This window comes from Mycobacteriales bacterium, assembly GCA_036497565.1.
Taxonomy (GTDB): Bacteria; Actinomycetota; Actinomycetes; order Mycobacteriales; family QHCD01; genus DASXJE01.
The window spans coordinates 1-42556 of the sequence record DASXJE010000146.1 but is presented as its reverse complement, the minus strand read 5'-3'; the positions used below and the strand labels follow the sequence as shown (position 1 = coordinate 42556).

The 42556-nt window shown below is 71.1% G+C and carries 46 protein-coding genes and 1 riboswitch; of the genes, 20 read left to right on the top strand and 26 right to left on the bottom strand.

What is annotated here, in order from left to right:
* On the bottom strand, nucleotides 1-1236 hold a 1236-nt coding region (mshA, locus tag VGH85_12470), incomplete at its 3' end, for a D-inositol-3-phosphate glycosyltransferase (GenBank protein HEY2174613.1).
* A 107-nt stretch (nucleotides 1237-1343) separates the two neighbouring features.
* Between mshA and VGH85_12465 the strand changes: the two genes are divergently transcribed.
* Nucleotides 1344-2099, top strand: coding sequence for an SDR family NAD(P)-dependent oxidoreductase (locus VGH85_12465; protein HEY2174612.1), 756 nt, complete (start codon nucleotides 1344-1346; stop codon nucleotides 2097-2099).
* Between the two features lie 131 nt (nucleotides 2100-2230).
* Here the strand turns inward: VGH85_12465 and VGH85_12460 are convergent, their stop codons facing one another.
* The gene (locus VGH85_12460) at nucleotides 2231-3283 is read right to left on the bottom strand and encodes a UDP-N-acetylmuramate dehydrogenase (GenBank protein ID HEY2174611.1); all 1053 of its coding nucleotides are present in this window, start codon (nucleotides 3281-3283) and stop codon (nucleotides 2231-2233) included.
* A gap of 55 nt (nucleotides 3284-3338) precedes the next feature.
* On the opposite strand from VGH85_12460, the gene VGH85_12455 reads away from it, so the two are divergent.
* Entirely contained in the window at nucleotides 3339-3776 is a 438-nt protein-coding gene (locus VGH85_12455; protein HEY2174610.1) for a hypothetical protein, read from the top strand.
* Nucleotides 3777-3782: 6 nt separating this feature from the next.
* Here VGH85_12455 and VGH85_12450 read toward each other — a convergent pair whose 3' ends face one another.
* Nucleotides 3783-4295, bottom strand: a complete 513-nt coding sequence (locus VGH85_12450; protein HEY2174609.1) for an O-acetyl-ADP-ribose deacetylase — start codon at nucleotides 4293-4295, stop codon at nucleotides 3783-3785.
* A gap of 94 nt (nucleotides 4296-4389) precedes the next feature.
* On the opposite strand from VGH85_12450, the gene VGH85_12445 reads away from it, so the two are divergent.
* Nucleotides 4390-5664, top strand: coding sequence for a hypothetical protein (locus VGH85_12445; protein ID HEY2174608.1), 1275 nt, complete (start codon nucleotides 4390-4392; stop codon nucleotides 5662-5664).
* Here VGH85_12445 and VGH85_12440 read toward each other — a convergent pair.
* Nucleotides 5654-6391 carry an alanyl-tRNA editing protein gene (locus VGH85_12440; GenBank protein ID HEY2174607.1) on the bottom strand — a complete coding sequence of 246 codons (738 nt, stop codon included), beginning with the start codon at nucleotides 6389-6391 and terminating at the stop codon, nucleotides 5654-5656. The two genes, VGH85_12445 and VGH85_12440, sit on opposite strands and share 11 nt — an antisense overlap.
* A 20-nt stretch (nucleotides 6392-6411) precedes the next feature.
* Nucleotides 6412-6705 (bottom strand): DUF2516 family protein, encoded by a 294-nt coding sequence (locus tag VGH85_12435; GenBank protein ID HEY2174606.1) that lies wholly within the window; start codon nucleotides 6703-6705, stop codon nucleotides 6412-6414.
* 142 nt (nucleotides 6706-6847) lie between these two features.
* On the opposite strand from VGH85_12435, the gene VGH85_12430 reads away from it, so the two are divergent.
* Nucleotides 6848-7462: a hypothetical protein gene (locus VGH85_12430; protein HEY2174605.1), complete on the top strand. Its 615-nt coding sequence runs from the start codon at nucleotides 6848-6850 to the stop codon at nucleotides 7460-7462.
* A 60-nt stretch (nucleotides 7463-7522) separates the two neighbouring features.
* On the opposite strand, the gene VGH85_12425 is transcribed toward VGH85_12430, so the two are convergent.
* Together VGH85_12425 and VGH85_12420 are read right to left on the bottom strand one after the other, a co-directional pair.
* Nucleotides 7523-8077 carry a hypothetical protein gene (locus VGH85_12425; GenBank protein ID HEY2174604.1) on the bottom strand — a complete coding sequence of 185 codons (555 nt, stop codon included), beginning with the start codon at nucleotides 8075-8077 and terminating at the stop codon, nucleotides 7523-7525.
* A complete protein-coding gene (locus VGH85_12420) occupies nucleotides 8061-8510 on the bottom strand; it encodes a helix-turn-helix transcriptional regulator (protein HEY2174603.1) in 450 nt (149 codons plus the stop codon). The genes VGH85_12425 and VGH85_12420 overlap by 17 nt, the downstream gene beginning before the upstream one ends.
* A gap of 327 nt (nucleotides 8511-8837) precedes the next feature.
* On the opposite strand from VGH85_12420, the gene VGH85_12415 reads away from it, so the two are divergent.
* Entirely contained in the window at nucleotides 8838-9194 is a 357-nt protein-coding gene (locus VGH85_12415) for a multidrug efflux SMR transporter (protein ID HEY2174602.1), read from the top strand.
* Between the two features lie 9 nt (nucleotides 9195-9203).
* Here the strand turns inward: VGH85_12415 and VGH85_12410 are convergent, their stop codons facing one another.
* Nucleotides 9204-10208, bottom strand: a complete 1005-nt coding sequence (locus tag VGH85_12410) for a zinc-dependent alcohol dehydrogenase family protein (protein HEY2174601.1) — start codon at nucleotides 10206-10208, stop codon at nucleotides 9204-9206.
* Between the two features lie 91 nt (nucleotides 10209-10299).
* Here VGH85_12410 and VGH85_12405 point away from each other — a divergent pair, with 91 nt between their 5' ends.
* The gene (locus VGH85_12405) at nucleotides 10300-11475 is read left to right on the top strand and encodes a serpin family protein (protein HEY2174600.1); all 1176 of its coding nucleotides are present in this window, start codon (nucleotides 10300-10302) and stop codon (nucleotides 11473-11475) included.
* A 2-nt stretch (nucleotides 11476-11477) separates the two neighbouring features.
* Here VGH85_12405 and VGH85_12400 read toward each other — a convergent pair whose 3' ends face one another.
* Nucleotides 11478-12476: an NAD(P)-dependent oxidoreductase gene (locus VGH85_12400; GenBank protein HEY2174599.1), complete on the bottom strand. Its 999-nt coding sequence runs from the start codon at nucleotides 12474-12476 to the stop codon at nucleotides 11478-11480.
* Nucleotides 12439-12503, top strand: a riboswitch (Fluoride riboswitch). (Overlaps the previous gene by 38 nt.)
* Before the next feature lie 17 nt (nucleotides 12504-12520).
* Here VGH85_12400 and crcB (VGH85_12395) point away from each other — a divergent pair.
* A complete protein-coding gene (crcB, locus tag VGH85_12395) occupies nucleotides 12521-12955 on the top strand; it encodes a fluoride efflux transporter CrcB (protein HEY2174598.1) in 435 nt (144 codons plus the stop codon).
* Entirely contained in the window at nucleotides 12952-13320 is a 369-nt protein-coding gene (gene crcB, locus VGH85_12390) for a fluoride efflux transporter CrcB (protein HEY2174597.1), read from the top strand. The genes crcB (VGH85_12395) and crcB (VGH85_12390) overlap by 4 nt, the downstream gene beginning before the upstream one ends.
* 115 nt (nucleotides 13321-13435) lie before the next feature.
* Here the strand turns inward: crcB (VGH85_12390) and VGH85_12385 are convergent, their stop codons facing one another.
* From VGH85_12385 to VGH85_12375, 3 genes are all read right to left on the bottom strand, one after another.
* Entirely contained in the window at nucleotides 13436-13990 is a 555-nt protein-coding gene (locus VGH85_12385; protein ID HEY2174596.1) for a YceI family protein, read from the bottom strand.
* 64 nt (nucleotides 13991-14054) lie between these two features.
* The gene (locus VGH85_12380) at nucleotides 14055-15041 is read right to left on the bottom strand and encodes an asparaginase (protein ID HEY2174595.1); all 987 of its coding nucleotides are present in this window, start codon (nucleotides 15039-15041) and stop codon (nucleotides 14055-14057) included.
* A 29-nt stretch (nucleotides 15042-15070) separates the two neighbouring features.
* On the bottom strand, nucleotides 15071-16090 hold the full coding sequence (locus VGH85_12375) for a folate-binding protein (protein ID HEY2174594.1): 1020 nt from the start codon (nucleotides 16088-16090) through the stop codon (nucleotides 15071-15073).
* A 79-nt stretch (nucleotides 16091-16169) separates the two neighbouring features.
* Here VGH85_12375 and VGH85_12370 point away from each other — a divergent pair, with 79 nt between their 5' ends.
* Entirely contained in the window at nucleotides 16170-17015 is an 846-nt protein-coding gene (locus VGH85_12370) for an aminodeoxychorismate lyase (GenBank protein ID HEY2174593.1), read from the top strand.
* A 322-nt stretch (nucleotides 17016-17337) separates the two neighbouring features.
* Here VGH85_12370 and VGH85_12365 read toward each other — a convergent pair whose 3' ends face one another.
* From VGH85_12365 to VGH85_12330, 8 genes are all read right to left on the bottom strand, one after another.
* The gene (locus tag VGH85_12365; protein ID HEY2174592.1) at nucleotides 17338-17871 is read right to left on the bottom strand and encodes an FABP family protein; all 534 of its coding nucleotides are present in this window, start codon (nucleotides 17869-17871) and stop codon (nucleotides 17338-17340) included.
* Nucleotides 17872-18010: 139 nt separating this feature from the next.
* Nucleotides 18011-18301, bottom strand: a complete 291-nt coding sequence (locus VGH85_12360; GenBank protein ID HEY2174591.1) for a DUF1416 domain-containing protein — start codon at nucleotides 18299-18301, stop codon at nucleotides 18011-18013.
* A 2-nt stretch (nucleotides 18302-18303) separates the two neighbouring features.
* On the bottom strand, nucleotides 18304-19137 hold the full coding sequence (locus VGH85_12355; GenBank protein ID HEY2174590.1) for a sulfurtransferase: 834 nt from the start codon (nucleotides 19135-19137) through the stop codon (nucleotides 18304-18306).
* Nucleotides 19134-19559 carry a DUF4395 domain-containing protein gene (locus tag VGH85_12350; GenBank protein ID HEY2174589.1) on the bottom strand — a complete coding sequence of 142 codons (426 nt, stop codon included), beginning with the start codon at nucleotides 19557-19559 and terminating at the stop codon, nucleotides 19134-19136. Before VGH85_12350 ends, VGH85_12355 begins: the two co-directional genes overlap by 4 nt.
* 187 nt (nucleotides 19560-19746) lie before the next feature.
* A complete protein-coding gene (locus tag VGH85_12345) occupies nucleotides 19747-20178 on the bottom strand; it encodes a thioredoxin family protein (protein ID HEY2174588.1) in 432 nt (143 codons plus the stop codon).
* Between the two features lie 33 nt (nucleotides 20179-20211).
* The gene (locus tag VGH85_12340; protein ID HEY2174587.1) at nucleotides 20212-20925 is read right to left on the bottom strand and encodes a DUF2993 domain-containing protein; all 714 of its coding nucleotides are present in this window, start codon (nucleotides 20923-20925) and stop codon (nucleotides 20212-20214) included.
* A 2-nt stretch (nucleotides 20926-20927) separates the two neighbouring features.
* Nucleotides 20928-21767 (bottom strand): hypothetical protein, encoded by an 840-nt coding sequence (locus VGH85_12335; GenBank protein ID HEY2174586.1) that lies wholly within the window; start codon nucleotides 21765-21767, stop codon nucleotides 20928-20930.
* A complete protein-coding gene (locus tag VGH85_12330) occupies nucleotides 21764-22576 on the bottom strand; it encodes an alpha/beta fold hydrolase (protein ID HEY2174585.1) in 813 nt (270 codons plus the stop codon). The genes VGH85_12335 and VGH85_12330 overlap by 4 nt, the downstream gene beginning before the upstream one ends.
* A 96-nt stretch (nucleotides 22577-22672) precedes the next feature.
* Here VGH85_12330 and VGH85_12325 point away from each other — a divergent pair, with 96 nt between their 5' ends.
* The 6 genes from VGH85_12325 to pstB all read left to right on the top strand — a co-directional run bounded on the left by VGH85_12325 (nucleotide 22673) and on the right by pstB (nucleotide 28480).
* The gene (locus VGH85_12325) at nucleotides 22673-23383 is read left to right on the top strand and encodes a response regulator transcription factor (GenBank protein ID HEY2174584.1); all 711 of its coding nucleotides are present in this window, start codon (nucleotides 22673-22675) and stop codon (nucleotides 23381-23383) included.
* Entirely contained in the window at nucleotides 23380-24315 is a 936-nt protein-coding gene (mshD, locus tag VGH85_12320; protein ID HEY2174583.1) for a mycothiol synthase, read from the top strand. Before VGH85_12325 ends, mshD begins: the two co-directional genes overlap by 4 nt.
* Before the next feature lie 180 nt (nucleotides 24316-24495).
* A complete protein-coding gene (gene pstS / locus VGH85_12315; GenBank protein ID HEY2174582.1) occupies nucleotides 24496-25605 on the top strand; it encodes a phosphate ABC transporter substrate-binding protein PstS in 1110 nt (369 codons plus the stop codon).
* 19 nt (nucleotides 25606-25624) lie between these two features.
* On the top strand, nucleotides 25625-26632 hold the full coding sequence (gene pstC, locus VGH85_12310; GenBank protein ID HEY2174581.1) for a phosphate ABC transporter permease subunit PstC: 1008 nt from the start codon (nucleotides 25625-25627) through the stop codon (nucleotides 26630-26632).
* Nucleotides 26629-27684, top strand: a complete 1056-nt coding sequence (pstA, locus tag VGH85_12305) for a phosphate ABC transporter permease PstA (protein HEY2174580.1) — start codon at nucleotides 26629-26631, stop codon at nucleotides 27682-27684. The genes pstC and pstA overlap by 4 nt, the downstream gene beginning before the upstream one ends.
* A 19-nt stretch (nucleotides 27685-27703) precedes the next feature.
* Complete coding sequence (gene pstB, locus VGH85_12300; GenBank protein ID HEY2174579.1) at nucleotides 27704-28480, top strand: phosphate ABC transporter ATP-binding protein PstB; 777 nt, start codon at nucleotides 27704-27706, stop codon at nucleotides 28478-28480.
* A 24-nt stretch (nucleotides 28481-28504) separates the two neighbouring features.
* On the opposite strand, the gene VGH85_12295 is transcribed toward pstB, so the two are convergent.
* From VGH85_12295 to VGH85_12280, 4 genes are all read right to left on the bottom strand, one after another.
* Nucleotides 28505-29602, bottom strand: a complete 1098-nt coding sequence (locus VGH85_12295) for an LCP family protein (GenBank protein ID HEY2174578.1) — start codon at nucleotides 29600-29602, stop codon at nucleotides 28505-28507.
* Between the two features lie 292 nt (nucleotides 29603-29894).
* Nucleotides 29895-30923, bottom strand: coding sequence for a YncE family protein (locus VGH85_12290; GenBank protein ID HEY2174577.1), 1029 nt, complete (start codon nucleotides 30921-30923; stop codon nucleotides 29895-29897).
* Between the two features lie 212 nt (nucleotides 30924-31135).
* Complete coding sequence (locus VGH85_12285) at nucleotides 31136-31720, bottom strand: polysaccharide deacetylase family protein (protein ID HEY2174576.1); 585 nt, start codon at nucleotides 31718-31720, stop codon at nucleotides 31136-31138.
* Between the two features lie 438 nt (nucleotides 31721-32158).
* Nucleotides 32159-32740: a hypothetical protein gene (locus VGH85_12280; GenBank protein ID HEY2174575.1), complete on the bottom strand. Its 582-nt coding sequence runs from the start codon at nucleotides 32738-32740 to the stop codon at nucleotides 32159-32161.
* Nucleotides 32741-33022: 282 nt separating this feature from the next.
* On the opposite strand from VGH85_12280, the gene VGH85_12275 reads away from it, so the two are divergent.
* From VGH85_12275 to VGH85_12265, 3 genes are all read left to right on the top strand, one after another.
* On the top strand, nucleotides 33023-34840 hold the full coding sequence (locus tag VGH85_12275) for a substrate-binding domain-containing protein (protein ID HEY2174574.1): 1818 nt from the start codon (nucleotides 33023-33025) through the stop codon (nucleotides 34838-34840).
* A 100-nt stretch (nucleotides 34841-34940) separates the two neighbouring features.
* Nucleotides 34941-39227: an NEW3 domain-containing protein gene (locus VGH85_12270; GenBank protein ID HEY2174573.1), complete on the top strand. Its 4287-nt coding sequence runs from the start codon at nucleotides 34941-34943 to the stop codon at nucleotides 39225-39227.
* On the top strand, nucleotides 39224-40039 hold the full coding sequence (locus VGH85_12265; GenBank protein ID HEY2174572.1) for a peptidylprolyl isomerase: 816 nt from the start codon (nucleotides 39224-39226) through the stop codon (nucleotides 40037-40039). The genes VGH85_12270 and VGH85_12265 overlap by 4 nt, the downstream gene beginning before the upstream one ends.
* Here the strand turns inward: VGH85_12265 and VGH85_12260 are convergent.
* Nucleotides 40033-40785: a class I SAM-dependent methyltransferase gene (locus tag VGH85_12260; protein HEY2174571.1), complete on the bottom strand. Its 753-nt coding sequence runs from the start codon at nucleotides 40783-40785 to the stop codon at nucleotides 40033-40035. The two genes, VGH85_12265 and VGH85_12260, sit on opposite strands and share 7 nt — an antisense overlap.
* A 95-nt stretch (nucleotides 40786-40880) precedes the next feature.
* On the opposite strand from VGH85_12260, the gene VGH85_12255 reads away from it, so the two are divergent.
* Nucleotides 40881-41723, top strand: coding sequence for an alpha/beta hydrolase (locus tag VGH85_12255; GenBank protein HEY2174570.1), 843 nt, complete (start codon nucleotides 40881-40883; stop codon nucleotides 41721-41723).
* 37 nt (nucleotides 41724-41760) lie between these two features.
* On the opposite strand, the gene VGH85_12250 is transcribed toward VGH85_12255, so the two are convergent.
* Entirely contained in the window at nucleotides 41761-42192 is a 432-nt protein-coding gene (locus VGH85_12250) for a hypothetical protein (protein HEY2174569.1), read from the bottom strand.
* Between the two features lie 107 nt (nucleotides 42193-42299).
* Here VGH85_12250 and VGH85_12245 point away from each other — a divergent pair.
* Nucleotides 42300-42556 (top strand): hypothetical protein (locus VGH85_12245; protein ID HEY2174568.1); only part of this gene is annotated, 257 nt, incomplete at its 3' end.

Here is a 42556-nt window from a genome sequence, read left to right as displayed (position 1 = left end):
GCGGTCCCAGGTGTAGTCGGCGGCATGGGCCGGCCCGCCGCGGGCGAGTCGCGCCGCGAGATCCGGCTCGGTGACGATCCGGTGCACCGCGACGGCGACCTGCTGCGGCGTACCGCCGGACGTCAGCAGGCCCGACCGCTCGTGCGCGACGGCGACCGGCAGGCCGCCGACCGGGGTCGCGACCACCGGGGTGCCGCATGCCTGCGCTTCGAGTGCTGCCAGCCCGAAGGACTCGCTCCGGCTGGGCATCACGAGGACGTCGGCGGCGCGGTAGACGTCCGGCAGGGCGTCGCGGGCCACCGGCGGAAGGAACCGGACCGCTCCGCCCAGACCCAGCTCGCCGGCGAGGGCCGGCAACTCGCGCTCGCCGTAACCGCGACCGCTGACGCCGCCGACGACGGCCACCACGAGCCGGTCGCCCAGCGACGGATCGCGGCGGCGCAGCTCGGCGGCCGCCCGGATCAGGACATCGGGCCCCTTGTGCTGCTGCACGCGCCCGACGTAGGCGAGGACGACCGCGTCGGCCGGCAGCCCCAGCCCGGACCGCGCGGCGGCGCGGTCACCGGGACGGAACCGGTCGAGGTCGACCCCGGGCGGGACGACCGACACCGTCGCGGGGTCGGCGTCGTAGAGCTCGATCAGCTCGCGCCGCTCGACCGCGGTCGCCGCGACGAGCCGGTCGGCCTCGGCCACGATCTGGTCCTCGCCGAGGATGCGTACGGCGGGTTCCGGCGATTCGTCCGCCGAGCGGCGGGCATTCTTGACCTTGCCCAGGGTGTGGAAGGAGTGCACCAGCGGCACGCCCCACCGGTCGGTGGCCAGCCGGCCGACATGGCCGGAGAGCCAGTAGTGGGAGTGGGCGAGGTCGTACCACCCGGCATCGTGGCCGGCCTCGGCCCGCAGCAGCCCGGCCGCGAACGCGCACAGCTGCGAGGGCAGCTGGTGGCTCGGCACTCCACCGAACGGGCCGGCCGAGATGTGGCGCACCAGGACGCCGGGCTCGAGCTCGACGGTGGGCGGCAGGTCGCTGCTGGCCGCGCGGGTGAAGATCTCGACCTCGACGCCGCGGGCGGCGAGCCGGCGGCTGGTCTCGACGACGTAGACGTTGAGCCCGCCGGCGTCGCCGCCACCGGGCTGCTCCAGCGGTGAGGTGTGCACGGACAGCACCGCGACGCGGCGCGGCAGACCGGCCCGGGAGAGCTCCCGGGGCGGCTGCAAGCATCCGGTCGACTGCACTCGCACCTCCGGGTCAACGTGGGTCATTGTCTTTGTCAACGTCGTACCCGCTCAGATCCTGCCCCATGCCATGTCGGGGCGCAGCGGCGACTTGGCAGGATAAGGCTATGAGCTCTCCCTCAACCACTCCTCCGGTCGCCGTCGTCACGGGCGCGAGCAGCGGCATCGGCGCGGCGAGCGCCCGCCGCCTCGCCGCCGACGGATTCCACGTCGTCCTCGCGGCCCGCCGGCGCGACCGGCTCGACACGCTGGCGAAGGAGATCGGCGGTACGGCGCTGACCCTCGACGTCACCGACCAGGCCTCGGTGGACGAGTTTGCCGACGCCGTGCCGGAGTGCCGCGTGCTGATCAACAACGCCGGTGGCGCCAAGGGCCTCGACCCCATCGAGAACGCCAATCCCGACGACTGGGCCTGGATGTACGACGTCAACGTGCTGGGCACGCTGCGGGTGACCAAGGCCATGCTGCCCGCGCTGGTCCGCAGCGGGGCCGGCCACGTCGTCGTGATGAGCTCCACGGCCGGTCGGATCGTCTATGAAGGTGGCGCCGGCTACACCGCGGCCAAGCACGGGGCGACGGCCCTCGCCGAGACGCTGCGGCTCGAGCTGTCCGGCAAGCCGGTGCGGGTCAGCGAGATCGCGCCGGGCATGGTGCGCACCGACGAGTTCGGGCTGGTCCGCTTCGGCGGGGACGCCGAGAAGGCGGCCTCGGTCTACGCCGGCGTACGAGAGCCGCTGACCGCCGAGGACATCGCCGACTGCGTCGGCTGGGTCGTCACCCGTCCCCCGCACGTCGACATCGACCTGCTCGTGGTCAAGCCGCTCGCGCAGGCCGCCCAGCACAAGGTCCACCGCGAGCCCTGACCCAAGCCCGCCCGCATGCCGAACGGGGGCGGCCGATTCCGCTTGAACGTAACGTTCAAGCGCTCTATCCGCGTGAACGTGACGTTCAAGCGGATTGGATGGGAGCGCGCGAGGAGCGGTAGGCGGCGGGGTCAGTCGAGGGTGACGCCGACGAGGCGGGGTTCCGGGCGCAGGGTGACGCCGAAGCGGTCGCGGACGCCGTCGCGGATCTCCCGGGCCAGCGTGACCAGTTCCGCGGTGGTACCGCCGCCGCGGTTGGTGAGAGCCAGGGTGTGCTTGCCCGATACGGCGACCCGGCCGACCTGCCGGCCCTTGCCGAAGCCGGACCGTTCGATGAGCCAAGCCGCCGATAGCTTGACGGTGCCGTCCGGACCCGGCCAGTGCGGGTACGACGTCCCCGGTGCGAGCCCGGCCTGCACCGCGTCGGCCGCCGCGGCGGTGACGACCGGGTTGGTGAAGAACGACCCGGCGCTCCAGGTGTCGTGATCACCGGGATCGAGCACCATGCCCTTGCCGCGGCGCAGCTCGAGGACGGCCGCGCGCACCGACGCGAGGGGCGCGGGACAGCCCTCGTCTACGCCGAGTCGGCGGGCCAGCTCGGCGTATCGCACCGGTGCGGAGTGCGGCTGACGCCGCAGCGAAAACCGCACCGACAGCACGACGTAGCGCTCGGAGTGCTTGAACCGGCTGTCCCGGTAGCCGAACCGGCACTCAACGGGGGCGAGCTCCCGAATCGTGGCGTCCGTCCGGTCCCACACCCGCACGGAGCTGATGGTCTCGGCGATCTCCTGGCCGTAGGCGCCGACGTTCTGCACCGGGGTCGCGCCGACCAACCCGGGTATGCCGGACAGGCACTCCCAGCCGGCCCAGCCCTCATCCACCGTGCGGGCGACCAGCGCATCCCACGGCTCACCGGCTGCGACGTCCAGCTCGATCCGGTCGCCGTCGACGGTGACGTCGACGCCGCGGTGCCGCAGCAGGACCGCGGTGCCGGGCCAGCCCGCGTCGGCGAGGACCAGGTTGCTGCCGCCGCCGATCAGCAGCACACCGGTCCCGGCGGCGTCGGCGTCGCGGACCGCCGACACCAGCTCGTCCACCGTGGTGGGCTCGGCAAGGGTCGCGGCCGGGCCGCCGAGCCGGAGCGTGGTCAGCGGCGAAAGCGGTATGTCGGCACGCTCGAGCACTCAGCTACCGTAACCGCCCGGGCCCGCGAGGAAGCCGTCGAGGAAGATTGGCGCCATGAACCCACAGGACCACGTGCACCTGGTCAACAACGGCAAGCGCGACATGACCATCGACGAGATGGCGCGCATGCAGCCCGGCATGGACCGCCTGATGGCCGAGGTCGGGCCGCGGGTCCACCGCCTCTATTACGCCGGCAACGCCGGAAACTGGCCGCTGGCCACCTACTTCTACAAGTCGGTCGTCAAGCAACTCCGCCTCTGCACCCAGAGCCGGCCGAAGTACGAGCCGCAGATGACGACCTTCATCGAGCAGGACTGCGAGCCGGTGCGGGCCGCGATCGCCGCGTGCGACGGAGCGGCGTTCGAGGCCGCCTACGACAAGATGGTGCAGCGCTGCAACGACTACCACATCGAGTTCGGCAAGCCCTACATCTCGTGGCACACGCCGGCCCAGCCGCCGGACGATCTCGACCTGACCGCCGGGATGGGCTGAGCCGCGCTATCCGTCCTCGAGCGCCCGGGCGAAGGCGTCGTACGCCGTCCCGTCGAAGAGCACGAACCTGGCATGCGTGACCTTGGTCGACGCCTCCCGGACCGCCGCCACCGCGACCTCGGCACCATGTTCCAGCGGCCAGCCGTAGATCCCGGTGGAGACCGCCGGAAAGGCCACCGAGACCGCGCCGATCTCGTCGGCCACCCGCAGCGACTCGACGTAGCAGGAGCGCAGCAGCGGCGTACGGTCCTCCCCCTTCGCCCACACCGGTCCGACCGTGTGGATCACCCAGCGCGCGGGGAGCCGTCCGGCGGTCGTCGCCACCGCCTGGCCGGTCGGCAGACCGTCGCGGTAGCGGTCGGCCCGCAGGCTCCGGCACTCGGCCAGGATCTCCGGCCCGCCGCGGCGGTGGATCGCGCCGTCCACGCCGCCGCCGCCCTGCAGCGACCTGTTCGCCGCGTTGACGACGGCGTCCACGTCCTGCTCGGTGATGTCTCCGCGCACCAGGGTGATCTCCATGGCCTCCACTGTGCCAAGCGCCGGCGGGCCGGGTCCGGCGTGGTCCGCTAGCGTGACCGCCCGACGTCCCCCGCGAAGACCCTCCGAGGTGCCGGTGCCCAGGTTCGGTGTGCCCAACCTCTGCGGCGCCGACCTGGTGCTGATCGCCGGCGCCGCGATCGCGGGATCGGTCACCACCCAGGCCACCTACACGCAGGCCGGCGCCGCCGTGCTGATCGCGCTGGTTCTCATCGTGTCGGTGGGGCTGGTGCGCGGCGGCACGGCACTGCGCCCGCACCGATGGGCGATCGCGGTCGCCTACCTCGTCTGCATCGTCGTCCAGGCCGTCAAACCGCCGCTGGACAACGTGCACGGCAACACCGTCCTGCGGGTCGCGGTGGGGTTCGGTATCGCGGCCACCGTGGTCGCCGCGGCCACTCTGCTCCGGGCGCGGGCGGCCGTCGTGGTCGCCGCGGTCGCGCTGATCGGGGTCTCCTACGCGTTGGTCGTCGCCGGCGGTTCGCCGATCATCGACGTCTGGGTGATCCTGCAGCAGTCGTCCCTCGCCGTGGTGCACGGGATGAACCCCTACGTGCTGCACTTCTCCGGCGTGCCGCCCGGGCAGACCTCCGGCTGCTTCAACTACCTACCGGCGACCTTCCTGCTGCCCATCCCGGGCCGGCTGATCGGCGACGTGCGGTGGGTCGAGGCGGCGTCGATGCTCGCCGCGGTGATCGTCCTCGCCGTACGGGTGCGCGGCACCGCCCGCCGCGACCCGCGTTGGATCGCGCTCGCGCTGCTGCTCGGGGTGCTGCCCGGCGCGCTGTACGACGTCCAGCAGGCCTGGAACGAGACCCTGCTGCTCGGGGCGCTCGTCATCGCCGCCGTCCTGATCGACGCTGGCCGGGGATGGTGGGCGGTGCTCCCCCTCGCCGTCGGCCTGGCGACCAAGCAGCACCTGGTGCTGCTGCTGCCGTTGTTCTGGATGTGGCCGGGGGTCGGCCCGCGCCGCACGATCGCCGCGGTCGGCGGGGCCGCGGCGATCACCGCCCCGTGGCTGCTCCTGAACTACGGCCGGTTCCAGACCTGCACCGTCGACTTCTTCCTCCACATCGCCCCGCGCGGGACCTCGCTGTCGGTGTGGCACTGGATCCCGTCCGCCGTACACGTTCCGGTGCTGCTGGTGGCACTGCTGGTCGGCTACGTGATCGTGTTCGCCCGGGCGCCCCGCACCGCGGGCGGTCTGCTCATCGCCGGCGCCGTCGTCTTCGCCTTCTTCGACCTGGTGAACAAGCAGACGTTCCTCAACCAGTGGCTCTTCGTCGCGCAGCTGATCGTCGCGGGACTTGCCCTGCACGGGGCCCGCGGCCGCGACCCGGTCAGTCGATGATGCGGACCCGCAACCGGCGGAAGCCCTTGCCCTTGTTCTCGACCTTCGCCACCTCGATGCCGCCGATGAACTTCGTCGAGGCGACGTGGGTGCCACCGTCGGCCTGGGTGTCGAGCCCGACGATGTCGACGATCCGCACCTCGGCGAGGTCGGGCGGCAGCAGGTTGGTCGCGGTGCGGATGATGTCGGGGATCGTGAAGGCCTGCTCGCGCGGCAGGGTCGCGACGTCGATCCGCCGGTCGGCGGCGACCTCCGCCGCGCAGGCCGCCGCGATCCGGTCCTTGAACTCCGCGGGGACGTCGGGGAGGTTGAAGTCCATCCGGGCGGTCAGCGGTTCCATGTTCCCGCCGGTCACCAATGCGCCGAAGTCGCGGAAGACGACGCCGGAGAGCAGGTGCAGCGCGGAATGGGTGCGCATCAGAGCGGTACGCCGGTCATCCTCGACGGCGCCCCGCACCGTGGTGCCCGCCGGCGGGACCGGGTCACCCTCCTGCGGAAGGAGGTAGAGGTCGTCGCCCTTGCGCATGCCGACGATGCGGGTCTGCACCCCGCCCCAGATCAGGACACCGTGGTCAGGGGGTTGCCCGCCGCCGCCGGGATAGAACGCCGAGCGGTCGAGCACGATGCCGACGTCGGGATCGGCGGCCTGGACCGTCGCGTCCCACTCCCGCAGGGTCTGATCGGCGAGCTCGAGCCGGTGGGTGCGTCCGTGCAGATCGCTGGCCATTCGGCCACCTTAGGACGGAGCTACCAGCGGCCGGGGCCGCCGCCGCTCTGGATCTCCCGGACCGCGGGCCGCACGTCGACCAGATAGACGATCGAGCCGATCAGCCCGGCGATGCCGAAGAAGCTCAGGAAGCCGAAGAAGAACACGATCAGAGCGGCCACGGCGGTGATCCCCAGCCAGGCCGGCTTGCTCAGCTTGTTGGCGGCGACGAAGGCCGGGGTCTTCCGGGTGGCGCAGTCGATCAGCGCCCACAGCTGCAGCGCCATGCACGCCAACTGGACCACGGTCATCAGAGAACCGGAGAGATTGCCCACCGGATCAGGGTACGGCGTCCCCGCGCACCGCGCCGCTCCCGAGCGGCACCGTCCGGGCCGGGCGGTGAACCCGACGCCCGCGCAGACCGTGACATGGAGTGAAGCGGCCTGAACCGACGGGCCGGCAATCGGGGGATCCACCATGAATTCGCGTCACGAAGATGAGCACATAGCAACGACCGGGCAGCCCATTGATCCGGGCCCGCGCCGGGGACGGCGGGCACTGCGGTGGATCATTCCGATCTCCGCCGTGGTCGCCGGTGCCGGCCTCCTCGCGGCCTGCGGGACGAGCACGTCGAGCAGCGGGCAGTCCAACGCCGGTGCGGCCACGCCCAAGACCCACTCGATCGTCGCGGTACGGACGGTCCCCGGAGCCGGCAAGGTGCTGGTGACCTCGGCCGGGCGCACGCTCTACACCGCCAAGCAGGACTCGGCCGCGATGATCCACTGCACCGGCTCGTGCGTCGCCGTATGGATTCCGCTGACGACCTCGAGCAGCACGATCACCCTGCCCAACGGCGTGACCGGGCACCTCACGACCGTGAAGCGGCCGGACAGCGGGAAGATGCAACTGGCGTACGGCGGAAAGCCGCTCTACACGTTCAAGCTCGACACCTCGGCCGGTCAGGCCAAGGGCAACGGCGCCCACGACAACTTCAACGGCACCGCGTTCAGCTGGCAGGCCGCAGTGGTCGGCGGCGGGGCCGCAGCGCCCGCGCCGAGTCCGTCCTCGACCGGAGGCAACGGCACCTACTGACCCTGATCGACCGACGATCCCCCCGGAACCTCTCGCTCCGGGGGGATCGACGCCGTCTGCTCAGCTGTCGCTGGGCTTGCTGGTCGTCGACTTGGTCGTCGTCGACTTGGACGTCGTCGACTTGGTGGTCGAGCCGCTTCGCCGCGGAGCGCTCTTGCGGGCCGTGGCCGCCCGACCCGTACGCCGCGCCGACGCGCTGGCCTTGTGGGTCTTGTCCTTCGCGGTCTCGGCGGTCGCGTCGACGTCGTCCATGACCTGCTCGAAGCGGGCCTCGGTGCGGCGGGCATCGGGGCTGCGGCGTACCTGCGCCACGACCTGCGCGCCGCGCCGGGCGAAGTAGTCGTAGGCGTCCTTGGCCTGCTCGCCGTAGGCCTCGGCGACGGCCCGCACGCCGGCCGGGGTGATCTGCTGCGCCTTGTCCGGCAGGTCGCCGGCCGCCTCCTGCAGTCGCTTCGCCCGCACCTGCGCCTCGGTCTGGATGGCGGCGATGCGCTTGAAGGCCAGGTCGGAGGCACCGACCCAGGCGTAGAACGGCTTGCGGGCGTCACCGATGGCTGCCCTGCCCTGGGCGACCATGGCCTCGCCGGCCTTGCGGGCATCAGTGGTGAGCGACATCGTCGATCTCCTTCTCATCTGGCGGTGATCCCGCCATCGTTGTCTGGACGGTCGCGAGGTTTTCGCGGCAGAACGATTCGTAGATCTCCACCAGGACCTGCCGCTGCCGCTCGGAGATCCGGGTGTCCCGCAGGATCGCGGCGATCACCTCGAGATCTCCGTCGCGCTCCTCGAGGATCCCGGCTTGCAGGTAGAGCGTCTCGGCAGAGATCCGCAGGCCCTTGGCGATCTGCTGCAGGATCTCCGCACTCGGGCGGCGCAGCCCCCGCTCGATCTGGCTGAGATAGGGGTTACTCACCCCGGCGAGCTTGGCGAGCTGACGCAGTGACACCTGCGCCGTACGGCGTTGTTCGCGGATGTAGTCGCCCACGTCGCCCACTGACAATCCGGGCACGTCGCACCCCCTCCGCGTGTGGTCCGTAGCTGCACTCACCGCCACGGTAGCCCGTGGTGCTAGCTCCTGCAAGCAACCAGCTAGCACGTGTGGCTCCGCTCACGCGGTCGCGCACAGTGCACTCCCGGTGATCCGACGTGACTTCCGCGACCCGGGAATGATCCCCGGGGGGTGCCGGTTGTGCTCGCTGGCCGGCCCGTTTCATGCCCCCGGGCCTCACCATATTGCCGCTACGAGCGGCCACTCGCCGAGAGGCGGCTGACGGACCGGTCGAACGATCGCGGCCCCGCCCTGAAGAGATTTCGGGCGGGGCCGCGGTCGCTTTTCGGGGGAAGAACCCCTCGACCGCCCGCTACCGTGATCGACATGGTCCGTGAGGCTCGACGGAGGGGCACCGCGATGGACTGGACACTGCTCGGCCTCGCCGGACTGTTCGAAACCGGATTCGCGGTCTTCCTCAAGCAGAGCCACGGGATGTCGCGGCTGTGGCCGACCGTCGGGTTCGCCGCCTGTGCCCTGATCAGCTTCGGGCTGCTCACCATCGCGTTGAAAGGCCTCGAGGTCGGCCCTGCCTACGCCGCATGGACCGGGATCGGCGCCGCCGGCACGGCGATCATCGGAATGGCGGTTCTCGGCGAGACCGTCTCCACGGTCAAGGTGATCTCGATCGTGCTCGTCGTCGCGGGTGTGATCGGCCTCAACCTGGCCGGTGCCGGCGCCTGACGACCGGCCCTACTTGTCCGGCTGCACCTGCACCTTCAGCCCGCCGCGTGCCCGCACCCGGTCGAGCGCCTGTTCGAAGTCCTCCAGCCCGAACCGGTCGGTGATCATCGCGCCCCCGTCGACCGCGCGCGCAGCCAGCAGCCGCATCGCGGGCTCGAACGTCGACAGGACCGCCATCGAGCCGATGATGGTGATCTCGTCGTTGTAGACGCTGTACGGCGAGACCGCGATCCGCGCGTCCGCCGGCGCCACCCCGAAGACCATGAAGGTGCCGCCGCGGCTCACCGCGCCGAGCCCCGCCTGGGCGGCCGCCGGGACGCCCGTCGCGTCGATGACGTAGTCGAAGCCGGCCGGCTCGTCCTCGAGCGCATCAGCGACCGAGCCCGCCGTCGCGTCGGCGCCGAGCCGGCCCGCCACCGTCAGCCGGCCCGGGTCCGTGTCGACGACGGTCACCGAGGCGGCGCCGGTCCGCCGGGCCAGTTGGGCGAGCAGCAGCCCCATCGTGCCGGCGCCGATGATGAGCAGGGTCGAGCCCGGCGGCATCGCCAGCCGCCGCAGTCCGTGTACCGCACACGAAATGGGCTCCACCAGCGCGGCCTCGCCGAAGGACAGGTGATCGGGGATCTGGTAGGCGTTGGCCGCCGGAACGGCGACGTACTCGGCGAACGCCCCGTCGACCGTGTCGCCGATCGCACCCCAGTTTTCGCACAGGTTGCCGCGCTGCCGGCGGCACTGCCGGCATTTGCCGCAGAACAGCGATGGGTCGACCGCCACCCGGTCGCCCTCCTCCAGGCCGGACACGCCGGATCCGAGCGCGGCAACCTCGCCGGCGAACTCGTGCCCGGGGATGATCGGGTACGGCGTGGGCGGGAACTCGCCGGCGGCGATGTGCAGGTCGGTGCCGCACACCCCGCAGGCGCGGACCGCGACCACGATCTGGCCGGGGCCGGGCGTCGGGTCGGGGACCTGCGCGATCCTGATCTTGCCGGGCTCGTCGAGTACCACGCCGCGCATCGGTCCTCCAGATCGTTTGTCCGGTCTGATGTCGAGGACACCATAGGGTCACCCCTCGCCCGCTGCCTACCGGACGTACGAGGATGAGTGGATGAGCACCGACGTCCAGGCTGTGAACGCGCTCACCGCGCGGTGGGCTCAGGCCTGCGACGGAGCGTCCACGACTCTGTCCGGCCTCGGCGTCTGGCCGCTGCTGGCGCTGCTGACACCGGGAGCCGACGACGTCGTCCGCGCGGAGTTGGAGCGGGCGACGGGGGTCGCTGCGGCGGAGTCGGGTGCGGCGGCCCGCAACCTGATGGACCTGCTGTCACACGCCGACGCCGTCCGGGCCGCACTCGGCCTGTGGACCCGGGCGGAGCTGCCGCTGGAGCCGGCGTGGGTCGACCAGCTTCCGCAGGGCACGCGCGGCACGCTGACCGGTGACCCGGCCGCCGACCGGTCGATGCTGGACACCTGGGCGGCCCGCCAGACCGACGGGCTGATCGACCGGATGCCCATCATGGTCGACGCCGCGATCCAGCTCGTCCTGGCGAGCGCCCTGCTGGTCCGGACCGAGTGGGAGCACGCCTTCGCCGACAACCGCTGGCGGATCGACCGCGGGCCCTGGGCGGCCGGAGACCTTTCCGGACTCACCCGCACCACGACCGACCTCGACGACGTCGCCGTCGCGGACACCGCCGCCGGCCCCCTCACCGTCGTCCGGGTCGCCGGGGGGAACGACGTCGACGTACACCTGATCCTCGGCGGGGAGGAGCGGGCCGCCGGCGACGTGCTCGCGGCCGGGATCGGGGCGGTGTGCGGCGACGCGTCACGCACCGTCGGCTCCGCGCTGCCCGACGGCAACCCGGGACCCGGTGTCTCGATACGCATGGTGTCGGCATCGTCGATGCGGCCGACCGTGCAGCTGCGGACGGTCCGATTCACGGTCGAGGGCGACCACGACCTGCTGGCCCACGCAGACCTGTTCGGCCTGGCGACGGCGGCCACGGGTGGCCGTCATTTCCCGGGCGTGAGCGAAGAGCCGCTCGCGCTCGCCCAGGCCCGGCAGAGCGCCGTTGCGACCTTCAGCGCCCGCGGCTTCGAGGCCGCTGCCGTGACCGTCATGGCGATGAAGGCCTCCTTCGCGGCGGCGCAGCACTCGGTACGCCGGGTCGAGGTCCGCGTCGACCGTCCGTTCGGGTTCGTCGCGACCCACCGGCCGACCGGCCTGGCGCTGGTCGCCGGCTGGGTCGCCGACCCCGAGCCGTGGAGCGAACCGGAGCTCTGAGCTCAGCCCGCCTCGATGGCCCGAAGCACGGCCGCCATGTCCTCGTCGGCGTGCCCCTGTGCACCAGCCCGGCCGAACGCCTCGGCCAGCGCGTCAACGAACGCGGTGTTCACACCGGCCGACGCCGCGGCGGCGGCGATGAGCCGGGCATCCTTCGCCGCACCTTCCACCGTGAAGCTGGGGGCGAAGTCTCCCCCCATCATCAGCTTCCCCTTGAGGTGCGCGTAGGGACTGTCGGTCGGGCTGCCCTCGATCGCCTCGAGGAAGAGGGCAGGATCGACGCCCAGCGCCCGCGCCAGCGCGATCGACTGCGCCGTACCCACGGTGAGCATCTGGATCCAGGCGTTGACGGCCAGCTTCAGCCGGCTGCCGGTGCCGGCCGGACCGACCCACATGATGCGGCGGCCGATCGCGTCGAAGACCGGCGCAGCGTCCTCCCGGACGTCGTCGGGCCCGGACGCGAGAACGACCAGGTTTCCTTGCTCCGCAGGCTGTTTCGTTCCCAGGACCGGCGAGTCGACATAGCGCCATCCGCGCTTGTCGGCGATTGCGCCGAGCCGCTCGGCGCCCTCCACACCGACCGTGCTGGTCTGCAGCCACAACGTCCCGGCCGGGGCGTCGACGTCGGCGAGCGCGGCCTCGATGCTGTCCGCATCGAAGAGCATCGTCAGCAGCACGTCGCCTCCGGCCACCGCCTCGTGCGCCGTACCCGCGACCGTGATGCCGTCGGCGGCCAGCGGTTCGGCCTTCGACCGGGTGCGGTTCCAGGCGCGTACCGACAGGCCCGCCCGCGCCATGCTGCGCGCCATCCCCGAACCCATGATCCCGGTCCCGAGCACCGCAACCGTCGTACCCGCCATCTCGCTGCCCTCCTCGTCGCGTGTCCCGCTCTCCCCAGTCTCGTCGTCCCCGATCGGCCCGACGAGGCGGGCACCGACCCGGCGGCCGGCCGGGCCGCCGTAGGATGTCCGAGGCGATGGAGCTCGCCACCAACCGCCCACCGTCGGGCCGATGGCTCCTAGCGAGAGTTGAGGAGAGCCCGACGATGACCCGTCGACGACTCGACATCCTGCTGGCCATCGCGCTCGGCGGCGCCATCGGCGGGGTCGCCCGCTACAGCGTGTCGCTCGCGCTGCCCACCCGCCCGGGCCACTTCCCCTGGGACACGTTTCTCATCAACGTGTCGGGCAGTTTCGTGCTTGGCCTGCTCGTGATCCTGCTCGCGGAGCGGTTCCCGCCCAGCCGCTACGCCCGGCCCTTCATCGGCACCGGGATCATCGGTGCCTACACCACCTTCTCGACGTTCGGCATCGAGACCGATCTCCTGATCCGGGCCGGACGCGTCGGCATCGCCGCCGCCTATGCGCTGGGCACCCTGGCCGGCGGGCTGGTCGCCGCGTGGATCGGCCTCGTCGTCGGCCGATGGCTGTCCGGCCTCGGCGGCCAGGCCCTCAGGCCGGACCCGCCGGTCCCGTCATGACGTTCCTCGTGGTGGCGCTCGCCGCCGCGGTCGGCGCACCGGCGCGCTACCTCGTCGACTCGTGGGCGCAGAAGCGGCTCGACCGGGTCTTCCCGTGGGGGACGCTCACCGTCAACGTCAGCGGCTCGTTCCTGCTCGGCCTCGTCACCGGACTGGCGCTCTACCACGGCTTCGCGGCGACGCCGAAGTTGCTGCTCGGCACCGGCTTCTGCGGGGCCTATACGACGTTCTCCACCTTCGCCGTCGAGACGGTGCGGCTCGGTGAGGACGGATCCACCGACGAGGCGTTCGGCAACGTCCTGACGAGCACCGTCGGCGCCCTGCTCGCCGCGGCCGCCGGACTCGCCCTCGCCGCCGCGCTCTGACGCCCTGTCCCCTCCCCCTTTCATGATCGTGATCGGACTTCGCCGCGAAACGCCGACGGAATCCGATCACGATCATGGAAGTAGGGGTGAAGCGACGGGGCAGGAGCTGCGGGCGTCAGAGGCCGATACGGCGCAGGGCGAGGTCGGCGATGACCTCGATACGCCGACCGACGCGCCACCGGCTCGCGGTGAGGGCGAAGTCGCGCCGGTCGATCCGGGCACCGAGGCGCAGCCGGCAGGTGTCGCCGGCCCGGCCCGAGGGCGTGATCGGCGCGACCAGCCGGACCCCGTCCGTGAGCCCGCGCATCGTCAGCAGCCCCGAACCGCTCCACCGGCCGTGCTCATCGGGGTGGCCGTCGCAGATGCGCAGCATGATCTCGGGACAACGGCCCACGTCGAGGAAGTCCGCGGACATCAAGCGCAGCAGCGCACGCCGGTGCGCGCAGTCCAGGGCGCCGAGACCCACCCACAGCGCACCGTCGGTCGGGGCTCCCGACGTCGATGCGACCTGTACGTGTCCCGAGACCTCCCGGCTGATGACGTCGATGCCCGGGCCAATGACGTGCCGGAAGCGCAGGCTCGCGGTACTGCCCTCGTCGGCCATCCATACGCCGGGCGGAACCAGCCCAGGACCGGATAGATCGGGGGCACCGAAACCGTCATCTCGCACCGCACTCACCCCGCTGCCGAGAAGTCACCCAAACTGTAGCCTTCCACGGCCCGCTCGGGGAGTTTCAGCCGCGCTCGATCGCGCCGGGGAGCAGGCGCACCTCGCCGACCGCACGTCCGCCGCCGCGGACCGGCGACCGCGCCAGGTCGGAGAGGGCCTCCGGGTCTACGCCGAGGCGGACCAGGGCGCCGGTCAGTACCGGCATCCGGGCCCGTACGGCGCCGTCGTCGATCTTGATCGCGGCGGCGGCTCCAGACGCCAGCGCCGCGGCATGCACGCCCTCGGCTCCGCCCTTCATCAGCAGGCCGGGTACGGCGTCCATCGCGACGGTGTCCTCGCGGCCGGTGCCGGCGACCAGCCGGGGGTGGGCCCGCATGGCGTCGGCGACCCGGCGCTGCGGCGTACCCGACGCGGCCGAGACCAGCCGGGAGAAGGCGCCGGCGAGCCCGGCCAGGGACAGTGCCATGACCGGGGCGCCGCACCCGTCGACACCCACGGCCGCGACAGGCTCGCCGCTGAGGTCCTCGATCGTCGACCGGATCAACTGCTGCAGCGGGTGTTCGGGGTCGACGTAACCGTCGGTCGGCCAGCCGGCGGCGATACAGGCGAGCAGCATGCCGGTGTGCTTCCCGGAGCAGTTCATGAAGATCCGGCTCGGCGTCACACCGGCCCGGATCGCCGCGGTGCGGGCGTCCCGGTCCGCGGGAAGGTCGGCCGGGCAGGCGAGTGAATCCTCGGTGAGGCCGGCATCGGCCAGCAACCGGCGTACCCGCTCGACGTGCACGTCCTCGCCGGTGTGCGACCCGGCGACGAGCGCCAGGTCGGCGTCATCGACCTTCAGCCCGGCGTGCAGCATCGCGAGGGCCTGCAGCGGTTTGTTGGAGGACCGCGGGAAGACCGGCACCCGGGTCGCCCCGACGTCGACGGCCGGTGTGCCGTCCGGGTATAGCGCGATCACCGAGCCGCGGTGGATCGACTCGACGAAGCCCGACCGCACCACCTCGACCAGCGGCCGGCCGGCGGGCACGGCCGCGGCGGGCGCGGAGTGCATCTCCTGGGTCTGTTCGGCCACGCGGCGGCTCAGTCGATCGCGGCCGGTACGTCGCCGGCCTGCAGAATCGCGTCGTCGGGCACCGACCGCTTCACCAGGGCCAGCGCCACCGGGCCGAGGTCATGGTGGCGCACCGCAGTACCCACGAAACCGACCTGGCGGCCGTCGAGGGTCACCGGGGCACCGTGGGCCGGCAGCGTCTCCTGCGACCCGTCGAGGTGCAGCAGCACCATCCGGCGCGGTGGCCGGCCGAGATTCTGCACCCGCGCGACGGTCTCCTGACCGCGGTAGCAGCCCTTGTCGAGGTGGACGGCGACCCCGATCCAGCCGACCTCGTGCGGGATCGTGCGGTGATCGATCTCGGCGCCCTCACGCGGCCGGCGGGACTCCACCCGCATCGCCTCGAACGCCCACGTCCCCGCCGGTCGGGCGCCGGCGGCGGTGAGCCGCTCGGCCGTCGCGGCAAGCTGCGCGCGCGGCACCAGCAGGTCGGCCGCGTCCGGTGCCGGCCAAGGCATCCGACGGGCCCAGCCGCCGTCCGGGAGGGGAGCGACGTCGTACGGCGCCGTCGCCTTGACCTGCAGCGCGGCGAGCAGGTCGGGCGTGCGCGGACCGACCACGCTGAGCAGCGCCCAGTCGTCGGTGGCGTCGGTCGGGTCGACCCGCAGGAAGAAGCGCATCGAATCGAGGTAGGTCAGCAGTGGCGCGGCGGCGCCCGGCTCGACGTCGATCCAGGTCCGGCCGTCGAGGTCGGCGACCTGCATGTGGTGCTCGACGTGGCCGTGCGGGGTGAGGACGAGCGACTCGGTGCCCCGGCCGTCGGGCAGTTCGGTGAGGTGCTGGCTGGTCAGGCTGTGCAGCCAGGACAACCGGTCGTCGCCGGACACCGCCAGAACACCGCGGTGGCTGCGGTCGACCCAGCCGGCGTCCTCGGCGAGCGCCCGCTGCTCCCGGGACGGGTCGCCGTAGTGCCAGGCAACGCCCTCGTCGGGCGGCTCGGCGGCCACGGCGCCGGGCCGGTCGAGCAGGGGCGAACGGTAGGAAGTCACACCTTCAGTATCGCCGGTCGCCGGCCGGCCATTCCCGCGGCGGGGCACCGGGCCGGCGCAGCCACTACGCTGCGCAGGCGTGAGTGACCATGTGCTCGGTGTCCTGGGCGGCGGGCTGATCGACCCGACCACCCCCCTCCTGCGGGCCGACGACCTCGGCGTCCTGCGCGGAGACGCCGTCTTCGAGACGATCCGGCTGCACGAGGGGCGCCTGGACGCCCTCGACGCCCATCTGGGCCGGCTGGTGCGGTCCGCGGCGGCCCTCGGCCTGCCCGACCCCGACCTCACCGCCTGGCGGGCTCTCGTCGACGAGGTGGTCGCCGGCTGGGGTGAACGGGGCGAGGCCATGCTGCGGCTGGTCCTGACGCGGGGGGTCGAGGGCGGCCCGCCGACGGCCTTCGCCCTGATCGCGCCCGTCCCCGGTTCGACGCTGGCGGCCCGACGGGACGGCGTACGGGTGGTCACCCTCTCCCGCGGCGTCTCCTCGACCGCCCACGACGACTCCCCCTGGCTGCTCGGCGGCGCAAAGACCACGTCGTACGCCGTGAACATGGCCGCCCAGCGATACGCCCAGGCGCTCGGCTCCGACGACGTCATCTTCGTCAGCACCGACGGCCTGGTCCTCGAAGCGCCCACCGCGACGGTCGTCTGGGCCATCGGAGAAACCCTGCACACCCCGCCGACGACCGTCGGGATCCTCGACGGGACGACGGTGCACACCCTCTTCGACCACGCCGGCGCGCACGGATTCGCCACCGCTGTCACGACGACCACGGTGGCGGGCCTGCACGCCGCCGACGCGGTCTGGCTGGTGTCCAGCGTCCGGGGGGCGGTGGCGGTCACCGCGATCGACGGCACGGAGCGCGGCGACGGCGGCCTCACCGCCCGGGTGCAGTCCGCCGCAGGCCTAAAGGCCGTTAAGTAGGGGTCTGGTCGGCGGAGTAGTCGAGGGTCACGACATTTCTGCATTGCGGCCGAGCCTCCGCGCACGTAGCGTCTCAGGTACACGAGAGAGGAGGTGGTCCTAGGTTGAATAGCTACTGGACTCGTGAGGTGGCTGTCCGCTAGCCGCCGTCTTTTCTGACCCGGTTTTGCCGAGGTCGCCGATGTGCGGCGCGGTGAGTACCAGGCAGCCACCCGACCCCCGGGCCGCCGGTTTGTCCAGCCGGCCTGTGTCGTCACCGTACGACGCAGCCCCGCCCGGGGGTCGTTTTATGTTCCAGGCTTATGTTCCAGGCCCGGCGGCGTCAGCCGCTGATGCGCTCGAGCCGCGCCGACAGATGCGGCTGCAGGGGCTGGCCCATCGCCGCCATGTCCATGGCGTAGAGCAGCGCTCCCTCGACGATCCCGTACAACCGGTGGTTGCCCGAGACCTCTTTCGCGGTCTCGGTGCGCGCGACGACGTCGGTGGCCATCTCCCACTGGGTCGCGGTCTTCGCCGTCCCGACGTAGATCTCGGTGATGCCGGTGGCGTGCGCGAGCATGACCTCGAACTGATCGCCCTCGCCGGGACGCCACCAGCCGACCTCCCGGTGCGACGGCCGGATCACCCCGCCGTCGGCGTCGAGCAACCACGACTGCGACTCGTAGGACAGGAACGGCCGCCCGTCGTGGGCGAACCGCACCTGCTGCCCGTAGTCGAAGTCCTCGATCGTCGGGTAACCGCCCTTGCCGACCCCCCGCCAGGTGCCGACGAGCGGCAGCAGCGGAAGCAGCGCCGGGTGCAGGTCCGGACCGGACCGCAGGTCGTCGGTGTCCGCCGGAATCGGGATTCCGTCCACTGTGGACACCTACCGCTGGGACAGCCGGTAGGCGGCGTACGCCGACGAACCTGCGAGCACGAAGCAGCCGGCGACCAACACGACGAGACTCACGGTGGCGAGCACGGGTCGAGGGTAACGCGGCGGCACTGCTGCCGGGTCAGGCCAGTTCGAGTGTCACGTCGGTGACACCGCGGTCTGCGGCCACCGCCTGCTCGGCCTGGGCACCGGGGGCCAGTGCCCGCAGCGTCCAGGTACCGGGCGCGGCGAAGAACCGGAACCCGCCCGAGGCCCCGGTCGGCACCTCGGCGGTGAACTCTCCCGAGCCGTCCAGCAGCCGGACGTACGCCGACGCCGCCGGGGCGCCGTCACGCACGACCCGCCCCTGGATCACGGTTTCGGTGTCGGCGACGCCGGCGAGCGTCGCGTCCTGGTCAGGTGCTCCACACATGGTCAGGCTCCCTTCTGGACCGGAACGCCCACCAGCGAGCCGTATTCGGTCCAGGATCCGTCGTAGTTCTTCACCTTCGAGTGACCGAGCAGCTCGCGCAGCACGAACCAGGTGTGCGACGAGCGCTCACCGATCCGGCAGTAGGCGATCGTCTCGCGGCCGTCGTCGAGACCCGCGTCGCCGTAGAGCTTGCGCAGCTCGTCGTCGGACTTGAAGGTGCCGTCGTCGTTGGCCGCCTTGCTCCACGGCACGTTGATCGCCGACGGGATGTGGCCGCCGACCTGGCTCTGCTCCTGCGGAAGATGCGCCGGCGCGAGCAGCTTGCCGGAGAACTCGTCGGGCGACCGTACGTCGACCAGGTTCTTGGCGTTGATCGCCTTGACCACCTCGTCGCGGAACGCCCGGATCGAGCTGTCCTGCGCCTTGGCCTTGTAGGTCGTCGCGGGACGCTTGGTCGGGTCGCTGGTCAGGGTGCGCGACTCGAGCTCCCACTTCTTGCGACCGCCGTCGAGCAGCTTGACGTCCTGGTGGCCGTAGACCTTGAAGTACCAGTAGGCGTAGGCCGCGAACCAGTTGTTGTTGCCGCCGTAGAGCACGACGGTGTCGTCGTTGCCGATGCCGCGCGCCGACAGCAGCTTCTCGAACTGCTCCTGGTCGACGAAGTCGCGGCGGACGCCGTCCTGCAGGTCCTTCTTCCAGTCCAGCTTGACGGCGCCGGGGATGTGCCCGCCGTCGTAGGCGGATACGTCTTCGTCGACCTCGACGAAGACGACGCCGGGGGTGTCGAGATTCTTCTCCGCCCAGTCGGCGGAGACGAGCACGTCGGATCTGCTCATGCGGTAGCTCCCTTGTGATTGGTGGTACGGACGATGATCAGATACGTCTGACATCCGAGGCACAGGCCGAAGGCGGCGTTGAGGAACGCCGCCGCGAGTGCGATGCCGGCGGCGGCCAGGCCGAGCGCCGGGATCCCGACGAGGAAGCCGGCGGTCCCAACGGCGGCGAACACGAAGCCAACACCCTGCGCGAACCTCGGCGGCGGCTCCGGCTCGCGTTGTGCCGGTGAGTGGAGGTGCGGGGCCACGGCCCGCCGGTAGAGGACGCCGTACGGCGCATACCGCAGCCCGGCGAACGCCCCCACCGCGAAGACCAGCGTCTGGGCCAGTAGCAGCCAGCCGCTGCCGGTCACCAGGACGACCGCCAGCACCACGGTCGTGATCCAGGCGGAAAACCGCAGACCACGTGAATCGACGTGCACGGAGGGCTCCTGACGGTCGCGTACGGGCGGGCATCAGGCGGCCGGATCGATCAGTCTCCTACGACGAACGGCCGCCGAGTCAGGAGAGTCGACACAGGCAGCTGCCCACGCGGCACAGATCCACCGCGCGGCGAGAGGTGAGCAGCATGCTCATGCCGGCCACCCTAACAGCCGGCGCCGCCGCGCATCAGTCCGCGGCCCGATCCCGGGCGACCGCCGCGCGGACGTCGGCCAGGCGGGGCTGGCCAACCGCCCGGGTGACCACCCGACCGCTCCGGTCGACGATCAGGACGGTCGGCGTACGCCGGATGTCGAGGGCCCGCACCTCGTCCAGATGGGATTCCGCGTCGACCTCGACGTGGGCCACGCCGGGGGTGTCGGCGGCCACGCGGGCGAGAATCGCGCGGGTGGCCCGGCACGGCGCGCAGAACGCCGAGGAGAACTGCACCAGGGTCGTGTCGGCCGCCGCGGGATCCACGCCCAGCCCGGCGAGGGTGGCGTCGGCGAGCAACTCGGTGGCTTCCGGCGCGGGACGCACCCGGCCGTCGCGGCTCCGCCAGAGCAGGCCCATGGCGGTCGCCCCGACGAGGACGACGGCGAGAACGACGACACCGGTCACCGCTCCAGGGTGCCACGAGCGCGCGGCGGAGCGTTATGGCGCCGTGAGCAGAGCGTCGCGCCGCAACACGACGTGGTCGACCCGGCCGGCAGCGACGATCCCGCCCGCGGCCGGATGCACGTCGGTGACCTGCACCCCGAACGGCAACCGCCCGAGCGGCACCTCGAAGCTCAACGCGCCGAGCACCTGCGACAGGGCCGCCCCGGCCAGGCTGCCCTGCCCGGTCTTCGGGGCCTGCGCGCCGATCCGCAGCGCGTCGCCGGACACCGCGACCGTGGCGGTCGCGGTGATGGATAGGCGCTGGCCGAACACGGTCAGTGGTGCGGTGATGGCCACGCCGTCACCGGACTTGTGCAGCTGCAGGCCGGGCACCTTGCTGGCCGAGGCGATGTCGGCGTAGGGCACGGTGACCTGTCCCTGCACCCGGTCGACCGGGACGTTGCTCACCCGGCGATGGATGACATCGCCGGCCGGGATGTGCGCGCCGATCAGGTGTACGTCGACCGACAGCCCGGCGAGCTGGGAGACGTCGACATCGTGCGCACTGACCTCGATGTCGTCGTACCGGCCGTCGGCGAGCTGGGTGAGGAACGGCCAGCCGTGCACCGTGACGTCCGGCTTCTGGGTGAGATTCAACTGGTTGCGGAGGTCGCCTGCGGCGATCGATTCCGCGGCGAAGGCCGCCGCCCGGTCGGCGAGAACGAGGAGGAGGACGAGCACCACCAGCGCGATGAGCAGCTTACGCACGGTCAGCCCACCACGATCCGGCCGACCACGTAGGCCACCGGGGCGGTGGCCGCCAACGGCAGCGCGATCTTCAGGTAGGGCAGGGCGAGCCACCACAGCGGGGCGGGGCGGGGCGTCGCGGACTTCTCGATGTAGCTGACGCCGACGGCGACCAGACCCGCGACCAGGCCGAGCACGATCCCGACGAACACCGCACCGGCCCGGGTCACCTGGCCGACGCCGTCGAGCCGCCAGGCGGCGGCCACGGCCGCGACGGCGGCGCCCACGAGGGTCGCGAGCGCACCGCGAGGCACCTGGTCGGAGAAGCGGGGTAGGGGCAGCACCACGTCGACCAGATGCCCGACGCACACCGCAGACCCGACGGCGAGCACGGCCGCCGACGCGAGATCTGCTCCCGCGGGTATGCGGTGCAGCACCAGCAGCGACGCCGAGCCGACGGTGAGCGTCACGAGGGTGGCGACGCCGGCGATCGACGCCGTGGCCCGGACCCGGACCACGCCGCGGCACAACTGGTGCACGAGCATGGCCAGGAACGCCAGCGCGAGCACGGACAGCAGCGCGGCCAGGCTCGGTGGGGCGTAGACCGCCGCCGCGATGTCGGCGCCGGCCGCCGCGGCCAGCCCGAGCACCAGGGTGCCGATCCGGCCAGGCAGCGCCAGCCCGGTCATCCAGGCGAGCACCATCAGCGCCTGCACCGCGGCGAGGGCGACCACCAGACCGGACCACCCGGCCGCCGCCGGTATCCCGGCGAGCGCCGCGGTGACCACCGCCGCGAGACCCGCCGCCTCGAGGTGGGCACGGTGGATCCGCGGCGGCGCGATCGCCGGATCGGTCTGCGTCACGGGCCGACCGGGTCGGACCGGTCAGCCACGGGTGCGACCTCGTCGACGCCCGCCGTCCGAGCACGGATCCACCGCCCGATGTCGCTCATCAGCGCCGGCGTCGTCCCGAGTTCCGCGTGTCCCATCCCGGCAATGATCCACAGGTCGGCGTCCGGGCCTGCAGCCGCGGCCAGGGCCCGGGGGTGTTCGACCGGGAAGTAGAAGTCACGGTCGCCGTGCACGATCAGCAGCGGAGTCGGCGGGATCCGTCCCACGACCTCCACCGGCGACTCGGGGACGACGTCCCAGTGGTTGACCAGCCGGGTGCGCATCAGGCATCGGGCGGTGGCCCGGCCGAGCGCGGTCTCGCAGAGCCAGTGCACCCGCCGCATCGGCAGCGTGTCGCGCACGAACCACCGGGACAGCGCGCTGACGCTCACGACTGCATCGACCCCGCCGCGGAGCGCGGCGTGCCGCAGCGCGACCGAGCCCCCCATCGAGAAGCCGAGCGTGGCGATCCGCTCGTAACCGCGCTCGCGCGCGGCCTGGACCGCCGCCTCCAGATCCAGCACCTCGGCGTCGCCGAGGGTCGACCGGCCGGGTGAGTCGCCGTGGCCGCGGAAGTCGCAGGCGATCACCCCGGCGAACGTCGCTGCCGCCTCCAGGATCCGGCGGACGCTGTGCCGGGACACCGAGCCGGTGAAGCCGTGGCCCACGACCACGGCGAGCGAGCGGTCCGGCCCGGGCAGATGGACGCCGGACAGTGCCAGGCCGTCTTCGGTCTCGGCCTGGAGGGGCTCGCCGTAGTCGCCCGGATCGGGGGTGCTCACGTGGGTTATCCTTCCCCACTACAGGGTCCGGGCAACGTCGGTCGGCGACGCCGGGTCCTGTCGTCGTTTCCGGACCCCCGCAAAGGGAGTTGCCCCGTGGACCTGTTGCTGATGACCACGGCACGCCAGCCCACCGCCGAGGTCCTGCCTGCGCTGGGGTTGCTGCCCCACCGGGTGGCGGTCGTCCGGCCCGAGATCAGCGTCATGCTCGACGCGCCGGCGGTTGACGCCGTACTCGTCGACGCCCGCCGGGACCTGTCGGCCGCGCGCAGCCTGCTCCGTCTGCTCAGTACCACGGGCGTGGCCTGCCCGGTGGTCGCCGTACTCACCGAGGGCGGGCTGGCCGCCCTGGCCGCCGACTGGGGGGTCGACGACGTGGTCCTCGACACCGCCGGCCCGGCCGAGGTGGAGGCGCGGCTGCGGCTCGCCGTCGGTCGGCGTAGCGGCAGCGAGAGCGCGACGAGCGCGCTGACCCGGGTCGGTGACCTCGCCGTCGACGAGGACACCTACACCGCACGGCTGCGCGGGCGGCCGATCGACCTGACCTACAAGGAGTTCGAGCTGCTGAAGTTCCTGGCCCAGCACGCCGGCCGGGTCTTCTCCCGCGCGCAACTCCTGCAGGAGGTCTGGGGCTACGACTACTACGGCGGGACCCGGACGGTCGACGTACACGTACGCCGGCTGCGGGCCAAGCTCGGCGCCGAGCACGAGGCGCTGATCGGCACCGTCCGCAACGTCGGTTACAAGTTCGTCCGCCCGACGGCAGGCGGCACGAGCACGGAGGCGGACGCCACGGTCCAGCAGTGACCGTCGACGTCGCATCCCCGGGGCGGCTCTCTGCGGACGAGATCGCCGAGGTGTTGAGCCTGGTCGCCGCGGCCGATGCCGCCGACGGAGTGAACCCGTTGTCGGAGCAGGTTCTGCTGCACCTGCGGCACGGTGGTGACCCGGCGGCCCGCAACCTGCTCGCCCGCGAGCGCGGCATCCTGGTTGGTTACGCGCACCTCGACACCGACCCGATCGCCGGGTCGAGCGCCGAGCTCGCCGTCCATCCCGACCACCGCCGGGCGGGGATCGGCGCGGCCCTGCTCGAGGCGCTGGAGCGGGCCGGCCCGGACGGCCGGCTCGGGCTGTGGGCCCACGGCCGGCTGGCCGGTGCCGGGGCCCTCGCACGCAGCCACGGCTACGTCGAGGAACGGGTCCTGTGGCGGATGCGCAGATCGCTGGACACCCCGATCGACGAGGTGCGGCTGCCGGCCGGCGTCCGCCTCCGCGCGTTCGTCCCGGGCCAGGACGAGCAGGCCTGGCTCGAGGTCAACAACCGCGCGTTCGCCGATCACCCCGACCAGGGCCGCTGGACCCTCGACGACGTGTACGAGCGGGAGCAGGAACCGTGGTTCGACCCGGCGGGATTCCTGCTGGCCGAGAGCGAATCCGACGGCGCGCTCCTCGGCTTCCACTGGACCAAGGTGCACGGGGGCGGGCAGCACGAGGAGCCGATCGGCGAGGTCTACGTCCTCGGGATCGACCCGGCGGCGCAGGGCAGGGGACTCGGCCCGACGCTCACCCTCGCCGGTCTGCGCTACCTGCAGGCGAAAGGGCTCACCCAGGTCATGCTCTACGTCGACGAGTCCAACTCCGCGGCGATGCGGGTCTACGAGCGGCTCGGGTTCACCCGCTGGGACGTCGACGTGCAGTTCCGACGCGGAGACAGGCCCAAACCTGGACCGGTCGGGTGAATCTGCCCGGGCGTTCACCATCCGGACACTCGGCCGATCGGCTACGGCGATCTCGAGGTCAAGACCTGTTCATGGTCCGTTAACCGCGCCAGGGCCGAGCCGCTACCTGCCTTACCTACCGTCCGAACTATCGCCGGCAAACGGGCCGGTGCATCTCGTCTCGTGCGGAGGACCCGTCTCGTGAAGCACCGCTTCGCCACCAGCGCCTGCCTGCTCGCCGCAGGCGCACTCGCGCTCGCCGCCTGTGGCTCGGACAACAACAGCTCCTCGGCGTCGGCCGGCAGCACCAAGGCCGCGAAGACGTCCGACATCGCCTGTGCGAGCGGGCAGTTGCAACTCGCCGGCTCGACGGCCCAGACCAACGCCATGTCGGAGTGGATCAAGAACTACCAGAACGCCTGCTCCGACGCGACCATCAACTACGGCGGTGGTGGGTCCGGCCAGGGCGTGCAGAACTTCCAGGACGGCACGATCGACTTCGCCGGCTCGGACTTCCCGCTCGCCGCCGGGGAGGAGCAGAGCAAGGCCAACGCCCGCTGCAAGAGCGGCCCGGCCATCAACCTGCCGATGGTGCCCGGCCCGATCGCGGTCGCCTACAACGTGCCGGGTGTGAAGAACCTCAGCCTGTCTGCGGCGACGATCGGCCAGATCTTCTCCGGGAAGATCAGCAAGTGGAACGACTCGGCAATCAAGAAGGACAACCCGGGCGTCAACCTTCCGTCGACCGGCATCCAGTCGTTCCACCGGTCCGACGGATCGGGAACTTCCTACAACTTCACCAACTACCTGAGCCACGACGCCAAGAGCGCCTGGACCTACGGCGCGAACAAGGCCTGGCCGGCTCCTGGCGGTCAGGGCGAGAAGGGTACGGCGGGAGTCGCGCAGGGCGTGAAGTCGACGCCGGGCGGCATCGGCTACATGGAGCTCTCCTACGCGACGCAGAACAACCTGCCGTTCGCCAAGGTGGGCAACGCCGCGGGCAAGATGGTCGCGCTGACCACGGCGAATACGCAGAACTTCCTGGCCAAGGCGACCGTCGGCAGCGGTAACAACCTGCCGCTGACCTTCGACTACGCCAACCCCGACGCCAACGCCTATCCGAACGCGCTCGTCACCTACGAGATCGTCTGCTCGAAGGGCAACCCGTCGGACAAGAAGGCGCTGATCAAGAACTTCCTGACCTACCTGGCCAGCTCCAGCGGCCAAGGGGTGCTCCCCGGGCAGTCCTACGTGAAGCTGCCGGCCAACATCCAGTCCAAGGTCCAGGCGGCCATCAAGACGGTCAGCTGACCCGGGCTAAAGGAACCGGATGCAGGAGGACGTGGTCTCCGGAGGCGCTGGCGACGGGTCACCCCGTCGCCAGCTCTCCGCGGACGGACGCCAGCTCACCGACCACAACGCCTCCCGGGGCGACGCGGCGTTCCGAGGACTCACCAGGACGGCGGGAGTCTCCGTTCTGGTCCTGATTGCGGCGATCGCAGTCTTTCTCATCGCCAAGGCCGTGCCGGCGATCCAAAAGGACACGGTCAACTTCTTCACCTCGAGCGCGTGGAGCCCGGACGCATCGCCCTCGGTGTTCGGTATCGCGGCCCTCGCCGCCGGCACTCTGGTGAGCTCGGTGCTCGCGCTCATCATCGGCGTACCTATCGCCGTCGGGGTGGCGTTGTTCATCAGCCACTACGCACCACGCCGGCTCGCGCAGGGGCTGGGCTACATCGTCGACCTGCTCGCCGCGGTGCCGAGCGTCGTCTACGGCCTGTGGGCGCTGGTGTACCTGGTGCCCGCCATGGTCCCGCTCTCGAAATGGCTGCACACCTACCTCGGATTCATCCCGATCTTCGCCTCGGACGGCACTTACGGAAAATCACTGCTTGTCGGCGGTGTCGTCCTGGCAGTCATGATCCTGCCGATCGTCGCGGCAATCAGCCGCGAGGTGTTCCTGCTCGCTCCCCGCGAGCACATCGAGGCGGCCTACGCCTTGGGTGCGACGAGGTGGGAGACGATGCGCATGGTCGTGCTCCCCTACGGTCGGCCCGGGGTCATCAGCGCGACGGTCCTCGGTTTCGGCCGGGCACTCGGTGAGACGATCGCGGTCGCACTGATCCTGCCGGCCAACTACATCGCGACACTGCACATTCTCGAACCCAAGGGAAACTCCATCGCGGCCAACATCGCCAACGTCTACGGCGACGCCGGTGACATCGGGCGAGGTGCGCTCATCGCCTCCGGGCTGGTGCTCTTCGCCATCACACTCGTCGTCAACATCGGCGCCCGGCTGGTCGTGGCCCGCCGACGCGAATTCCGGGCCGCGACGTGACCGCGCTGACAGTCGACCAGTGGGACGGCGGCGCATCGCTGCGCGGCCGGCGGCTGCCCAGGTGGAGCTTTTTCGCCGTCGCAGCAGCGGTTCTGCTCGCGACATGGGGCGTATTCGCGATCACCCCGCTGCAGGGACGGGTCGACTACTTCGTTGTCGCCGTTCCCGCCTACCTCGCGGTCCAGACGATCGTGGCCGCGGTGGTCGAGGGCGGCCGGCGGGCGAAGGACCGGCTGGCCACCCTCGCGTTGGGCGTGTGCTTCATCGTCGCGCTGATCCCGCTGGTCGGCGTACTCGGCTACACCATCGTCAAGGGCGTCGCCCGGCTCGACCCCACCTTCCTGACCCATTCGATGCGCAGCGTCGCCGAACAGGACGCCAACGGCGGCGCCTATCACGCGATCGTCGGGACCATCGAACAGGTCGGCATCGCGACCCTGATCGCGGTGCCGATCGGGCTGCTGGTGGCGATCTACCTGGTCGAATACAGCCGCGGCCGGCTCGGGCGGGTGGTGAGCTTCTTCGTCGACGTGATGACCGGGCTGCCGTCGATCGTCGCGGGTCTGTTCATCTACGCCTTCTGGGTGCTCGCCCTCGGCATGGGCTACTCCGGGTTCGCCGGGTCGCTGGCGCTGCTGGTGCTGATGCTGCCGACGATCGTCCGCTCGGCGGAGGAGGTCCTGAAGCTCGTCCCCAACGAACTCCGGGAGGCGAGCTACGCCCTCGGGGTGCCTAAGTGGCGGACGATCATGCGGGTCGTGCTGCCCACCGCGATACCCGGCATCGCCACCGGGATCATGCTCGCCATCGCCCGGGTCATCGGGGAGACCGCACCGCTGCTGCTGACCGTCGGCTTCGCGTCGTCGATCAACAACAACCCCTTCAGCGGCCCTCAGGAGGGCCTGCCGCTGTTCGTCTTCACCGAGTCCGGGCTGCCCAACCAGACTGCGCTGGACCGGGCGTGGGCCGGGGCCCTCACCTTGATCATCATCGTGATGGTGCTGAGCCTGCTGGCTCGGCTCGTTGCCCGATTCGCCCGCGCCCGCGGCTGACCGAGGAGAGAATCCTTCCATGGCCAAACGCATCGACGTCTCCGGCCTCAACGTCCACTACGGGAAGTTCCTCGCGGTGGCAGATGTGTCGATGTCGATCGACCCGCGCACCGTCACCGCACTCATCGGGCCGTCCGGATGCGGCAAGTCGACGTTCCTGCGGACGCTCAACCGGCTGCACGAGGTGATCCCCGGCGCGCGGGTCGAGGGCAAGGTCCTGCTCGACGACGAGGACATCTACGGAGCCGACGTCGACCCGGTCAACGTTCGTCGGGTGATCGGGATGGTCTTCCAGCGCCCCAACCCCTTCCCGACGATGTCCATCTACGACAACGTCGTGGCCGGCATCAAGCTGCGTGGCCGGCACAGCCGGTCGGAGATGGACAGCGTCGTGGAGCGGTCGCTGCGCGGCGCCAACCTCTGGACCGAGGTCGCGGATCGGCTCAAGCGTCCCGGCGGGAGTCTCTCCGGCGGCCAGCAGCAGCGGCTGTGCATCGCCCGGGCGATCGCCGTGGAGCCGCAGGTGCTGCTGATGGACGAGCCGTGCTCCGCACTCGACCCGATCTCCACGCTCGCGATCGAGGACCTCATCGGCGAGCTCAAGGAGCGCTACACGATCGTCATCGTCACGCACAACATGCAACAGGCCGCCCGGGTGAGCGACCGCACCGGGTTCTTCACCCTCGCCGGCGTCGGCGAGCCCGGTCGGCTCATCGAGATGGACGACACCCAGAAGATCTTCAGCAACCCGACCGAGAAGAAGACCGAGGAATACATCACCGGCCGGTTCGGCTGACGACCCGGCGCACGGCCCGGTGGGTCAGACGGTGCACTTCTTGTCGGAGGCGTTGATCGCACCGGGCTGGCTGGGCTTCGGCGTGGGCTTGGACGACGGCTTGGGCGACGGCGACTTCTTCGGCGTGCCGCTGCGGTGTGCCGCCGGCGACTTCGTCGTCACCGTGCTGTCGTCGATGATGTCCTTCCACAACCGTGTGCCCGCGGCCTGGTCGAGGAGCACCTTGCCAGCGTTGGCGGGGTATCCCGGCGGGGCATAGTCACGATTGGCGATCGGCGCCGTGAAGAACGTCGCGTGGGCCGGGTCGAGATGCCGCAGCCGGCCGGCCAGGTTGTAGAGGTCGGTGATGTGCGTGCCCTTGTCGAGCGTCACCGAGCGGGTCGCCGCGTCGAGGAAGGACTTCAGCCGGCCCGGGTTGAACAGGATCCCCTTACTCGTCGCCACCCGGATCACCGAACCGAGGAAGCTCTGTTGGCGCTTGATCCGGTCGAGGTCCGAGCCGTCACCGAGGGTGTACCGCGCCCGGACATAGGCCAGCGCCTGGGTTCCGGTGATCATCTGGGTGCCCGGATGCAGCCGAAGTCCGCTCTTCGGATCGTCGACGGTGGTGGGTGAGCAGACCGGTACGCCGCCCAACGCCCGCACCATGTTGGTGAAGCCGCTGAAGTCGACCTGGACGAAATGGGTGATCTTGATCCCGGTCATCGACTGCACCAGCCGGATCGTGCAGGCCGGCCCGCCCAGTTCGAACGCGGAGTTGAAGGATCCCTGGTAGGGCTTGGTCTGCTGTCCGCCCGACTTCTGACAGGACGGCACGTGCACCCAGGCATCGCGCGGGAAGCTCACCATCGTCGCCTTCGCACCCGTCGGCGAGATGTGGGCCAGGATCGTGGTGTCCGACCGCGCACCGCTCACCTCGCCGGGGCTCGTCTCGAAGGACTTGTCCGCTCCGGCGCGGGTGTCGGAACCGATGAGCAGGAAGTTCTGCGCGTGCAGTTGCCGCGTCGCTTCCTTGATGTTCGGGTCCTTGGTGGCGAGCACATTGACCCGGTGGATCTGGTCGTCGTAGTGCTGGTAGGCCGCGTAGCCCACAGCGGCCACCGCGACCAGAAGACACGCCACCGCGCCCGCGATCCACACCGCGATACGCCCCCAGCGACGGCGTGCTCCACCGTGATGCCGGTGACGTCCGCGTTCGTCGTCCGCGTCGCGCCTTGTCCGGGACCCGTGCGGCCTCGCGTGTGTCACGGCGCTTGGACTCCTCCGCGCGTCGTGGAGGCCCGTCAGACGGGCCCCCGGAAACAGTGACTCGTCGAACATGGCGGACCCAACGCGCCCCGCGTCCGCAACAACGGCAGATGCTACGGGGTAGCACCGCACCGGCGCGAATCAGGTCGACGTTCTCCGGCGACGCTCACCGTGTGATGCCGGTGTGCCCCAACGAGTAGCGGCCGGGCTGCGGCCATACGCACAGTCCGTGCGGACCGGTGCCGACCGGAATCTTCTTGATGAGATGTCCGTCGGCCGTGCTGATTGCATAAACCACGTTGTTGTACCTACCGGAGACCCAGAAAACTTTACCGTCGGCCGAGAGGTTGCCCATGTCGGGGCTGCCGCCGCCGGGGATGCGCCACTTCGCCATCGGGCGGCGGGTCGCGAGATCGACGACCGTGATGCTGCCCTCGCCGCGGTTGGTGACGAAGAGCCGCTTCCCGGTGCGGTCGACGTACAGACCGTGGGCGCCGACGCCGGTCGGCTGGAAACGCAGGACGTGGGTGGCGGCCCCGTCGATCAGGTACACGCCGTTGGCCACCATGTCGGCGACGTAGAAGACCTTGCCGTCGGGTGAGAGCTTCACGTCCTGCGGCATGCCGTCCGACCGCTGCGGCAGGTCGATCGTGCGCACCAGCCGCCGGTGCTCGACGTCGACGACCACCATCCGGTCGCTGAACTCACAACTGGCCAGCAGCAGGCGTCCGTTGGCGGTGAAATCCATGTGGTCGACGCCACCGCATTGCGGCAGGAACAGCGAGTGTTCCCGCCGCCAGGTGTGCGGGTTGTAGAAGTCCAGCCGCCGGTAGGCTTCCGCGACGACGATCGCGTAGCGGCCGTCCGGGGTGAAATACATGTTGTACGGGTCCTGCACCGCGATCGGACGCCCAGGCTTGCCGTTCTTCGGATCGATCGGGGTGAGACTTCCGCCGGGTACCGCGTCGGCGACGGCGTAGAGCGTCTTCAGGTCGTAGGACGGCACGACGTGCTGCGGTTCTCGTCCGACCGGAAAACGGTTGATGACCCGCATCGTGTGCTGGTCGATGACGTAGACGTCGTTGCTCTTGGTGTCCGGCACGTAGACCAGCGGCCGGTCGCCGCGCACGGTCGGACTCAGCATCCCGGGGCCGGCGGCCGCGTAGACGTCGGTCGGCGACACCGGGGGCGGCATCCCGGGCAGCAGATCCGATCGATGCGTCTTCGGAGGCGGTGCCGTCGGCGACGGGGCCGGACTCGAGGGGGCGGGGCTCGACGGGGCCGGACTCGAGGTGGCCGGACTGGCCGGCGACTCGGCACGAGCACTGTGCGGAGTCGTCGAGCAGGCCGTCGCCAGCACCGGCACTGCCAATACGGCGCAGATGACCACGCGCCCCCGCCCGAGCCTCACGACTGCAGGAGCCTACTTGCCGAGACCGGCCGCAGTCCGCGATTCGTCAGATCCTCGAGCACGCCGGGCATCGCGACCACCGTGCCGGGATGGCCGAAGTGCATGCTCACCACCGATCCGGGCCGGGCCGCGGCCAGGTTGCGCCGCACCGCGTCCGGTCCGGGATCGGTCCAGTCCAGTGAATCGACGTCGTAGGAGAGGCAGATCGGGTAGCCGGCGGCGCCGGCCACCTGACGGATGAGGGGGGTCGAATGCTGGGCCGACGACTGCCTGAAGTGCGCGCCCGGTGAGCCGGTCAGCTTGTGCAGCAGGTCGCGGCAGCGGTCGACCTCGTCCCGTACCGCGGGTTCACCGAGATCGGCGAGCACCGGGTGGGTCCAGGTGTGGTTGCCGAGCTCATGCCCGGCGCCGGTGATCTCCTTCGCCATCTCCGGGTTGGCATCGAGCCACACCCCCACCGCGAGCACGGTGACCTGGGCACGGTGCGCGGCGAAGATGGTGAGCAACTCGCGGGCGATGCCCGGATCGCCTGCCCCGTGGAACGTCAGAGCCACCTCGGGACGATTGCGCCGGCCGTGCACCACCTCGTGCGCGGGCCCGCGGGGCACCGCCGACCGGGTCGGAGCTGGTCGGGTCCCCGTCGGTGATGCGGTCGGTGATGCCGTAGGCGATGCGGTCTTCCGGGGTGCCGCAGCGCGGTGACCGGCCGCCCGTCGCCCGGCCACGCATCCCGCCGCTCCGGCGAGAACCGCGAGACCGATGACCGTGCGCCGGGGAATCGGTGAGGACACGGAAGAAGCGTACGGGCGGACGGTCGGATTTCCGCGTTTCTCCAGGTCCGGGCAAAGTAATAGCAAGTGCACGATGGGCGGCCGATGACGCCGTACATCGACGGTTCTCCGACCGTTATCTCGCAGGTCGTGAAGGCGAATTTCGGAAGCGGCGTTCCCGCGCACATCGGATTTCTCATCGTCCAATTGGCGACGACGCTGATCCTTTATGCAGGTCCCGGCCGGGGACTAGAGCTCCGGGCCTCGGGTGCGTACCTCGTCGACGGCGGTCATCGCCTCGCGGAGCTCGGCGAGCCAGCCATCGGCGTGCTCGCCGACCAGCCGCACAGACCAGACCAGGGCCTCCGAGCGCGACCGCGCCACGCCGGAATCGACGAGGGTGTCGAGGACCTGTCGCTCGGGCTGCCGGAGCCGGGTCATCACCGGCACGGCGGCCGTGGTGAACAGCTGACGGGTCTCGCCCACCTCGGCGCCCCAGGCGACCTTGCGGGCGTAACGCGCTTCCGCCTCACGGGCGATCGAGATCCGCTCGTCGCGGGTCTCCTCGCGGAATCTGCTGATCCGGCCGGCTTCGGCGGCCGCCCGGGCCTCCGGTGTGGCGTCGCTCGGCACCTCCGGGGGGTCGAGTCGGCCGACCACGACGATCTCGTCGCGATCACTCGTCACCGTGGGCGCTGTGGCGAACCACCCGTCCGGCAACCGGCCGGCGAACCACGCCGGGGCATCCCCCACCGGTGGTAGATCGACGTGCTGCGGACGGCCGCCCCGCCCGCCGGCCCAAGGGGGACCGGACCATCGTCCTCGTGGCATCCTGCTCACTCCTTCAGTTGATGATTACATCATTACTCCCTTACTCGAACTACACAAGTAAGCGGGATACGCCGAGGGTGAACGTCGGGGAATTACACGATGTGTAGTAGGGCGCTCACCGACCGCCGACGAAGTCGATCTCGGTTTGACAGGGCCACTTGGCTTACGGAGGCTGACTCCATTCACATCGTCCTCCCCGGACATCCACGCGGATCGCGGCCGTCGTAGCACGCGGGTCGCCCGACCGGGAAAGGCAGGGCGTTCGGGGCAGGAGCACGAGCAATGGCACGACACGCAGCGGCCAAACATGGAGCGCCTTCGCGCTGGCCGCGTCGGGTGAAGATCATCGCACCGCTCGTCGTCCTCGTCGTCATCGCCGGTGCCATCACCGCCTTCGCCCTCGGGCGTACGCAGAACCACCCGCAGGCGGCCGCCCCGCCGACCGGTCCCTGCTCGCTCGGGACGATCCGGCTGTCGGTCGGTGCCGATCCGGACGCGGTGGGGTGGCTCCGCGACCTCGCCGATCGCTACACCGCCGCCCGGCACGAGGTCAACCACCAGTGCATCACCCCCCAGGTCGATGCGCTGTCGACCGCGGACGCCGGGCTCGCGCTGCGGACGACGCCGGTGCTCGGCTCGACTCCGCCCGCGGTCTGGGTGCCGGAGTCGACGACGGCGCTGAACCTCGTCCGCGCGACCCCCGCCAGCGCGGCGGTACTGCCGGCGACCGCGCCCTCCATCGCGACGTCTCCCATGGTGCTGGCGACGAGCGCCGATGCCACCCAGGCGATCCAGGCCGCCGGGCAGGGGCCGACGCTCGCCAAGGCCGTCCTGCGGGCGGCCGCTGATCCGCACGGGTGGGGAGCACTCGGCCATCCGGACTGGGGCGTGATGCACTTCAGCATCCCCGATCCGGAGACGACCGCGAGCGGCTTGGCGACGATCTCGGCAGCCGCCGCGACCACCGCGGGCGTGGCGCCGCAGGACCTGTCGAAGACGATGTTCACGTCCTCGTCGGTCCAAGGTGGACTGCGTGCCCTGAATGGGGTGACGAGCACCGACCAGGACAGCGACGCATTGCTGTCCGCCGCCCGCCAGACCACGTCCGATGAGTCGCTGCGCAGCAAGCTCGGCGTCCTCGCCGTCCCGGAGCAGGACGTCTGGCGCTACAACGACGCATCGCCGAAGGTGCCGCTGCACGCCAGCTACCCGTGGGACGGCTCGCTCGGCGCCGACTACCCGTTCGTCACCACCCACGGGCAGTGGATGGATCCCCAGACCAACAAGGCGGCGACCGACTTCGCGAACTGGCTGCGCAGTGCGCCGGCTCAGGACCAGCTGGCCCGGGCCGGCCTGCGGCACGCGGACGGATCACCCGGCGCCCTGCGTGGCACCGGGATCTCGAAGGCCACGTTCGGTCCCACCCCGCTGCGCGGGGAGGGCGCGGCGGCCGCCGGACGGACCGCGTGGGCGCTGATCACCCGCCGGGTCTCCGTTCTCGGTCTCATCGACGTGTCGGGATCGATGTCGGAGGTCGTCCAGCCGGACGGTCAGACCAAGCTCGACCTCGCCCGGGCGGCCGCGGCCGGATCACTCAATCTCTTCTCCGCCGGCGATCAGATCGGGCTGTGGGAGTTCTCGACCGGGCTCGACGGCGCCCGGCCCTACAAGGAACTGGTGTCGCTCGGGCCGGCCGACGACAAGATCAATGGCATCGACCGGAGGGACGCGTCGGCGGCGGCGTACAAATCGCTTCAGGCCACGGGCGGCACCGCGCTCTACGCCTCGGTACTCGCGGCCGACGACGCGGCCAAGAACAACTACGTGACCCACGGCGTCAACACGATCGTGCTGCTCACCGACGGCCGGAACGAGGACGCATCGGGCGGCCCGGACCTGCCGACGCTGCTGAGCGACCTGCAGCAGACGGCCCGGAGCGACACCCCGGTGCACGTGATCACGATCGCCTACGGCAAGGACGCCGATACCGACGCGCTCGCCAAGATCGCCAAGGCATCGGGCGGGAAATCGTTCGTCGCGCCCGATCCGAGCACGATCGACGACGTCTTCATCAATGCCCTCGGCGCGGTCGGTTCGTGATCAACCGGCCCCTCGGACCATCGCGCGACCGGCCGATGCGACCCGACGGCCGGACCGATAGCGTCTCGCAGAACTAACCGGTGTCGGAGGTGTGGTGCTCGTGCGGGCATGGATCGATGGACTCGAGTCGACGATGTGTTTCGTCGACGGGGAGTCGAGCGGCGATCAGCCGCAGCAGGTGGTACGGATCCGGCTCCACGTGGAGGGCCGCGGCGGCACCCTCTCGGTGGCGGTGACCGGCGGCGGCCTCGTCACCCCCAGCCCGGTCTCGGCCGATCCGGCCGACGGTGAGCTCTCGGTGGAGGTCGGCGTCGTCGGCTGGACCGAGCACCCAGCCGGAACCGCCGTACCGGTCACGGCCACGGTGCACGATTCGGACGGCGAGCAGCTGGCCAGCCGCGACGGGGAAGTGATCATCTCCGAACCGGGCTGGACGATGTGGATGGTGCCGCACTTCCACTACGACCCGGTCTGGTGGAACACCCAGGCGGCCTACACCTGCCGGTGGGACGAGCTTCCGGACGCCCAGGCGACCCGCGGCGACGTGCAGCAGGCCGGCTTCGACCTGGTGCGGGCGCACACGGAGGCCGCCCGGCGCGACCCCGACTACCGGTTCGTGCTGGCCGAGATCGACTATCTCAAGCCCTACTGGGACGCCTTCCCCGAAGAGCGGGCCATCCTGCGCCAGCTGATGGCCGACGGACGGCTCGAGCTGATGGGCGGCACCTACAACGAGCCCAACAGCAACCTCACCAGCGCCGAATCCACCGCGCGCAACGCCGTCTACGGCATCGGTTTCCAGCGCGACATCATGGGCGGCGACCCCGAGACCGCGTGGCAGCTCGACGTCTTCGGCCACGACCCGCAGTTCCCCGGGCTGATGGCCGACGCCGGCCTGGCCAACAGCTCCTGGGCCCGCGGGCCCTTCCACCAGTGGGGCCCGATCCGCAACCCCGGCGGGGAGAACAAAGACGTCACCCGGATGCAGTTCCCGGCCGAATTCCGCTGGCTGTCCCCGTCCGGGCACGGCGTGGTCACGAGCTACATGGCCGACCACTACGGCTCGGGCTGGGACATGGCCTCGGCCACGACCCTCGCAGAGGCGGAGGCGTCGGCGTACCGCAACTTCTCCGAGTTGGCGAAGGTCGCCTCGACCAAGAACGTCCTGCTGCCGGTCGGCACCGACTACACCCCGCCGACGCAGTGGGTCACCGAGGTGGCCCGCGACTGGAACTCCCGCTATGCCTCGCCGAAGTTCGTCTGCGCGATCCCGCGCGAGTTCTTCGCCGCCGTACGCCGGGAGTCGGCCGGCGGTGCCGGGCTGTGGCCGCAGACCCGCGACATGAACCCGGTCTACACCGGCAAGGACGTCTCCTACATCGACATCAAGCAGGCACAGCGCGCCGCCGAGGACGCGCTGGTCGACGCCGAGAAGTTCGCCACCCTCGCCGGTCTCCTCGCCGGCGCGCGGTACCCCGAGGTGGCCTTCGACAAGGCGTGGCGGCAGTTGGCCTACGGCGCCCACCACGACGGCATCACCGGAAGCTTCTCCGACCAGGTCTACCTCGACCTGCTCACCGGCTGGCGTGAGGCGCACGACCTCGCGGTCACCGCACGGGACAACGCACTCGAGGTGCTGGTGTCCACAGTGGACACACGGGCCGACTCGGACGCCGACCGTCCGCTCGTCGTCGTCAACCCGTTGTCCTGGGCGCGCACCGACGTGGTGACCGCCCGGATCGACCTGCCCGGGCCGGGCACCCGCGGGCTCGCCGTCGTCGACGACGCCGGCGCTGTCCTGCCGGCGCTCACCGAGCATGCCGAGCACCACGCGGACGGCACGCTGCGATCGACGACGTTGACCTTCCTGGCCCGCGACGTGCCGGGCGTCGGGCACCGCACCTTCTGGGTGCGGCCTGCCGACTCGGAATCGGCGGGCTGGTCCACCGTGGACGGCGTCGAGGCGTCGAGTGACGCCTACACCGTCCGGCTCGACCCGGCGCGTGGTGGCGGCATCGCCAGTCTCGTGGAGCGGGCGAGCGCGGCCGAACTCGTGCGCGACGGAGCCGTCGGCAACGAATTCCGACTCTACGACGAGCACCCCGCGCACCCGACCTTCGGCGAGGGTCCCTGGCACCTGCTTCCGCGCGGCCCGGTCGTCACCTCGGCCGACGGAACGGCCGAGGTCGCCGTGCAGAGCTCGCCGATCGGGCAACGGATCACCGCCCGCGGGCGGCTGGCCAGCCTGACCTACACCACCGAGCTCCGCCTGCTCGACGGCACCGGCCGGGTCGACGTACGCACCACCGTCGACGGCTTCGCGGGAGCCGACCAGCTGCTGCGGATGCGATTCCCCGCCGACATCCCCGGCGCCATGCCGGTCTCGGAGGTCGCCGACGCGGTGATCGGCCGCGGCCTCGGGCAGCCCGACGTCGACACCGCCGAGGCACCGTGGACGCTCGACAACCCGGCCTACACGTGGTTCGGAGCCGGTAGCACCGCGCGGGTGCGGATCGGCGACACGGTGCGCGCGATCGGCGTCGCCGAGGTGGTCGCCGACGGCGGTGAGCTGTCCGCCGGACATCTCGACGGTCTGGTCACCCAGCTCGGCCGGGTCGGGGTGACCGTCACCTCGTCCTCGCCCGAGCGCGCCCGTTACGGCGGACTTGACTTCGACTCCAACCTGCCGGACGTGCGGATCAGCGTCGGTGGCCCGGGCAGCAACGCCTTCACCGCGCAGGTGCTCGACGCCGTCGACGGCTCCTACGCCGCCGAGCTCACCCGGCAGATCACCGCGCAGGGCAGCGGGCGCGTGTGGGTCCCGGCGAGCCGCACTCTGGCCGAGCAGTTCGTGCCGAACGCCGACGTGCGCGGGGTCCGCGACCTTCCGGTGCTGATCGTGGCGGCCGCCGACGCCGACGCGACCCGGGCCGCTGTCGCGGACCTCATCGGCGACCTGGCCGATGCCACGATCGACGTCACGCAGGATTCCGCGCTCCCCGCGGCTCCGCAGGACGAGCCGTCGCTCGTCGACCGGACCGTCGGGGTCCTCAACCGCGGTATGCCGAGCTTCGTGGTCGACCCGTCGGGCGCACTGCACCTGTCGCTGCTGCGGTCCTGCACCGGTTGGCCGTCGGGAGTGTGGATCGATCCGCCGAAGCGCACCGTGCCGGACGGCTCGCCGTTCCAGCTGCAGCACTGGAGCCACACCTTCGACTACGCATTCGTCGCCGGTGCCGGTGACTGGCGGAGCAATCGGATTGTCCACAGTGGACACTCGTTCAACCATCCGCTGCTCCCCCGGTCGACCGCGCAACACGACGGCACGCTGCCCGCGCGCGAGACCCTCATCTCGGTTCAGCCCGACACGGCGATGCTCGAGACGTTCAAGGCCACCGGTAACCCGCTGTCGCGCGGTGACTCGACCGTCGCCGACCCACGGCGGCAGGTGACGGCGCGGCTCTACGAAGCGCACGGCAGCGCGACGGAGGCGACGTTGCACACCGTCGTACCGTTGAGCGACGCGCATCACGCCGACCTGCTGGAGAAGTCGGGTGAGGCGCTTCCCGTCGGCGATGCGGTCACCGTGCCGCTCGGCGGCGCCGGGATCGTGACCGTGACGGCCCGGCCGGAGTCGACGCATCAGGGAGACGGCGTCGTCCTGGCCCCCGAACACGAGCCTGCGCAGCCGGTCTACACGCGCTACTGGATGCACAACAAGGGTCCGGCGCCGGTTGGCTACCTGCCGCTGGCCGTGCACGTGCACCCGGCCGAATTGCGGGCCGACGGGCCGGTGTCACTTCGGGTCACGGCGGCCTCGGATCTCGTCGACGCCGCGATCAACACCCGGGTGCGGATCGGCCTACCGGACGGCTGGAGCGCTGACACGACCGAGCAGCTGGTCGGGCTCGAGCCCGGTGCCCACACCGAGTTCGAGGTCACCGTCACGCCGGCCACCGACGCCCGCGCCGGGCTGTACCTGGTCTCGGTGCAGGCCGACGCACCCGACGGTCAGGTCGTCGAGGATCTCGCGGTCGTGTCGGTCGGCGGAGCGACCGACGTGTCGACCGAGCTCGCCGCGAGCATCACCGCGGATGTGGTCACCGCACCCGCAGGCGAGCGGACCGAGTTCGAGCTGGCGATCAGCAGTACGGCACGCAGTGAGCTGCACGGCGAGGTGGCGCTGATCAGTCCCTGGGGCACCTGGGACCTGCTCAGTCCTGCGGCGGCCGGGTTCTCGGTCGAGCCGGGTGGCAAGTCCAGCGTGCGGTTCGCCGCCGACGTCCCCGGCGGAGCGCCGGCGGCCACGACGTGGCTGCTGGCCAAGGTGATGTGCGCCGGCCGGGTGCTCTACACCGAGGCCGTGCCCTTCGTCGTCGTGGGATGACTCACCAACACCACCACGAGGCGGTGATCGGCACCGTCGCCGGGCGAGGAGTGCCCGCGGAGCTGCTCGAGCAGCGGCTCGCCGCGATGTATGCCTCTCCGGCGGCGGTGGCGCTGCCCGCGCGCGGCGACATGGAGTGGCGGCGGCTACGCCGGTGGGTCGCCCAGCTGCTCCTCACCGAGGCGCTCGTCCGGGCCGAGGCGGACCGGCTCGGCGTCACCGCCGAGGCGGCACCGGCGGCGGATGTCGCCGAAGCGGTCCGGCTCGCCGCCACCGGCAGCCTGGCGGCCGCAGCCCTCTCGGCCCAGCCGCTGGCCCGCGCCCTCTTCGACCGGGTGAGCCGCGACATCGACGTCGACGAGTCCGCCGTACGCGCCTACTACGACCGCAACCCGGACCGGTGGCGGCGGCCGGCCCGGTGTCGGCTGCGCCATCTGCTCGCGGACGACGAGGACGGCGCCCGCCGGGCCGTCGACCGGCTCGACCGGGAGGGCGAAGTCTGGTCGCGGGCGGTCGATGATCTGCCGCATCCGCTCGGTGCGGCGATCGCGGGCGCCGAGCCGGGCACGGTCGTCGGCCCGGTCGCCTCGGCGTTCGGCTGGCACGTCGTCCGGGTCGACGAGTTGCGCCCGGCCGGGATCACGCCGTACGACGAGGTGCGGCCGGGCATCGCCGACACGTTGCGCAAGTCAGCGCAGGCCGACTACTTCGAGCGCTGGCTCGAGCGCCGCCGCCGCGAGCAGGTCGAGGTCGCCGAGGGCTACGAGCACCCCGGCAGCCCGAATCAGCCCGACTTCGCCCACCATCACTGAGCGACGTCCTTGTCGCGGAGGACGAAGACGCCCCAGCCGAGGTAGCGGCGGCCGTACTCGAGGTAGGAGCGGCGTCCGGCGGCGACCCGGCCGGCGAACTCCTCGGCATCCGGCTCGTCGGCGTGCTCGCGGAGCCAGGTGTTCGCGGTCATCCATTGCGTTGCCATGTAGCGGTCCCAGCTGTCGCCGTCGGCGAGGACCATCTCGACCAGGTCGGTGCCGCACTCCTCGAACCGATCGAGGGTGCCGGACAGCGAGGTGAACTCGTCCGCGCCGAAGCCGAGCGCCTCGAGCGCGCCGGAGGGTGGCGGGTCGATCAAGTAGGGCTCGCCGACCAGCAGCAGACCACCCGGCTTGAGCGCCGGCTTCATCAGCTCGAGCGTGCCGACCAGACCGCCGCCGATCCATGTCGCGCCGATGCAGCTGACGATGTCGAAGGCCTGCGGTGCGGCCTGGTAGTCCTCCGCCTTTCCGTGCACGAGTTCGACCTGCGCCTCGACAGTCAGCTCGGCGGCCCTTGCCCGGGCAGCCTCGAGGAATACCTCGCTGACGTCCACGCCGACACCCTGTATCCCGTAGCGGGACGCCCAACTGCACAGCAACTCCGCCTTGCCGCAGGCCAGATCGAGCAGCTGCAGCGCCGGTTCGAGCCGGCAGATTTCACCGACGAGCGCGAGCTTCTTTTCGGTCAAGGGGTTGAGGATGCGATGCGCCGATTCGGCCCGCTCGTGGAACACCAGGTTCATGAGGCTCCTCTGCCATCGTCGTCGTGGCACGGTAGGACGGACGGCGTACCCGGCCCAACCGATTTCTTCGACGGCCGGAGGTTAGCGTTTCTGTCATGGCCGACCAGCTGTCCAATGGCGAGCAACTCCTCGAGATCAACGGCGTCGACCTCTGCGTCGAGACCTTCGGGAACGCCGAGCACCCGGCCGTCCTGCTCGTCCATGGGGCGGCCGCGTCGATGCTGTGGTGGGACGCGGAGCTCTGCGAACGGATCGCCGTACACGACCGGTTCGTGATCCGCTATGACAACCGCGACACCGGCAGGTCGACCAGCTACCCGCCCGGAAAGCCGGGCTACTCGCTCACCGACCTGGTCGGCGATGCGCTCGGCATCCTGGATGCGCTGGGCGTCGAGCGGGCCCACATCGTCGGCCAGTCCATGTTCGGCGGGATCGTCCTCGTCTTCGGGGTGGACCACCCCGACCGGGTCGCGTCGTTGACGTTCGTGTGCACCAGCACGGGGGACTCCGGTCTCCCACCACCCACACTCCGGCTGAACGCCCCCGCTCCGCCGGATTACACCGACCCGGCCGAAGTCGTCGACTTCACCGTCGGGTCGACGAAGGCATACGCCGGCGACTCGCCCCTCTTCGACGAGACCGCGATGCGAGCACTCGTAGAACACGACGTCGCCCGTGCCACCAACATCGAGTCGACGCTCACCAACCACTACGCCATGGACATCGACGGCCCGACCGGCGGCAGCTTCGGTGACATCGACGCTCCTACCCTTGTCGTGCACGGCGACCACGATCCGGTCTTTCCCCTTGCCCACGGCGAAGCGCTGCGCGACGCGGTGCCTGGCGCCGAGCTGGTGGTGCTGCCCGGTGCGGGCCATGAGGTGCCGCGAGCCTTGTGGGACGTCTTCGTACAGGCACTCGTCCGGCACACGTCGTAGCGGGCTGCGCGCCGCTCTTAGTGGAATTGCACGCCGCTTAGTGGAATTGCACGCCGCGCGCGATCGCGACGGCGAGGATGAGTGCGACGACGAAGTCGACCGCAGCACAGAACGGCGGCCACCATCTTGTGTTGGCGACGAATCTCGTGCGGTGCTGCCACAGGTCCTTCAACCCGTGGCCGGCCAGACCGCCGACGATGAGCCAGGCCGAACCCGTGACCCCGGCCGCCGCGACGACGACGAAGGCCCCGGCGACGACGCATTCGACCGCGATGACCTTGCCGCGGCCGTCGGCGACGCTGAAGCCGATGTAGACCGCGGCGATGAGAGTGAGACCGAGTGCATAGACAGTCGCTCGGTCGAGCCACCAGAAAGCGAACGGTGATGCAGCCTGGATGACGCCGACGACGATCCCCCACGCGATCGGCACACGGAGGTCGGGGCGGCTCGCTGACGCGTCGCTGTCCATTGCCGCTTCCCGTCCGCGGGCATCGTCGGTGGACCGGCTACCAGGACCGTACGCGGGGTGTGGACAGCGCGAGCGGCGTTCGGGGCGGCGTCCCTAGAATCGAACGCATGTTCGATAGCAGTCCGGTGGGACCTGAGTGGGCGTCGCGGCTGGCGCGGACCGACCTGGACCGGCTCGGCGACGACGATCTGGTCGAGGTGATCGACGGTTGGGACCGGCTGGCGTCGTGGGCGCAGGCGCGGCAGGCCGGCGCGATCGCGGTGTTCGCCGCCCGCCGCCCGCCGGTGGACTCCGACGATCATGGGGTCGGGGTGAGCGAGTTCGCCGCGGATGAGTTGGCGGTGGCGCTGCGGCTGTCCCGCCC

Excerpts from the sequence above, each read along its gene's own strand:
- VGH85_12465 (HEY2174612.1), top strand. The coding sequence starts at position 1,344 with ATGAGCTCTCCCTCAACCACTCCTCCGGTCGCCGTCGTCACGGGCGCG.
- VGH85_12455 (HEY2174610.1), top strand. The coding sequence starts at position 3,339 with ATGAACCCACAGGACCACGTGCACCTGGTCAACAACGGCAAGCGCGAC.
- VGH85_12450 (HEY2174609.1), bottom strand. The coding sequence starts at position 4,295 with ATGGAGATCACCCTGGTGCGCGGAGACATCACCGAGCAGGACGTGGAC.
- VGH85_12440 (HEY2174607.1), bottom strand. The coding sequence starts at position 6,391 with ATGGCCAGCGATCTGCACGGACGCACCCACCGGCTCGAGCTCGCCGAT.
- VGH85_12430 (HEY2174605.1), top strand. The coding sequence starts at position 6,848 with ATGAATTCGCGTCACGAAGATGAGCACATAGCAACGACCGGGCAGCCC.
- VGH85_12425 (HEY2174604.1), bottom strand. The coding sequence starts at position 8,077 with ATGTCGCTCACCACTGATGCCCGCAAGGCCGGCGAGGCCATGGTCGCC.
- VGH85_12415 (HEY2174602.1), top strand. The coding sequence starts at position 8,838 with ATGGTCCGTGAGGCTCGACGGAGGGGCACCGCGATGGACTGGACACTG.
- VGH85_12410 (HEY2174601.1), bottom strand. The coding sequence starts at position 10,208 with ATGCGCGGCGTGGTACTCGACGAGCCCGGCAAGATCAGGATCGCGCAG.
- VGH85_12405 (HEY2174600.1), top strand. The coding sequence starts at position 10,300 with ATGAGCACCGACGTCCAGGCTGTGAACGCGCTCACCGCGCGGTGGGCT.
- crcB (HEY2174598.1), top strand. The coding sequence starts at position 12,521 with ATGACCCGTCGACGACTCGACATCCTGCTGGCCATCGCGCTCGGCGGC.
- crcB (HEY2174597.1), top strand. The coding sequence starts at position 12,952 with ATGACGTTCCTCGTGGTGGCGCTCGCCGCCGCGGTCGGCGCACCGGCG.
- VGH85_12380 (HEY2174595.1), bottom strand. The coding sequence starts at position 15,041 with ATGCACTCCGCGCCCGCCGCGGCCGTGCCCGCCGGCCGGCCGCTGGTC.
- VGH85_12360 (HEY2174591.1), bottom strand. The coding sequence starts at position 18,301 with ATGTGTGGAGCACCTGACCAGGACGCGACGCTCGCCGGCGTCGCCGAC.
- VGH85_12355 (HEY2174590.1), bottom strand. The coding sequence starts at position 19,137 with ATGAGCAGATCCGACGTGCTCGTCTCCGCCGACTGGGCGGAGAAGAAT.
- pstC (HEY2174581.1), top strand. The coding sequence starts at position 25,625 with ATGCAGGAGGACGTGGTCTCCGGAGGCGCTGGCGACGGGTCACCCCGT.
- pstB (HEY2174579.1), top strand. The coding sequence starts at position 27,704 with ATGGCCAAACGCATCGACGTCTCCGGCCTCAACGTCCACTACGGGAAG.
- VGH85_12290 (HEY2174577.1), bottom strand. The coding sequence starts at position 30,923 with ATGCCGCCCCCGGTGTCGCCGACCGACGTCTACGCGGCCGCCGGCCCC.
- VGH85_12280 (HEY2174575.1), bottom strand. The coding sequence starts at position 32,740 with ATGCCACGAGGACGATGGTCCGGTCCCCCTTGGGCCGGCGGGCGGGGC.
- VGH85_12275 (HEY2174574.1), top strand. The coding sequence starts at position 33,023 with ATGGCACGACACGCAGCGGCCAAACATGGAGCGCCTTCGCGCTGGCCG.
- VGH85_12265 (HEY2174572.1), top strand. The coding sequence starts at position 39,224 with ATGACTCACCAACACCACCACGAGGCGGTGATCGGCACCGTCGCCGGG.
- VGH85_12260 (HEY2174571.1), bottom strand. The coding sequence starts at position 40,785 with ATGAACCTGGTGTTCCACGAGCGGGCCGAATCGGCGCATCGCATCCTC.
- VGH85_12255 (HEY2174570.1), top strand. The coding sequence starts at position 40,881 with ATGGCCGACCAGCTGTCCAATGGCGAGCAACTCCTCGAGATCAACGGC.
- VGH85_12250 (HEY2174569.1), bottom strand. The coding sequence starts at position 42,192 with ATGGACAGCGACGCGTCAGCGAGCCGCCCCGACCTCCGTGTGCCGATC.